This window comes from Sinorhizobium sp. P24N7, from assembly GCF_042436655.1.
In the GTDB taxonomy this organism is placed as follows: Bacteria; Pseudomonadota; Alphaproteobacteria; order Rhizobiales; family Rhizobiaceae; genus Sinorhizobium; species Sinorhizobium meliloti_A.
Map to the genome: position 1 here is coordinate 1 of NZ_JBHMIW010000009.1, position 55,742 is coordinate 55,742.

Annotated in this window: 52 protein-coding genes and 3 pseudogenes; 34 read left to right on the forward strand and 21 right to left on the reverse strand. The window is 61.5% G+C overall.

Annotated features, from left to right (window positions below; genetic code table 11):
- The coding region (locus ACFHWW_RS16820) for a transposase domain-containing protein (RefSeq protein ID WP_379939831.1) at window positions 1-179 on the forward strand (179 nt) is incomplete at its 5' end.
- 611 nt (window positions 180-790) lie between these two features.
- Here ACFHWW_RS16820 and ACFHWW_RS16825 read toward each other — a convergent pair.
- A complete protein-coding gene (locus tag ACFHWW_RS16825) occupies window positions 791-1,165 on the reverse strand; it encodes a VOC family protein (RefSeq protein WP_379939402.1) in 375 nt (124 codons plus the stop codon).
- Between the two features lie 347 nt (window positions 1,166-1,512).
- On the opposite strand from ACFHWW_RS16825, the gene ACFHWW_RS16830 reads away from it, so the two are divergent.
- Window positions 1,513-2,334 carry a DUF1206 domain-containing protein gene (locus tag ACFHWW_RS16830; protein ID WP_338279601.1) on the forward strand — a complete coding sequence of 274 codons (822 nt, stop codon included), beginning with the start codon at window positions 1,513-1,515 and terminating at the stop codon, window positions 2,332-2,334.
- Between the two features lie 577 nt (window positions 2,335-2,911).
- Window positions 2,912-3,175, forward strand: coding sequence for a hypothetical protein (locus ACFHWW_RS16835; protein WP_100673320.1), 264 nt, complete (start codon window positions 2,912-2,914; stop codon window positions 3,173-3,175).
- A gap of 189 nt (window positions 3,176-3,364) precedes the next feature.
- Here ACFHWW_RS16835 and ACFHWW_RS16840 read toward each other — a convergent pair whose 3' ends face one another.
- Window positions 3,365-4,594 carry a LysR substrate-binding domain-containing protein gene (locus ACFHWW_RS16840; protein WP_379939404.1) on the reverse strand — a complete coding sequence of 410 codons (1,230 nt, stop codon included), beginning with the start codon at window positions 4,592-4,594 and terminating at the stop codon, window positions 3,365-3,367.
- Between ACFHWW_RS16840 and bla the strand changes: the two genes are divergently transcribed.
- Complete coding sequence (bla, locus tag ACFHWW_RS16845; protein WP_379939406.1) at window positions 4,481-5,467, forward strand: class A beta-lactamase; 987 nt, start codon at window positions 4,481-4,483, stop codon at window positions 5,465-5,467. The genes ACFHWW_RS16840 and bla overlap by 114 nt on opposite strands.
- A 128-nt stretch (window positions 5,468-5,595) precedes the next feature.
- Window positions 5,596-8,571: an NAD(P)-dependent oxidoreductase gene (locus ACFHWW_RS16850; RefSeq protein ID WP_379939833.1), complete on the forward strand. Its 2,976-nt coding sequence runs from the start codon at window positions 5,596-5,598 to the stop codon at window positions 8,569-8,571.
- Window positions 8,572-8,639: 68 nt separating this feature from the next.
- On the opposite strand, the gene ACFHWW_RS16855 is transcribed toward ACFHWW_RS16850, so the two are convergent.
- From ACFHWW_RS16855 to ACFHWW_RS16865, 3 genes are all read right to left on the reverse strand, one after another.
- The gene (locus tag ACFHWW_RS16855; RefSeq protein WP_324765374.1) at window positions 8,640-9,866 is read right to left on the reverse strand and encodes an MFS transporter; all 1,227 of its coding nucleotides are present in this window, start codon (window positions 9,864-9,866) and stop codon (window positions 8,640-8,642) included.
- A 38-nt stretch (window positions 9,867-9,904) separates the two neighbouring features.
- Window positions 9,905-10,516 carry a TetR/AcrR family transcriptional regulator gene (locus tag ACFHWW_RS16860; protein ID WP_379939408.1) on the reverse strand — a complete coding sequence of 204 codons (612 nt, stop codon included), beginning with the start codon at window positions 10,514-10,516 and terminating at the stop codon, window positions 9,905-9,907.
- A gap of 178 nt (window positions 10,517-10,694) precedes the next feature.
- Window positions 10,695-11,582, reverse strand: a complete 888-nt coding sequence (locus ACFHWW_RS16865) for a LysR family transcriptional regulator (RefSeq protein ID WP_379939410.1) — start codon at window positions 11,580-11,582, stop codon at window positions 10,695-10,697.
- A 189-nt stretch (window positions 11,583-11,771) separates the two neighbouring features.
- Here ACFHWW_RS16865 and ACFHWW_RS16870 point away from each other — a divergent pair, with 189 nt between their 5' ends.
- From ACFHWW_RS16870 to ACFHWW_RS16915, 10 genes are all read left to right on the forward strand, one after another.
- Entirely contained in the window at window positions 11,772-12,944 is a 1,173-nt protein-coding gene (locus tag ACFHWW_RS16870; protein WP_379939412.1) for an NAD(P)/FAD-dependent oxidoreductase, read from the forward strand.
- The gene (locus tag ACFHWW_RS16875; protein ID WP_018096288.1) at window positions 12,941-13,204 is read left to right on the forward strand and encodes a 2Fe-2S iron-sulfur cluster-binding protein; all 264 of its coding nucleotides are present in this window, start codon (window positions 12,941-12,943) and stop codon (window positions 13,202-13,204) included. Before ACFHWW_RS16870 ends, ACFHWW_RS16875 begins: the two co-directional genes overlap by 4 nt.
- Window positions 13,191-14,552, forward strand: a complete 1,362-nt coding sequence (locus tag ACFHWW_RS16880) for an FAD-dependent oxidoreductase (RefSeq protein WP_379939414.1) — start codon at window positions 13,191-13,193, stop codon at window positions 14,550-14,552. The genes ACFHWW_RS16875 and ACFHWW_RS16880 overlap by 14 nt, the downstream gene beginning before the upstream one ends.
- A 21-nt stretch (window positions 14,553-14,573) precedes the next feature.
- A complete protein-coding gene (locus tag ACFHWW_RS16885; protein WP_379939416.1) occupies window positions 14,574-16,058 on the forward strand; it encodes an ABC transporter substrate-binding protein in 1,485 nt (494 codons plus the stop codon).
- Between the two features lie 78 nt (window positions 16,059-16,136).
- Entirely contained in the window at window positions 16,137-17,057 is a 921-nt protein-coding gene (locus ACFHWW_RS16890; RefSeq protein ID WP_102763321.1) for an ABC transporter permease, read from the forward strand.
- Window positions 17,057-18,016: an ABC transporter permease gene (locus ACFHWW_RS16895; RefSeq protein ID WP_102763322.1), complete on the forward strand. Its 960-nt coding sequence runs from the start codon at window positions 17,057-17,059 to the stop codon at window positions 18,014-18,016. The genes ACFHWW_RS16890 and ACFHWW_RS16895 overlap by 1 nt, the downstream gene beginning before the upstream one ends.
- Window positions 18,013-18,999 carry an ABC transporter ATP-binding protein gene (locus ACFHWW_RS16900; protein WP_379939419.1) on the forward strand — a complete coding sequence of 329 codons (987 nt, stop codon included), beginning with the start codon at window positions 18,013-18,015 and terminating at the stop codon, window positions 18,997-18,999. The genes ACFHWW_RS16895 and ACFHWW_RS16900 overlap by 4 nt, the downstream gene beginning before the upstream one ends.
- Window positions 18,996-19,976, forward strand: a complete 981-nt coding sequence (locus tag ACFHWW_RS16905) for an ABC transporter ATP-binding protein (protein ID WP_379939421.1) — start codon at window positions 18,996-18,998, stop codon at window positions 19,974-19,976. Before ACFHWW_RS16900 ends, ACFHWW_RS16905 begins: the two co-directional genes overlap by 4 nt.
- Complete coding sequence (locus tag ACFHWW_RS16910; RefSeq protein ID WP_018096281.1) at window positions 19,976-20,704, forward strand: sulfite exporter TauE/SafE family protein; 729 nt, start codon at window positions 19,976-19,978, stop codon at window positions 20,702-20,704. Before ACFHWW_RS16905 ends, ACFHWW_RS16910 begins: the two co-directional genes overlap by 1 nt.
- Before the next feature lie 7 nt (window positions 20,705-20,711).
- Window positions 20,712-21,470 (forward strand): SDR family NAD(P)-dependent oxidoreductase, encoded by a 759-nt coding sequence (locus tag ACFHWW_RS16915; RefSeq protein ID WP_379939423.1) that lies wholly within the window; start codon window positions 20,712-20,714, stop codon window positions 21,468-21,470.
- Between the two features lie 111 nt (window positions 21,471-21,581).
- Here ACFHWW_RS16915 and ACFHWW_RS16920 read toward each other — a convergent pair whose 3' ends face one another.
- Window positions 21,582-22,514 (reverse strand): arginase family protein, encoded by a 933-nt coding sequence (locus tag ACFHWW_RS16920; RefSeq protein ID WP_379939425.1) that lies wholly within the window; start codon window positions 22,512-22,514, stop codon window positions 21,582-21,584.
- Window positions 22,515-22,840: 326 nt separating this feature from the next.
- Between ACFHWW_RS16920 and ACFHWW_RS16925 the strand changes: the two genes are divergently transcribed.
- Window positions 22,841-23,401, forward strand: a complete 561-nt coding sequence (locus ACFHWW_RS16925; RefSeq protein ID WP_100673333.1) for an N-acetyltransferase — start codon at window positions 22,841-22,843, stop codon at window positions 23,399-23,401.
- 246 nt (window positions 23,402-23,647) lie between these two features.
- Here the strand turns inward: ACFHWW_RS16925 and ACFHWW_RS16930 are convergent, their stop codons facing one another.
- Window positions 23,648-24,433: an alpha/beta fold hydrolase gene (locus ACFHWW_RS16930; RefSeq protein WP_379939427.1), complete on the reverse strand. Its 786-nt coding sequence runs from the start codon at window positions 24,431-24,433 to the stop codon at window positions 23,648-23,650.
- 321 nt (window positions 24,434-24,754) lie between these two features.
- On the reverse strand, window positions 24,755-26,017 hold the full coding sequence (locus ACFHWW_RS16935; RefSeq protein ID WP_379939835.1) for an epoxide hydrolase family protein: 1,263 nt from the start codon (window positions 26,015-26,017) through the stop codon (window positions 24,755-24,757).
- A 674-nt stretch (window positions 26,018-26,691) separates the two neighbouring features.
- On the opposite strand from ACFHWW_RS16935, the pseudogene ACFHWW_RS16940 reads away from it, so the two are divergent.
- The 6 genes and pseudogenes from ACFHWW_RS16940 to ACFHWW_RS16965 all read left to right on the forward strand — a co-directional run.
- Window positions 26,692-26,842: pseudogene (locus ACFHWW_RS16940) on the forward strand (conjugal transfer protein TrbB); the annotation flags it as partial.
- Between the two features lie 70 nt (window positions 26,843-26,912).
- Window positions 26,913-27,785, forward strand: a complete 873-nt coding sequence (locus ACFHWW_RS16945) for a formate dehydrogenase accessory sulfurtransferase FdhD (RefSeq protein WP_026169086.1) — start codon at window positions 26,913-26,915, stop codon at window positions 27,783-27,785.
- Window positions 27,786-27,789: 4 nt separating this feature from the next.
- Entirely contained in the window at window positions 27,790-28,401 is a 612-nt protein-coding gene (gene mobA / locus ACFHWW_RS16950; RefSeq protein WP_379939837.1) for a molybdenum cofactor guanylyltransferase MobA, read from the forward strand.
- A gap of 76 nt (window positions 28,402-28,477) precedes the next feature.
- Window positions 28,478-29,761 (forward strand): molybdopterin-binding protein, encoded by a 1,284-nt coding sequence (locus ACFHWW_RS16955; protein WP_379939429.1) that lies wholly within the window; start codon window positions 28,478-28,480, stop codon window positions 29,759-29,761.
- Between the two features lie 170 nt (window positions 29,762-29,931).
- A complete protein-coding gene (locus tag ACFHWW_RS16960) occupies window positions 29,932-30,621 on the forward strand; it encodes a hypothetical protein (RefSeq protein WP_379939431.1) in 690 nt (229 codons plus the stop codon).
- A gap of 96 nt (window positions 30,622-30,717) precedes the next feature.
- Window positions 30,718-30,930, forward strand: coding sequence for a hypothetical protein (locus ACFHWW_RS16965; RefSeq protein WP_100673338.1), 213 nt, complete (start codon window positions 30,718-30,720; stop codon window positions 30,928-30,930).
- A 231-nt stretch (window positions 30,931-31,161) separates the two neighbouring features.
- On the opposite strand, the gene ACFHWW_RS16970 is transcribed toward ACFHWW_RS16965, so the two are convergent.
- The 10 genes and pseudogenes from ACFHWW_RS16970 to ACFHWW_RS17015 form a co-directional block, all read right to left on the reverse strand.
- Window positions 31,162-32,187: a formate dehydrogenase subunit gamma gene (locus ACFHWW_RS16970; RefSeq protein WP_338279565.1), complete on the reverse strand. Its 1,026-nt coding sequence runs from the start codon at window positions 32,185-32,187 to the stop codon at window positions 31,162-31,164.
- A gap of 222 nt (window positions 32,188-32,409) precedes the next feature.
- Window positions 32,410-33,006 (reverse strand): formate dehydrogenase FDH3 subunit beta, encoded by a 597-nt coding sequence (gene fdh3B, locus ACFHWW_RS16975; protein ID WP_018099290.1) that lies wholly within the window; start codon window positions 33,004-33,006, stop codon window positions 32,410-32,412.
- 13 nt (window positions 33,007-33,019) lie between these two features.
- A complete protein-coding gene (locus tag ACFHWW_RS16980) occupies window positions 33,020-35,941 on the reverse strand; it encodes a formate dehydrogenase subunit alpha (protein WP_102763334.1) in 2,922 nt (973 codons plus the stop codon).
- Window positions 35,942-35,948: 7 nt separating this feature from the next.
- Entirely contained in the window at window positions 35,949-36,158 is a 210-nt protein-coding gene (locus ACFHWW_RS16985; RefSeq protein WP_100673341.1) for a formate dehydrogenase, read from the reverse strand.
- Window positions 36,159-36,202: 44 nt separating this feature from the next.
- Window positions 36,203-36,874 carry a molecular chaperone gene (locus ACFHWW_RS16990; RefSeq protein WP_379939434.1) on the reverse strand — a complete coding sequence of 224 codons (672 nt, stop codon included), beginning with the start codon at window positions 36,872-36,874 and terminating at the stop codon, window positions 36,203-36,205.
- A gap of 110 nt (window positions 36,875-36,984) precedes the next feature.
- Window positions 36,985-37,713, reverse strand: coding sequence for a DUF3306 domain-containing protein (locus ACFHWW_RS16995; protein ID WP_324765357.1), 729 nt, complete (start codon window positions 37,711-37,713; stop codon window positions 36,985-36,987).
- Complete coding sequence (locus ACFHWW_RS17000; RefSeq protein ID WP_324765356.1) at window positions 37,706-38,224, reverse strand: DUF3305 domain-containing protein; 519 nt, start codon at window positions 38,222-38,224, stop codon at window positions 37,706-37,708. Before ACFHWW_RS17000 ends, ACFHWW_RS16995 begins: the two co-directional genes overlap by 8 nt.
- Before the next feature lie 10 nt (window positions 38,225-38,234).
- Entirely contained in the window at window positions 38,235-39,251 is a 1,017-nt protein-coding gene (locus tag ACFHWW_RS17005) for a DUF6352 family protein (protein ID WP_324765355.1), read from the reverse strand.
- Window positions 39,248-39,789 (reverse strand): annotated as a pseudogene (locus ACFHWW_RS17010) (DUF6505 family protein). Before ACFHWW_RS17010 ends, ACFHWW_RS17005 begins: the two are co-directional and overlap by 4 nt.
- A complete protein-coding gene (locus ACFHWW_RS17015; protein ID WP_379939437.1) occupies window positions 39,780-40,526 on the reverse strand; it encodes a biotin/lipoate--protein ligase family protein in 747 nt (248 codons plus the stop codon). The pseudogene ACFHWW_RS17010 and the gene ACFHWW_RS17015 overlap by 10 nt, the downstream one beginning before the upstream one ends.
- A gap of 107 nt (window positions 40,527-40,633) precedes the next feature.
- On the opposite strand from ACFHWW_RS17015, the gene ACFHWW_RS17020 reads away from it, so the two are divergent.
- Complete coding sequence (locus ACFHWW_RS17020; RefSeq protein WP_379939439.1) at window positions 40,634-42,739, forward strand: 4Fe-4S binding protein; 2,106 nt, start codon at window positions 40,634-40,636, stop codon at window positions 42,737-42,739.
- Here the strand turns inward: ACFHWW_RS17020 and ACFHWW_RS17025 are convergent.
- Window positions 42,675-43,970, reverse strand: coding sequence for a hypothetical protein (locus tag ACFHWW_RS17025; protein WP_379939442.1), 1,296 nt, complete (start codon window positions 43,968-43,970; stop codon window positions 42,675-42,677). The genes ACFHWW_RS17020 and ACFHWW_RS17025 overlap by 65 nt on opposite strands.
- A gap of 100 nt (window positions 43,971-44,070) precedes the next feature.
- Between ACFHWW_RS17025 and ACFHWW_RS17030 the strand changes: the two genes are divergently transcribed.
- Window positions 44,071-44,277 carry a DUF6494 family protein gene (locus ACFHWW_RS17030; RefSeq protein WP_018099301.1) on the forward strand — a complete coding sequence of 69 codons (207 nt, stop codon included), beginning with the start codon at window positions 44,071-44,073 and terminating at the stop codon, window positions 44,275-44,277.
- Between the two features lie 117 nt (window positions 44,278-44,394).
- Here ACFHWW_RS17030 and ACFHWW_RS17035 read toward each other — a convergent pair whose 3' ends face one another.
- Window positions 44,395-45,270 carry a substrate-binding domain-containing protein gene (locus ACFHWW_RS17035; protein WP_379939445.1) on the reverse strand — a complete coding sequence of 292 codons (876 nt, stop codon included), beginning with the start codon at window positions 45,268-45,270 and terminating at the stop codon, window positions 44,395-44,397.
- 89 nt (window positions 45,271-45,359) lie between these two features.
- Here ACFHWW_RS17035 and ACFHWW_RS17040 point away from each other — a divergent pair, with 89 nt between their 5' ends.
- The 8 genes and pseudogenes from ACFHWW_RS17040 to ACFHWW_RS17075 all read left to right on the forward strand — a co-directional run.
- Window positions 45,360-46,052 carry an ABC transporter permease gene (locus ACFHWW_RS17040; protein ID WP_379939447.1) on the forward strand — a complete coding sequence of 231 codons (693 nt, stop codon included), beginning with the start codon at window positions 45,360-45,362 and terminating at the stop codon, window positions 46,050-46,052.
- A gap of 2 nt (window positions 46,053-46,054) precedes the next feature.
- Window positions 46,055-46,777 carry an ATP-binding cassette domain-containing protein gene (locus ACFHWW_RS17045; RefSeq protein WP_379939449.1) on the forward strand — a complete coding sequence of 241 codons (723 nt, stop codon included), beginning with the start codon at window positions 46,055-46,057 and terminating at the stop codon, window positions 46,775-46,777.
- Between the two features lie 21 nt (window positions 46,778-46,798).
- The gene (locus ACFHWW_RS17050) at window positions 46,799-47,629 is read left to right on the forward strand and encodes an extracellular solute-binding protein (protein WP_324765349.1); all 831 of its coding nucleotides are present in this window, start codon (window positions 46,799-46,801) and stop codon (window positions 47,627-47,629) included.
- 45 nt (window positions 47,630-47,674) lie between these two features.
- Window positions 47,675-48,802 carry a molybdopterin-binding protein gene (locus ACFHWW_RS17055; protein ID WP_379939452.1) on the forward strand — a complete coding sequence of 376 codons (1,128 nt, stop codon included), beginning with the start codon at window positions 47,675-47,677 and terminating at the stop codon, window positions 48,800-48,802.
- Window positions 48,803-48,811: 9 nt separating this feature from the next.
- Window positions 48,812-50,761: a molybdopterin biosynthesis protein gene (locus tag ACFHWW_RS17060; RefSeq protein ID WP_379939455.1), complete on the forward strand. Its 1,950-nt coding sequence runs from the start codon at window positions 48,812-48,814 to the stop codon at window positions 50,759-50,761.
- 118 nt (window positions 50,762-50,879) lie between these two features.
- Window positions 50,880-51,032, forward strand: a complete 153-nt coding sequence (locus tag ACFHWW_RS17065; RefSeq protein WP_379939457.1) for a helix-turn-helix domain-containing protein — start codon at window positions 50,880-50,882, stop codon at window positions 51,030-51,032.
- Window positions 51,033-51,130: 98 nt separating this feature from the next.
- Complete coding sequence (locus ACFHWW_RS17070) at window positions 51,131-51,310, forward strand: hypothetical protein (protein WP_324765346.1); 180 nt, start codon at window positions 51,131-51,133, stop codon at window positions 51,308-51,310.
- A gap of 1,708 nt (window positions 51,311-53,018) precedes the next feature.
- Window positions 53,019-53,530: pseudogene (locus ACFHWW_RS17075) on the forward strand (amidohydrolase family protein); the annotation flags it as partial.
- 82 nt (window positions 53,531-53,612) lie between these two features.
- Here ACFHWW_RS17075 and ACFHWW_RS17080 read toward each other — a convergent pair.
- Entirely contained in the window at window positions 53,613-54,329 is a 717-nt protein-coding gene (locus ACFHWW_RS17080; protein ID WP_102763346.1) for a Crp/Fnr family transcriptional regulator, read from the reverse strand.
- Window positions 54,330-54,604: 275 nt separating this feature from the next.
- On the opposite strand from ACFHWW_RS17080, the gene ACFHWW_RS17085 reads away from it, so the two are divergent.
- Together ACFHWW_RS17085 and ACFHWW_RS17090 are read left to right on the forward strand one after the other, a co-directional pair.
- Window positions 54,605-54,811 (forward strand): hypothetical protein, encoded by a 207-nt coding sequence (locus ACFHWW_RS17085; RefSeq protein WP_324765345.1) that lies wholly within the window; start codon window positions 54,605-54,607, stop codon window positions 54,809-54,811.
- Window positions 54,812-55,372: 561 nt separating this feature from the next.
- Window positions 55,373-55,531: a hypothetical protein gene (locus ACFHWW_RS17090; RefSeq protein ID WP_379939460.1), complete on the forward strand. Its 159-nt coding sequence runs from the start codon at window positions 55,373-55,375 to the stop codon at window positions 55,529-55,531.
- Window positions 55,532-55,742 lie beyond the last annotated feature (211 nt).

Consider the following 55,742-nt stretch of genomic DNA (forward strand, 5'->3'; position numbering starts at 1 on the left):
CCGTGGACGGAGCCAGGGCCAGTGCTGTCGTCTACAGCATCATGCTGACCTGTCGCGCCTGCGGCGTCGAGCCCTTGGCCTACTTGCGCCACGTGCTTAGTGAATTGCCACAGCGCGCAACAGATACGGACATCACCGATCTCTTGCCCTTCAACTTCACCAAAGCAGCCGCTGTCTGATCCAATGCAGCCGTCGCACAGCGACCCCGGTCAAACGGGCCGCGTCAACGCGCATGGAAATGAGCGCTTACGATCAAGCGCATTTCAGCAATGATTTCCGCCGGACTTTTGGTGCGCCGCCTTCAGTCAGTCTTTTGGCTTTGAGGGAGCCTCCTTCCCGGTGAATGTAACAGTGGGTTACGGGGTTGGATCGAAGTTCGCCTCGAAGTCCGTCCAAAGGAGCGCGCTTGGGCCTTGAACGCCCGCCGTTGACGTCTCGCTGTGGTTCTTGGCCATCACTACACGGCGCCTGTCGAGCGGCGGCCACAACGCGGCACGAACATTGGTGGAGGCGGTATCGCTCAAGCCGGCAAAGCTTGTTCTAGACGCCGTCGCTGAGGTGCATTGATGCCTGCCAAAGCAAAGAGTTGCACAATGAGCGGGCCTGCGGTTCGGATCTGTTCAAGAGCTTTTACTTTGGGCCTCACTCGAGAGTTTGACCGAGGGTCTAACCGAGTCAGGGCATTCATCCAGCGTATCGGCATTGCGGGCCGGAAACCGATGCTCAATGTTTGGTATGCGGGCGGCCGCAGGTAGGCGATGCCTTTTGCCGATGCCTCTCGGTGGCAGGATTAGGCCTCAGGTTCGTGGCAAACGACTTCGATATTGTGCCCGTCCGGACCAATGACGAAAGCTGCATAGTAGTTCGCGTGGTAGTTCGGGCGCAGACCAGGGGCACCATTGTCTTTGCCACCCGCCTCGAGAGCCGCGCGATAGAAAGCTTCGACTTGCTGGCGATTCTCGGCTGTGAACGCCAAGTGGAGATGCGCTGGCTTCTCCTCGGTTTGGTACAGGCACAATGAAGCCTTGCCCTTTGGGCTAAGCTCGACACCGTACGTCTGCAGTCCCTCCGAGACTACGGCCACGCCGAGTGGTTCGAGTGCCTTGAGGAAGAACGCTTTGCTCGCTGCGTAGTCGCTGACGCCGAATTTGACATGGTCAAACATGAGTTCTCCTGAAGTGTGTGGGCCTGCCTGACGAAAGTGCGCCCGAGCGTACCTCTGCTGTGCGCCTTGCAATGTCTGTTGAGCTGCAAAGGTCTTCGCGGCCGCTTGCGTCTCACACTTGATGGCATGTCTCAGCCATTGATGGCAAGGAACAGAGAGTGGGGAGGGCCGCACGGCAACACCCTTAGAATTCACAAGACAAGCGGCTGTTCGGGCAAGGCCCGGGCATCGAAAGCATCTTGTAACGGGTGCTTGTCTGTGCCGGCCGAGAGCTTGGGTCGAACCGCGACAACCTTCCGGCAGGTCGTGCGTTAGTAGACGAAATAAATTGGAGCCCGGAGAGCACGATGCCCTCAAGATTTCGTTTCGGCCTACTTGCGAAAGCAGGCTACACGGCCCGTGGTGTAGTGTTCCTTCTCGTTGCCGGACTCGCTCTTTTCTCCGGAGTGACAGGCGGTCGGCCCGAAATGAAGTCAGCGCTCTTGACGCTGCTCGGACAGCCCTTCGGCCGGATCTGGGTCGGATTGATCGGGCTCGGCCTGCTCGGGTTCGTCGCCTGGAGACTGGCCCAGTCCCTTGCGGATAGTGACGGCCACGGATCCGATCGCAAGGGTCTCACTGTGCGCAGTGCATTGTTCGGCAGCGCCGTAGTATACCTTGGGCTGGCCGGCTACTCCCTCGGACATGCACTATTTCTTGCGGGTGGAAACCAGGAATCTGGCGAGAAAGGGCTGGCGGAATGGATTCTGTCGAAGCCGTTCGGCTCGTACCTGGCGATCGCGGTCGGGATCGGCTTCGTCGTCGGTGGGGTCGTCACCGCGTACAAAGGCCTCACACGAAAGTTCGAGCGATATGTCCGCATTCCCGACCGGAACCGCGTCCTTACCTCAATCTGCATTTACGGCCTCGTCGCGCGTGGCGCTGTCTTCGTGATTATCGGCATCCTGTTCGCGTATGCCGGATTCCGGGTTGACCCGGAACAGGCTGGCAGCATGAGCGATGCCCTGGAGTGGCTTCGACAACTGCCGTTCGGCTCGATCCTGTACATCGCCGTGGCTGCCGGTATTGCTGCTTTCGGCATCTATAACCTTATTGAAGCGCGGTATCGGGTCGTCCGCGGCCCTGATCTGGCAACGGTGAAGCAGCCGATCTCGCTGCAGAAAACCTGACCCAACGCAGCCGGGTTGATTGAGCTGGTGAAAGCGTGGGGGGTGGAAGGCAGAGTGGCAATTACGGTGTGCGATGCCGAGCCGCTGAGCTGAGTTTACGAAGCTTTTCTCGGCAGTCTGCCGGCCATTGTCGCCTCCTTAGGGGACCATGAGGCCCCGGAACTGCCTTCAAGGACGACATGACTAGTTCCGGAGCCTCAAACGCAATAGCAGGTGACGAGATCCGCCATGGCGTTCATCGGGATATGTGTCGGGTAAAATCTTCGGCAACTGCCGTAAGACTTTTGTCAGGGTCCATGGGACTAAGGTCCGATATATACTACTGCCATTTCCCGTCGATATATGAGGATCACACTGGTTTCTCGGAGACATTGCTGACTCAATGCACCTGCGAAGGTGTCTTTAAGTAGATATCTCGCGACAAACCTGCGCCATCCGACTGTTGGCTCCGAGGCGAACGCGATCACCGATTCCTTGTCGGAACTGTTGTCGCCGTCTTCTTCTTTTACCTAGCTTCAGGGAACTTAAATCTTTTGTGATGGTTTCGATGAAGGAAAGTACGACAAGGAGAAACAACATGGCTGATAGAGGACCAACAGTTGTGAATACCGGAGGCAACGGTGCTGGTTGGGCCGTCGCAGTGATCGTGGTTCTGCTGATCGTCGGAGCCTTGTTCCTGTTCGGCGGCGACCTGTTCAACGGCGGCGGAGGCGGCGGGAATACCGATGTCGACGTGAACGTGCCGAACGTCGAAGCGCCTCAGGCACCGTCTGGTGGAGAAACATCGGCGCCTTCAGGCGGCACGGCGACGCCAGCTCCCTCGGGCGGCGGACAGCAATAGCTCCTGCAGAATGCAGACGGAGTTCCTGCACAGAAGTGGCGGCGTCGACGGAGGGTGCGGCGCTGCCACTCTTTTCGAGATCTCGCCTTTGAGTGCAAGCGCGGAAGACGCTTCGGCCCTCGTTGGGTCTTCAACGAATGCGCAGACTCGGATGCAAACCCGATGAAACGACAGGCCTATCGAATAGGCCTAAGCGACGGTCGGCCGGCTGGGGCGCCGGTCACCGGCAACGCGTTTGTCCGGGAAGCTCTCTAGCTCGCCCGCGGCACGTTGAATGATGTCCCGTACCCACGCGATCGCCGGTTCTTGAGCAGCCGCGATCCCCCAGAGGAGCGAGAGCTCCGATCGTCGCGCTGGTTCAAGGCGAAGCAGTTTTAGGTCAGCATGGCTGCGCATCAGCGCGCGGGCGGAACGGTCCGGCAGCGACGAAACCAGGTCGGTGGTTTCCAGCAGATGGCCAAGTGCGGCATAGCTCGGTAGCGAGACGGCAATGTTGCGGTGCTGCCCGCGCCGCGCCAACTCCACATCAAGGTAGTTCTGGGAAATTGGCCACGGAAGCGGATAAACGTGCCGATGGGCTAGAAAAAGCTCGGTCGAAATTCGATCGGCACAATCGTAGAGATCCGAACGCGGACCGGCGAGGACAACGAGTTCGTCCTCCCACAAGGTGATTCCGTCCACCAATGCTCCGACAGGCGTGGTTCCACCGATGGAAAACACGAAGTCGACGCGACCGGTCGCGAGATCTGATTCATAGCTGCGCCGTTCAAACGGCTCCACTGTCAGTGTCCAGTTGGGAGCTTGCTCGTGCAATATGGCTATAACGGCCGGCACCAGCGTAAGCTCCAATGCCCCGGGTGAAACGATCTTAACATCTCTCACCGACTCGGCCGGATGGAACGCCGTGGTGCATTGGCTCCCTCGCGTCTTTTCGAGCTCGGCGTTCAAAACCGTACTCAGGAGCGAAAGCGAGCGTTCCAGGCTCTGCGCGCGAATTGTAGGCAACATCGCCCCGCCGCTGCGTACAAAGAGAGGATCCGAGAACATTGTTCTCAGCCGGGCGAGTGCATGGCTGACTGCAGAGGGAGAGACAAAAAGACGATCGGCGCAGCGGGCAACGCTCCGCTCTTCCAACATGACCGCCAGCACCTTCAAGAGGTTAAGGTCGACCTTGCACCAGTTCATAAAGTGAATCTCATTCAGGTTACGCTGAGATTCTATCATTTGGCTCAGTTTGCGTCCTATGGCAACAACTTGCTCGAAGCACATCCTTTGATTGGTGAGAGCATGCCAAGAAACATCTATATGACCGCTGCGGTCGCAATTCTCATAAACCTCTTTTCTTCTCGAATATTCGCAGGCGAGATCACCCAAACGGACCGCCTCCGTCTGGAGCTCGAGAAACTCGCCGACGCGCATCCCGGCCGCGTCGGCATTTGCGTGCAGGACCAGCCTAAGTCGCCTGTTTGTGTGAACGGCGCTCAACGCTTCTCTCTGCAGAGTGTCATGAAATTGGTCGTCGCTGCAGCCGTCATGCAGGCGGTCGACGAGCAGCGTATCCGGTTGGACGACCAAATCACCATCAGGCGCGAAGACCTGAGCGTGAACATCCAGCCCATCGCCGATATCGTCGCCAGGCATGGCTCCTTTGAGACGAGTGTTCGGGATCTTGTGCGCCGGGCGGTCGTCGCAAGTGACAGTGCGGCTACGGACGTGTTGATCGCACGCCTGGGTGGGACGAAGGCGATACAGGCCTTCCTCGAAAAGGCGGGACTGACGGGCGTCCGAATCGACCGAACCGAGCGCGAGCTTCAAACTGAGACCGATGGGTTGACGTGGCAGCCAGAGTTCGTCTTTCCGCAGAGGCTGGAGCAGGCGCGCAGGGAAGTCCCCGCGGAAGCCCGCCAAACCGCCTTCGAGGCCTACATCAAGGACCCGCGCGACACCGCGACGCCCCGCGGCATGGCTGCTTTCCTGTACAGCCTTGCGTCAGGCAGCCTCCTGACTGCGGGCTCGACGGAATTCCTTTTGACGGTCATGAGCCAAACGACCACCTTTCCCGATCGCCTGCGCGCCGGCATCCCTCCAGAATGGGATATCGGGCACAAGACAGGCACGAGCCAAACCCGTGGCGGCATCAATGGTGTGACCAATGATGTCGGTATTCTGACGGCGCCAGACGGGAGGCGCATTGCCGTGGCCGCGTTCGTTGCAGAGTCTCGCGCCGGTCAGGCCGAACGTGCTGCCGTCATCGCGGCCGCGGCTCGAGCCATCACCGCAGCCTACGAATAACAGTACGGAGTCCTCCCGAGCACGGGCATGACGCATTCCGCGTGCTGATCGGCGCAGATGAGGTCTTGTTTATGCTCCATTCGATCCACTATCGCGCATCCTCAGGCCTCGACAACGGATGGCAGATCATGACGAACAGCGCGCAGATGCAGGAACAGCGATTGAAGGCACTCGAACTGACGAGGAATGGCGCGCCGAAGCTGCCGTCCAATCCTTTCTTCGGCGTCGGCCCGATCACTGACGCGACCACCGATGAGGTGGACAGCCGCTTGCGGCGGATCGCCTTCGACGCCTGGATCGAGAAGACCTATCGCAAGTTCGACGACAGCGGCAATGATATCGGCGGCTTTACCACGGCGGAAATCTCCCGCAGCATGCATCGCGGCTATCCGGCCGACAAGATTTTGACCGACATGATGCGGGCGATCCATCGCTATTTCGGTTTTCCGAAGGCGAACCGTATGGCAGTGGGTCTCGGCGGCGGCCACAGCGGTTTCACTGTCTGCGTCCAGCACCTGATGAACGCCAACGACGCCTCCCAACGCGTCTATGTCGATACGCCGCGGCCAGAGAGCGATCCTTCGAGAGCCGCGGGCTTCTTCCGCCAGTCCTGGGCGACCCAGCTCGTCGAAATGCAGCGGTTCGCCGAGAAGGGCTGCGAGAGCCGAATTCATTTCGCAGCCTCCGAAGGCGTGATTCCGACGGCAGAAGAGCTTTCCGCCCACGGCGTGTCGATCTTCGTCGGCGTCGGCCACGAGACGACCGGCGCCAATGCCTATACCAGCGGGGAAATCTGCGAACTGTTGAAGTGGATCGACGGTGATCCGGCCAACCGGCATGCGGTTTTCGATGCCACCTCGATGCTCGGCGCCATGCCGTGGGAGCCGGAACTGGTCAGCGCCGTGATGGCGAAGTGCTGCCTGTTCATGCCCTTCCAGAAGGCGATCGGCGGGGTCTCCGGTTATTTCGTCGCCTCCTTCACGCCGCATGCCCTGACGTTGATCGAGAAGAACCAGCAAGACCCTGCCTGGGCTATCCCGCGCCAGCTGAAGATCGCGCCGCCGGTCGACCCGAGGCAGCCATTTTCGGCCAAGCGCTCTGTCGACGCCGGCCCGTTCTATGATGCCGCCGAAGACCGCATGCTCGGCGGCGTCATAAATACTTACAGCGCGCTCGCGTTCGCCGAGACCACCTTCGGTCTCTTGCAGTCCGAGGCGCGCGTCGGCTCCGTTGTCGAGCTCAACCGGCGCTCCGCCGCCAATCGCAAGGTGATCGACGAGTGGGTGGAGACGCATCCGCTCCTGAAGCTGACCGTTGCCGATCCGGAGCGCCGCGGTGCGGCAGTGACGCTCCTGAAGGTGGTCGACGAAGACATCACAGATACAGACATCCACGCCCGCATCATTGCACGTTCGAAGCAGCTGCTCGGCTATGAGGGCATCACCCATCCGAATGGCGAATACGAGCCCGGCCTCGACGCGGCCCGCTATGTCAATGCCTTCCCCGGCACACCCGGGGACTATCGCGCCTGGGTCGGCGGCATCCGCGAGCCAGACGACGTCGTCGCACTGCTGGAGAACCTGCAATACGCCTATCTGCGCGCCAAGATCGTCGTCCTCGAAGAGGAACTGGCGAAGAAGGGCGTCACGTTCGAAGCCCCTGCCAAAGCCGGCCAGGCCGTCCGCAAGGACGATCCCGACCGTGCCTACACCGTGCTCATCGCCGACCTGGTCGGACTGCGCTTCGGTGCCGATGGCCGGCCGGATCACGGCGAGGTGAAGGCATATATCGAGGAAAAGGGCGGCGTGTTCCACTTGGGACCGATCGGCGACCGGTCTGCCCTGGAGAAGGGCCGCGTCCACTTCTTCTACCAGCCGGACCTGAGCACCGAGGCGGAAATTCTGCCGCAGACCGACAAGGGCCAGTACGACGCGCTGATTGCGGCGGCGACCTTCATTCCGAAAGCTTCCGTATTCCCGCTCGGCGGCGTGCGCATTGGCGCCGGCACCGGCAACATGGGCTCGGCCTCCTGGGGCGGCGGCAATGGCGAGGGCGGCCAGGCGCCGCTGATGAACACGCCGGGCATAAACAGCCGCGCGACCGCCCAGATGGCGATGAAGGCGATACTGAAGGTCGTTCCAGACCTGCCGGTAGACACGCTGCACCGGATGGTCGCAGAGGGCGACTTCGATACCGGCCGTCAGCTCAAGGATTTCCCGACCGCCAAGCTCGAGGGCCGCAGGATCGCCATTCTCGGCTACGGCAATATCGGCCGTGAAGTCGCCAAGCTCGCCAAGGCCTTCGGTATGCATGTCGCGATCTACGCCCGCCACCACCACAAGCACTGGATCGAGACAGAGGGCTTCGAATATGCCGAAAGTGCCGTAGCCGCGGCAACCGGCGCCGACGTGCTCTCCATCCATATCGGTCTCGGACGCCTGGATCCGGTGACCGGTCTCTATTCCAACGCCGGGACCGTCGATCAGAAGGTGCTCGGCGCTATGAAGGATGGCGCCGTGCTGGTCAACTACGACCGGGGCGAGGTGGTCGATACCGCCGCGCTTGACGAGGCGCTGTCGACAGGCAAGATCGCGCACGCGGCGATCGATGCCGACCTCTTCAAGGACGTCGCAACCGGCAAGCTCAGCGGGCCGATGCTTCCTTACCTGGCACTCGAGGAACGCCATAAGGGCCGGCTGGAACTCCTGCCTCACGCGGCAGCCGACACGGATCATCCTTCGCGCGTGACCGGCGCGAAACAGGCGGTGGACCAGATCTTCGATGTCATCCGCTTCAAGTCGGTCACCAATCTCAAGGGGGATCTGCCCGAGGGCTACGTATCGGCCGGCAGCCGCACGCCCACCGGCATCGGCCGCGTAACGAAGCGGCTGGTCGCCGAGGTCGGTGGCAAGGCGGAACTCCTGGTGGAGCTGCGGCAGACGTCGGAAAGGGTTGCGGCAATCCTGGGCGCGCTCGCCGCCGTTGCCGACCCGGATCACCGCGGCCGGATCGTCGATCGCTATACCGGCCTGCTCGTCGAAAGTGTCGATCGTCAGCGGGCGCTGCTCGACCGGCTCGGTCTCTACGGACCGGTGGAGGAGTAGACCGGTCGTCATCCGGCCACGCCGTTCGCGCTTGACGCGCAGGGCGTGGCCGTAAAATCTGAATTCGATCAGTGCTTCAGGGCTCTTTCCTGATCGATTTTCTCGGTCAGGAAGATGGCGAACGCCGTAGCGGGCAGCGCAAGCCCGATCATGGAGGCGAGCCACCACCCGCCAGAGGCAAATGCCCAGGCGCCCAGGGCAGAGCCGATAGCGCCGCCCGTGAAGAATATGGCCATGAACAGGCCGTTGAGCCGGCTGCGCAACTCCGCGCCGAGTTCGTAGATCGAGCGCTGCCCAGTCACCAAGGTCATGGTCACGCCGAAGTCGAGCAGGATCGCCGCCAGCGTCAGAAGCGTGAGCGCGGCAGTGGACCCTTCGGTAGCGACCTGCGTCATCAGGAAAGCGGCTCCTACACCGACAAGGCCGAATGCCGTCGCCGGCCGGATCAAGCCCTTATCCGCGAGGCGCCCGGCGATGGGGGAAGCAATTGCGCCCGCGACACCGGCCAGGGCAAAAAGCGCAATGCCATTATGACCAAGCCCGAAGCGCGGGCCGGCAAGATAGAGCGGCGTGACGGTCCAGAAGAGGCTGAACGCAGCGAACTGACAGGCCTGATAGGCGGCGCGGCGCTGCAGGACCGGCTGCGTCGCGAGGAGCTTGCCCATCGACTTGATGAGCTGGCCGTAAGTCATCCGGGCCGCCGGTCGGCGGGTCGGCAGCTGCACCCACAGCAGGCTGCCCAGCCCGACCATGACGACGGCCGAAACATAGAAAACGGCATGCCAGGAGCTGAGGCCGGCGATCAGCCCGGAAATCGGCCGCGCCATCATGATCCCGACCATCAGCCCGCTCATGACATTGCCGACGACGCGGCCCCGAGCCGCATCCGGAGCAAGGTTGGCAGCGAAGGGTACGATCATCTGGACTGCGACGGAGCCTAGACCGATGGCAAGCGAAGCTGTGAGGAAAGGCCCGGGTGTGGTCGAGAGACCGGCCGCGATCAGGGCAAGAGTGACCAGTCCGATCATCGTCACGATCAGCCGACGATTTTCCAGGAGATCGCCCAGCGGCACGAGCAGCAGCAATCCGATGCCATAGCCGATCTGGGTCAGGGTAACGATCAGGCCGGTCGCCTCTGCCGGCAGGCCGATGTCGAGTGCGATCGGGCCGGCGAGCGGCTGGGTATAGTAAAGGTTGGCGGCAATCAGGCCGCAGGCGGCGGCCATCAGAAATGTCATGCCGGCAGAAAGCCCGGCCGGATGCTGCGTCTGGGCGATGGATACGGGAGCTGTCATTGAAGAGTTCCTTGGGAGGCAGGAGGCGGACGGTTCAATCAGTCGAGAATGCGCAGGACGGCTTCGGCGGAAGCGAGCATCTGGTTTTCCAGCTCTCCGGTTTTGCCGGCGATGCGGACGCCCTGAAGATAGGAAAACAGCGCAAGCGCGGTCCCCGCAGGATCGACGTTCTGGCGGATTGAACCGTCTTCGTGGCCTTCGCGGATGAAACCTTCGAGCCGGGAGACGAAATGGCGATTGTGTCCGGCCACCTTTTCGGCGATCTCGGCGTCCGACAGAACCAGTTCCACGGCAGCGCCAATGGCCAGGCATCCACGCCTGCCGGTTTCGCCGCAGGCGGAGATGGCATAGAAACCGACGACGCGGGCGATCTTTTCGCGACCGGTGGAGGCTGAGGACAGCGCCTCATCCAGAAGATCGGCCCGGATTTGCTTATAGCGGTCGTAGGCGGCGACGAAGACGTCACGCTTGTCACGAAACGCCTTGTATATGCTGCCGGCGGTCAGTCCCATTTCCGCCTTGAGCTCGGCGATCGAGGTCCCGTGATAGCCCTTCTCGGAAAATATGCGGATCGCCGCATCCAGAGCCTGGTGCATGTCGAATTCGCGCGGCCGCCCGACGGGGCGAGGAGAGATGCTTTCGAAACTCATCTGATCGACCTATTAGGAAACGTTCATTTCCTAATAGGTCGCGGAATCGATTTGGTCAAGCGCCTCCTTGAGTTCTCATGACGAGCAGTTGCAGTGCAGGGTACAACTTTTAGAAACGTCGCCGATCTCTTCGACGTCCTGCCGGAATTCGAAAGGCGCTTCGAGGCGAGCACGGCAATCAGGATCTGCCGGAGAGCTCGAACTGGCAGTGGCTGAAGAAGGCCCGGACCGTCTCGTTGTCCTTCAGGAAGTGCGCCGTCCCGAAATAGATGGGAACAGGCGTGAGGCTCAGCAGCTCCACCCGGGTTATCGTGTCATCGTCCGGTCCGACGGACCAGGTCGGCAAGATGGAAAAGCCGAGGCCTTCGCTGACGTAGCGCCTGATGCTGACGCTTGACGACACCGAGATCAGCGGCTCGACAACCGCACCCTTGCTGCTGAGGAAACCGGTGGCGATGTCCCTTATTATCTGTCCCGGTTCATGCGAAACGAAAGGACGGCCGCAGGCCCATTCGGGGATACTGCCCTCGGCGGGAGCGGGTCCCCAGGTTCGGGGATAGACGAGCGAAAGGCTGTAACGGCCGATCAACTGCTGGATCACGACGGAGTCGCCAAAGTGCCGCTCCGCAATGAATATGTCGAGGCTGCCCTTGCGGACGAGATCCGATAGGGCGGTGTCGCGCTCGTATACGACAAGCTCCACGTCAGGGCGGCTTTCATGGAATTTCCGGACGACCCGGGGAAAGAGATCATGGAAGATTCCCTGCGGCATGCCGATCCGCAGCACCGGACGCTGGCTCTCCATCAGTCGCGTCAGACGTGTCAGCATGATGTCGAATTCCGGACGGATCAGCTCGTAAAGCGCAAGTCCCCGAGGTGTCAGTCCCACACGCCGTGCCCCGCGCTCGGCGACGACCAGCCGCTCGCCGAGGAGGTGTTCCAGCCGCCGGATATGGTTCGCCACGGATGGATGGCTGAGATTGAGTTCCCTGGCCGCGGCGGAATAGGAGCCGGTCCGTCCGAGCTGGTAGAACGTCTGGACGAGTGAGAGGCTGATGCTGGGCAAGTGGCGGTTCCTGCGGCTCGTGGGCATTCGCGCCGAGGACGTTACGGTGAGCAGGGGCAGGGCCGCAAGGCGCAGAGCCGGCGAGTTGTAAGTTTTTTCATAACTCGTCCCCTTGTTCTTTTATCGACGCGGTTTTGCCGGGCGCGCTACGATCTGTCCCGAAACCTCCTTGCAAGGCGTTCGGATCAGGTGCGCGAGCAGCATTTTTCACTACCAGTCATCGTTATCGGAGCGGGCATTGTCGGCGCCTCTACCGCGTCGTTTCTCGCACTCGCGGGTACGCCCGTTCGTCTGCTCGACGCTTCGACGCCGGCCAGCGGGGCGACCGGCGCTGCGGATGGTGCCGTGTCGGTGGCGAGCAAGCGCCCGGGCCCGATGATGACCATGGCCCGGGCCGGAGCGGCGCTGTATCGCGAACTCGCGCAGGAGGGATTGTTCCAGGGCCTGTTCCACCGGCGGCCCACCTTCCTCGTTGCGACGAGCGACGCGGAGGCCGAGGTCCTTTCCGACCACTCGAAAGCTCTCGCCGAGGTCGGTGCGCCGGTGCGTTGGCTCACCCGGGATATGGTTGCAGACAGATTGGCCCTGCTCTCCCGAAAAACGGTGGCAGTGCTGGAAGTCGAAGACGAGGGGCACGCGATCGGCTACAGCATAGTCTCGCGTCTGATTTCCGCCGCAGGGTTGAAGGTGGAGCGCAATTCCCCCGTTGCGGCGCTGGAATACGACGGACGATCCGGCCGGGTCAGCGGCGTTCGTGTCGGGGAAGCGGTGATCGAAGCCTCGGCGGTGGTCGTCGCCGCAGGTGGCGGCGCGGGCAAGCTCATAGGACTTCCCGATGTGTCGCGTCCACGCAGGGGGCAGCAACTGGTGACCGAGCGGGCACCCGCTCTCAATGCCGGCCTGCCGGGTTCGCTTCTCTCCTGCAGCTATCTCCTCAGCAAGAAGCACCAGGGCACGCAGGTGGATGCCCGGGGATACGGCGTCGTCATCGATCCGCTCGATACCGGCCAGTTCCTGATCGGCTCGACACGGGAGGAGGGCCGCACCATCCCTGAAAATGATATCGAAGCGGTTGCTCACCTGGCGGCCTCCGCCGGGGATATGGTGCCCGCGCTAGGGCGCTTGCGCATCCTTCGGTGCTTTGCCGGCATCCGCACTGCCATATGCGACGGCCTGCCGATGGTCGGCAGGATGCCTGGCGTCGACAATCTCTTCGTCGCAGCCGGGTTTGAAGGGGACGGTATCTGTCTTGGGCCGCTGACCGGCCGGATCGTTGCGGATCTTGTCCGGGGGGAGGAGCCGGAGGTCGATGTTTCGCCGTTCGATCCGGGGCGGTTCGCCGGTAGGAGCATCGCGGCATGACCACCGTCGGGATTTTCTTCTGGCGGGGCGCCGAGGTGCCGTTCCGAGCAGGCGAAAGCATTGCAGCCGCCCTTGCCGGTTCGAACATTCATGGATTCGGAAAGGATCCCGCCGGGTCACAAACCCGGTATTTCTGCGGCATCGGTGCCTGTCAGTGTTGCCTCGTCCGCGTGGATGGGCGCGCAACTGAGGCCTGCCTCGAACCGGTCTATGACGGTATGGTCGTGATGGCGCTGGAGGATGACGATGCGAGAGGCTGACGTCATGGTCGTCGGCGGGGGACCGGCCGGCGTTTCGGCGGCGATCGAAGCTGCGAAATCGGGGCTCTCGGTGATGCTTTGCGAGCAGAGACATGCGCTCGGCGGCGCCATCCATCGCCAGCCGGCCGAAGGCGTGGCCCCCATTGCCGTCTTACCGTCGCTTAGGGGCCGCTGGCAGGCCCTGTCTGCGGAGCTTTCCGCCTCGAGCGTGGATGTTCGGACCCGCCGGGCATTCGTCGGCATCGACAGCACAGGCGCCGTGCTGATCGAAGACCGGGCAGCCGGCAAGGTCGAAGTATGCCGGCCGCGCGCCTTGATTTTAAGCTGCGGGGCCGTGGAGCGGGTAAGACCGCGTCCGGGCTGGCATTTGCCTGGCGTCGCTGCAGCAGGCGGTCTCCAGGTGATGCTGAAGGAGGGCCGCGTGCCGGGGGGACGCATCCTGCTTGCGGGAAGCGGCCCGCTGCTGCTCGCTTTGGCCGCACAAATGACGGCAGCCGGCAATCCGCCGGTGGCCGTCATCGAGGAGGGAGATCCTGCTTCGCGGCCCCTGGCTGCTGTCCGTCTGCTGGCTCATCCGTCCATCCTTGCGGACATGGCTGCCTTGATGGTGCCTGTCCTGCTCCGCCGCGTCGTGTGGCGCCGCGGCACGCGTCTGACTGAGATCACCCGATCCGGCGATATGCTCACCGCATGCCTCCTCGCGTCAAATGGGCGGGAGGAGCGGATCGAGGTAGACCGCATCGGTCTCCATGACGGGCTGCGTCCGAACGATTTCGGCCTGCCGACCAATGATGCGGCGGCAGGCCTCGTCATCCTTAGGGCCGGAGACGTTCGTGAAGTGCTCGGCGCGCACGCCGCCGAGGCGGATGGAGCCGAAGCGGGCCGCGAGGCTGCGGCCCGGCTGGCAGGGCGCGCTCCGCGCAGTGGCCGGAGCGGGATTCGACGCCTGCGCTCTCTGCAGACCAGCCTCTCCCGCCTTTTCGCGCCCGTCCACGATGCGCCAATCCTTGGCGATTGTCCGGACGAAACGGTGATCTGTCGTTGCGAGAACCGGACAATCGGCCATCTGAAGGCGCAAATGTCAGGGCCGGACGCTGTTTCGGCACGAGAATTGCGCCTCAACGGACGGTTCGGCATGGGTGCCTGCCAGGGACGCTTCTGCACAGAATGGACGCTTTCACTGATGTCCGAACTGCGCCCCGCAGCCGCTCCGGCGAGCTTTGCCGAAATGGGCGCTTGCCGTTGGCCGTTGCGGCCCGTACCCCTGTCGTCGCTCGCAAAAGCCCGCATGAGCGGCGACACCGGGATACGGGAAAGGAAACTGCCGGCTGAAGCCATTGAGACCTGAAACAAAAAAAGGGGAACGTGAATGAGGAAGATACAGAGACTGTCTGCGGGTGCCCTGATGTTACTCGCGTCCACACTTGCCTGTTCGCCAGCATGGGCACAATCCATCACCATCGCCATCGGGTCGGAGCCTTCGACGCTCGATCCGCAGCTTAGGGATGACGGCGGCGAGCGCCAGGTCAACGACAACATCTATGAGACGCTGATGGCAAGGACGCCGACCGGCGAACTCGTGCCGGGTCTGGCCGCGCAGCCTCCGAAGCAGATCGACGCCACGACCTGGCAGTTCAAATTGCGGGACGGCGTCAAGTTCCACAATGGCGAACCTTTCAATGCCGATGCCGTGGTTGCATCCGTCTCGCGGGTCATCGATCCTGCCAACAATTCCGAGCAGATGGCGTATTTCGGTACGATCAAGGCGGCCGAAAAGGTCGATGACCTGACAGTCAACCTCATGACCACAGGTCCGGATCCGATCCTCCCTTCGCGCATGTACTGGATGAAGATGATCGCGCCTGGCTATGCCAAGGACGGCGATCTTGCCGGTGCGCCGGTCGGAACCGGTCCGTACAAGTTCGACAGCTGGAACCGCGGGACGGACCTGAAGCTCGTCGCAAACGCGGACTACTGGGGCGGGGAACCTGGGATCGACGACGTCACCTACCGCTTCGTGACGGAGCCGGGCACACGCCTTTCCGGCCTGCTTTCCGGCGAATTCGACGTGATCACAAACCTCCTGCCGGAGTTCACGACGAATGTGCCGAAGTTCGCTGCCGTTCCCGGTCTCGAGACGTCTGTCTTCGTCCTGGGTACGGACAATGAAGTTACAAAGGACCCGAAGGTGCGCGAGGCGCTCAACCTCGCAATCGACCGCAAGGCCATGGTCGAGGGCCTTTTCATGGGCTATGCGACGATCGCCAAGGGGTCGCACATCAATCCGGCCGCCTTCGGCTTCAACGAGAAGCTGGAGCACTATCCTTATGACATCGAGAAGGCGCGGGCTCTGATCAAGGAGGCAGGGGCCGAGGGCAAACCCCTCGTGATCGTCGGCGAATCCGGCCGCTGGCTGAAGGACCGTGAGCAGATCGAGGCGGTCGCGGGTTACTGGGCCGAGACCGGGCTGAACGTCACGACCGACATCCAGGAATTCTCGCAGTATCTCGACAGCCTGATGGGCGACGGGCCGCGTCCCGACGCGATCTTCATCGCCAATTCCAACGAACTGCTCGATGCCGACCGGGAAATGTCCTTCATCTACCACAAGGACGGTGCAGCGGCATCGAACTCGGATGCCGAGATGGCCACCATGATCGAAGCGGCACGCGTCGAAACGGATACCGCAAAACGCAAGGCGCTGTATGACGATATCCAGAAAAAGGGGCACGACCTGAACTACACGGTGCCGCTGTTCAATCTCCAGGACATCTACGGAATGTCGGAACGCATGGAATGGCAGCCGCGTGTCGACGCGAAGTTGATGGTGAGCGAGATGAAGGTCACCGAATAGCGTCGCCCGCAGGTGGCTTGACCCTTGCCGCGGACCAGTTCTGCGGCAAGAGTCGCCCCGACAACAGGAATGTCTCATATGCTGGAATTCATCCTCCGCCGCCTGTTCCAGGGGGTGCTCGTCGTCTTCGGGGTGACAGCGACCGTCTTCGTCGTGACCCGGCTGGTGGGCGATCCGGTTGCGCTGATGCTTCCGCTGAGCTCGACGGAGGCGCAAAGGGCTGCCTTTGCCCAGCAGATCGGCCTGGACCAGCCGATCGCTACGCAGTTCCTGCGTTTCGTCGCAGACATCGCCACTCTGGACTTCGGAAACAGCCTCTGGCAGCGGCGTCCTGCGATTGAAGTCGTGTTCGAGCGCTTGCCTAACACGCTGCTGTTGATCGCGGCGGGTCTTGGAGCCGCCGTCATGCTTTCGATACCGATGGGCGCCGTTTCGGCTCTGCGTCCGGGCGGACTGGTCGATCGGCTGACCATGTCGGTCGGTCTTCTCGGCCTCGCGATGCCGCAATTCTGGCTTGGTCTCGTCGCCATCATGATCTTTGCGGTGACGCTGAGATGGCTGCCGACCTCCGGCATGGGCACGGCCGCGCACCTTGTTCTTCCGGCCCTTACGCTCGCACTGACGCCGCTTGCGCGCTTCACGATGATGGTGCGCGCGTCAATGATCGACGAACTCAACAAGCCCTATGTCAAGACGGCGAGGGCAAAGGGCCTCGGACTAACGCGCATTCTGCGCGTCCATACCTTACGCAACATCCTGGTTCCCTTTCTCTCTATCTCCGGATGGGAACTGATCGCCACTCTTTCCGGCTATACGGTTGTAGTCGAAACGGTGTTCGCGTGGCCGGGGCTTGGCCTGACGGCCGTGCAGGCGATCCAGCGGGGCGACCTGTTTCTGATGCAGGCCATCGTCTTCGTCATCGCTTTCCTGATCGTCTTGATCGGGATCGTGCTCGACATCCTGTCGAAGGCGGTGGATCCGAGAATGGAATTGAACTGATGGCCGCTCCTGCTTCCGCCGCTTCATCCACTCCTGTCAGCACGAGCGTGCCGCGCGCGGGCATATCGGAACTCTGGCACGACAAGGCCGCTGCCATCGGGCTTGCCTTCATCCTGCTCATCGTTTTCCTGGCTCTGTTCGCTCCGCTTATCGCACCTTACGATCCGGCCGCACAGTCGATCATGGCACGGCTGAAGCCGCCGGTCTGGATGGAGCGCGGCACCTGGGAACACTTGCTCGGAACCGACAATCTCGGCCGCGACGTCCTGTCCCGCATCATCTGGGGTGCGAGGGCGACGCTGACGATCGGCGCCGTCACCTGCCTTCTGGCGGCGACACTGGGGACGGTCATCGGCCTTTGGGCAGGCTTCATGGGAGGGCGCACGGACTCGATCTTGATGCGTCTGGTCGACATTCAGGTCAGCTTCCCCGGCATCCTTCTCATCCTCCTCGTCGTCGCGGTTCTGGGGCCCGGCGTCTGGACGCTTGTTGCGGTCCTGTCGGTGACGAACTGGATGGTCTATGCCCGGCTCGTGCGTGGCATCGTCTCGTCAACCCGTCAGACCCCTTACGTCGAAGCAGCCGAAGTGATCGGCTGTCGTCCTGCACGGGTCATCTTCAGGCATATCCTGCCGAACATCGTCTCGCCGCTGCTGACGCTGGCGATCCTGGAGTTCACCAATATCGTGCTGGCGGAAGCAGCGGTGTCGTTTCTCGGCTTCGGCGTTCAGCCTCCGGCGACGTCATGGGGGCTCGACGTCGCCTCGGGACGGGACTACCTGTTCATCGCGTGGTGGCTCGTGACCTTTCCGGGCCTTGCGATCGTCGTCACGGTGCTGTCCATCAATCTCTTCGCCAACTGGTTGCGGGTAACGACCGACCCCGAGGAACGGGAGAAACGCTTTGCGCGCGCCGAGGCGGTCAGGCGGCGGCGCGGGCGACGGACGGTGGATGCATGACCATGCCTCTGCTCGAGATCGACAACCTGCATGTCTGTTTCGATACGCGCGCCGGCACCGTCCAGGCCCTGCGCGGGGTATCCCTGACCGTCGCACCGGGCGAAACGCTCGGCATCGTCGGCGAATCCGGGTCCGGCAAGAGCGTGACGGCACAGGCGGTAATGGGCCTGATCGATGTGCCGGGGCGCATCTCGGACGGTGAGATCCTCTGGGAGGGAAAGCCGCTCGCCGGGTTCGATGTCGCCAAGGCTGCACGCGATATCTGGGGCAGGGAGATCACGATGATCTTTCAGAACCCGATGACGTCGCTCAATCCGCTGATGACGGTGGGAGCGCAAATCGCCGAGGTGATAGAGGTTCACATGGGATTCAGCAGGCGGGCGGCGCGGCAACGGGCGGCGGAACTGCTTTCGGCGGTCGGTATCTCCGGGGCGGAGCGGAGGCTCGATCAGTATCCGCACGAGTTTTCCGGCGGCATGCGACAGCGCGTCATGATTGCCATGGGCATTGCCTGCGAGCCCAAGCTTCTAATCGCCGACGAGCCGACAACGGCCCTGGACGTGACGATCCAGGCCCAGATTCTGGAGCTTCTGGCGGAGTTGCAGGAGAAGATGCGGCTGGCGATCGTTCTGATCACCCACGATCTCGGCATCGTCGCAGGCCTCTGTCACCGCGTCGCCGTCATGTATGCGGGGCAGATCGTCGAAACCGGTCCGGTGGATGCCATTTTCGAGAATCCATCGCATCCCTATACGCAGGGTCTGATGCGCTCGACCCCAGGGCTCGATGACGACGAGGAACGGCTGACGGCGATAGACGGAGCTCCGCCGGGGCTGTTGCAGCCGCCTTCCGGCTGCGCTTTCCTGCCTCGCTGTCCGATCGGCGACGAGGGTTGCCGGGTGCCTCAAGTTCTCGGTGCGATGGGTGCGGGCACAGTGGCCTGCCGCAAGGCCGGCGAACAGGCATGGAGGGAGGCAGTATGACGGTCGCCCCCGTGCTGTCGGTTTCCGGCCTCGCCATCGATTACGAACTCTCGTCCGGCGGACTTTTCCGCAAACGCCGGAGCGTCAATGCCGTCAGTGATGTGAGCTTCGACCTGGCGCCGGGTGAAACGCTCGGTCTTGTCGGCGAGTCCGGCTCCGGCAAGACGACCGTCGGCCGCGCGGTGCTCCGCCGCATTCCCGCTGCGCAAGGCAGGATCGTCTTCGGCGGCGAGGACATTACCCATCTCGGCGGCGAGCCGCTGCGACGCCTGCGGGCGCGCATGCAGATCGTCCTGCAGGACCCCTATACGTCGCTCAATCCGCGCATGAAGGTCTCGAGCATCGTCGCCGAACCGCTTATCGTCCACGGCCTCGCGGGTTCCGCAGAGGAAGCGCGTGCCGCTGTTGCCGAATTGCTGGAGCGCGTGGGACTGCCCAGCGATGCCGCGGACCGCTATCCGCACAGCTTTTCCGGCGGACAGCGCCAGCGGATCGGCATCGCCAGAGCCCTGGCGCTGAAGCCCGCGCTCATCGTGGCGGACGAGCCTGTCTCCGCCCTCGACGTCTCGGTGCGGGCTCAGGTCGTCAACCTCATGCAGGACCTGCAGCGCGATCTGGGAATATCCTATCTCTTTATTGCCCACGACCTCGCCATCGTGCGGCACATCTCTCACCGGGTGGCGATCATGTATGCGGGGAGGATCGTCGAGGTCGCGCCGCGCGACGCCATCTACGAGCGGCCGATCCATCCCTATACAGAGGCATTGCTGTCTGCGGTTCCGGTTGCCAATCCGAAGCTCCAGCGCGCGCGGCGACGCATCGTGCCTCCGGGCGAGTCCGTCGATATCGCCAATCCGCCGACCGGCTGCCGCTTCCATCCGCGCTGTTCGCTTGCGACGGACCGGTGCCGCGAAGAGGCTCCGCAGCTCCTGCGCAAGACCGACGATCATTTAGCCGCCTGCTGGAATCGGCACTGATGATGGAATTGTTGCTCAGCCCCCAGGGGATAGCCGCGGCCGTCGCGCTCATCCTTGCCGGTGCGGTTCAGGGTTCCACCGGTTTCGGATTCAACATGCTCGCAGCGCCGATGCTCGCCATCATCGATCCCGCCTTCGTGCCTGGACCGATGCTGGCTATGGCCATAGCCGTGAGTGCCGGTGGTACGGTTCGGGAATGGAGCGACGTCAACCGGCAGGATCTGGCCTTCTCCCTGACCGGGCGCCTGCTGGCGGCAGGGGCGGCCGCGTTCTGCCTGCAATTGCTAAGCCCGGATGCCTTTGCGGCCGTCTTCGGCTTCGGCGTGCTCTTTGCGGTGGCGCTCAGCCTTGCGGGGCTGAGGATCGAAACGACGCGCAGTTCGCTCTTCCTCGCCGGGGTTCTTTCCGGTTTCATGGGCACCCTGACCTCGATCGGGGCTCCGCCCATGGCCATGGTTTATCAAAATGCCGGCGGCGCACGCATGCGTGCGACCCTGAACGCCTTCTTCGTCGTCGGCGGCATCATCTCGATCGGAGCCCTTTTCGTCGTCGGCAGTTTCGGCCTCTCCGATCTCCTTCTTGCCGCGACCATGCTCCCCTTCGCCTTTCTCGGCTTTCTGCTGTCGGGCTGGGGACGACGGCTCGTCGACCGAGGGCATGTGAAGGCCATCGTCCTCATCGTGTCGGCGGCTTCAGCTCTTGTTCTGCTTTTGCGCGCATTTTCATGAGGATGCCATGACAGACGCACCAAGAATTCTCATTACCGGTGCTGGCAGCGGAATCGGCGCCGCAATCGCGCGGCGCATCGCGACGCCCGGCATGCGGCTTTTCCTGCACACGGGCGCCAATGCGGAGGGACTGAGGACGGTCGCGGAGGAGGTGAGCGCAAAAGGTGCCGAGGTTGTCACGGACCTCGGAGACCTGTCCGATCCGACCGTTCCCGGACATCTCGTACGGGCGGCGCGTGCAGCCTTCGGCGGGCTCGACCAGATCGTTTCGAATGCCGGCCGCGCGCAGCGATCGTCGTTCGGTCAACTGACGGACGAAGACCTGCAGACAGCGTTCGACATGATGCCGATGGCCTTTTTCCGGCTGGTCGACGCCGCTCTGCCGGACCTGAGAACATCCACGCAGGGGCGAGTGGTCGCCGTCAGTTCGTTCGTCGCCCACGGCTTCGGGACGAATGGCATGCATTTTCCCGCATCCGGTGCCGCCAAGGCTGCGCTGGAGGCTCTGGCCAAATCGCTTGCCGCCCAACTCGCGCCTGAAGGTGTGACGGTAAACTGCGTGGCACCCGGCTTCACGCGCAAGGACAGCGGCGGCCATGCCGCCACGACATCAGCAGCGATGGAAAGCGCACGTGCGGTTACACCGAACGGCCGGCTCGGGGAGCCGATCGACGTGGCCGAATTGGTCGCCTTCCTTCTGTCACCCGGAGCACGCCATATTACAGGGCAGGTCATGCATGTGGACGGCGGACTGTTGCTGGCATAAGTTGTGTGGACAGCCGAAGTTCGACCCTCGGGGGCGGTCGCTTCGGGCCAAACCGAGCCACTCATCGTCGGATGGCGCTGGTCTGCAACAGGGCCGGTTGCGGAAAGTCTCCTACAGGGCAAATTTATCGAACGGCCGCCCCTGGGCAACGGAGGGTGCTGCTGTTCCGAGCGCTGCGGCTAGTACGTCGGCCAGGCCGCGTCCGGCGCTGCCGTCTTCATCAAGGCGCGGATTGTAGGTGGTAATCTCGATGCCGACTGCCTTGCCGCTTGCCAAGGCAACCCGAAGCGCGGTCCCCAGCTCGTCCCACGACAACCCGCCGGGCATGCGGAAATCTACAGCCGGCATGACGACCTCGTCGAGGCAATCGGCGTCGAGATGGATGAAGAAGCCATCCAGCTCCTCTCGCGTCAGGTGGTGAACCGCTTCGCGCGCGGCGGCCTCGACGCCCATCGCGCGCACGGCGGGAAGGTCAATCGCCTTGAGCTCTTTGGGGAGCGGTTGGCTTCCGTACTCCTCCTGGTCCTTATGATCGCGAAACGCGAACGCGACAGCGTTTTTGGGAGGGACCAGAGGACCGCGACCTTCAATGTCAGCCAGTTTCGACGGGCCGTGGCCGGTGACCAGGGCAAGGTCCATTGAGGCGCCCTCACCATTGGGCTCCGCCTCGGGCTGGAAAAAATCGGCGTTGCCGTCGATAAAGAACAGGCCGTAGCTGCCGCGCCGTCGAAACGCGAGCATCGAGCCCAGCACGATCGTGCAATCGCCGCCGAGTACTACCGGAAATTCGCCGGCGTCAAGCACCGCTTCCACCGCGTCGGCGAGCTTGGGCGACCACTCCGCAATTGCACTGGCATTCAGGGTGCCGGTCTCGGGATCAGGCGTAGGGTCCTTCGGAAGCACCGTCAGCCGCTCGGCGCGGCGCGCATGGATGCGCTCCGCGAGACCGAGGCTCAAGAGCTGGTCGGGCAAGTGCTCCACACCGTCGGTCGCGAGGCCCAGCGTAGAGGGGGCTTCGAGAATTGCGTAGGGAAGGGTCGGCATGGGCGCCTCCTTGGCGGCTACTTTGCGGAGTAGGCATCGTAGAAGCGCTTCGAACGCCCGACATCATTCGTCCCTACCGAGACATGGTGGATCACAACTACCTCCGCTCCAGCTTTGTCCCCCTAACAGCCGCTTCTGGTCATTGTTCCCTCAAAGCCGACTGTCGTTTGTGGCCAGAATGGACCGAAGCGAATCCGGAACCGCTGAGCCGGCAGCAACCGGTATCGCTTCCACGCCATCCGGGTTACGATGTGTAGCTGAGAACGGGCGTCTCGTCGGACCACCTGCGTCAGGAGGGCAGTGTGAAATCGCCAACGGTGAGAGTTATGGCCGCGGCCGAGGAAGATCTGGCGATCGAAACGGTCATGCTGGCGTTTGCAGCGGATCCCATGGCGCGATGGACCTGGCCGCATGCACACCAGTACCTTGCGGCCATGCCGCGAATGATCCGGGCGTTCGGGAGCAGCGCATTCGCCAACGGGACCGCCTTTTGCACCGACGGCTACGCCGGGGCGGCGCTGTGGCTATCGCCCGGGGTGCATTCTGACGAGGAGGGGCTTGGTGCGGTGCTCGAGAGCACAGTTGCGCGCTCTCTTGCCCCCGAAACCACGGCCATATTCGAGCAGATGGCCACGTACCACCCGACCGAACCCCATTGGTACCTGCCCCTGATCGGCGTCGACCCAGCGCATCAAGGCGAAGGTCACGGCGACGCCTTGATGGCGTACGCACTCGCACGGTGCGATCGCGATCACGCGCCAGCCTATTTGGAATCCTCGAACCCGCGCAACATTCCGTTCTACCGACGCTACGGCTTCGAACCGCTCGGCGCGATCCAGGCCGGTTCGTCGCCGACGCTCGTCCCGATGCTGCGGCCGCCGCGTTGAGGTTCAATCGGTCGGAGAGTCGCCCGTCCCTTGTCAGAAGTGCCGTTACCGGTGGTCTGCGGCACGATCCGCGACGACTTCGAAGCCACTGCTGCTTCGGCAAGGCGCGTCTTTCCTGCCTGCGCCGCTGGCTTCCCTGCCATCACAGCGTACCGGGCGGGCGACGGCTGACCTTTTCGATGATCCGCACTTAGACGGTGGGGTGTATTCTCCCGACGCGCAATAATGCCGTCGGAAGCTTTGCGACTACTTCTCGGCCGACGCTGCGGCCTTCTCGATAAGGTGGGAGACAGCTTCCGGATGGGAAACCATGAGGACGTGCGAAGCGCCCTTGACGACCACGGTCTCTTTGGACTTTGCGCGCTCAGCCATCCAAGACATCGCGGCAGGCGGAATGTTCTTGTCAGCGTCGCCGTAAACAAACCACGACGGGATTTTCTCCCAGGCAGGCGCGCCAGCCGGCTCCTTCAACGCGGCTTCGGCGACAGGGCGTTGTCCCGCTGCCATAAGCCTGGCTTCAACGAGCGGAACGTCTGCGGCGAACTGATCGGGAAACTTGTTCTGGTCGATGTACAGATCATGACCTCCATTCGGCAGGGTGACCGGCGGGGCGAGGGTAGGGCCCAGGGTACTGCCGGGGAACTTTCCGGTGAGATCGATGGCCGTTTCTCCCGCTTCCGGCGCAAACGCCGCGACGAAGACCAGAGCCTTGACGTTCTCATGACCGTTCGCGGCGCTGGAGATGACGCTGCCGCCGTAGGAATGGCCGACAAGAACAATCGGTCCCTTGATCCCGGAGAGAATGGCCGAAACATAATCAGCATCGCCCTTGACGCTTCTGAGCGGATTGGCGGCCCCTACGACAGGATAGCCGTCTTTTTCCAGCTCCCGCACGACACCGTTCCAGCTGTTCGATTCTGCGAACGCACCATGCACGAGTACGACAGTGGGCTTCTGACCGGCAAAAGCCGGCCCAGCAAGGGCCAGAGCACTCGCTGCCAGGGCCGCGAGGATATGCGTGTAGCGGGACATGTGATCTCCTTTCGCTTGAAGTGACCCGCGAATAAGAGCTTTCGGGTGTATCCGCGATATGTTCGAAACGCGCGGCGGTGTAACGAAGTTTGTCGCGAGAACGCAGCCGTACATCTGCTTACAAATTTCATATGGAGAGCGTCGCCGCAGGAGGGGCGCGGACGCTCGCAACTCGATCCCCGCGGCGATGCCGGAGCCGGCGAGAAGCGCGGGGATGAGCCATAGCATACGCTATGGGCATCATCGCTGAAGGGCAGGACGAAGCCCGCAAAGCGAAGGTGCGGCTTCCGGAAGGAAGCCGCACCGATGTGGAATTGGAGTCTAACGCATCGACTTAAATGCGGCCCGCAATTCCTCGGCAAACAGCTGCGGCTGTTCCCAGGCAGCGAAATGGCCACCCTTTTCGACCTGGTTGTAGTAGACCAGAGATGGGTATGCCTGCTTGCTCCAGCTTTCCGGTGCCTTGTAGATTTCCTTCGGGAACACCGTGATTGCCACGGGCACCTTGATGTCTTTGGTCTTCTGGGCGTCGGAGCTGAAGTTGTTGTTGTTGTTCTCCCAGTAGAAGCGCGACGACGACGCACCGACGTTCGTCAGCCAATAGAGGGTGATGTCGTTGAGCATCTCGTCCCGGGAGAGGACATTTTCAGGCACGCCGTTGCTATCGCTCCATTGAACGAATTTCTCATAAATCCACGCCGCTAGACCGGATGGCGAGTCCGCTAGCGAGTAGCCGATGGTCTGCGGGCGGGTCACCATCATTGCGCCATAGGCGGCGTTCCTGCCGAAGAACGTGCTAAGGGACCTATAGGCTTCCCTTTCGGGCTGCGATAAGCTTACCGGTGCCGGATCGCCTGCATTGATGCCCCTCATCAGCTCCCCTGGAACAGTCGCGGGCATGTTGAGGTGAATGCCGAGCAAGCCCTTCGGAGCTTGCCGCGCCAGCGCATCAGAGATCACCGAACCGTGGTCGCCACCTTGGGAAACATAGGTCGAATATCCCAGACGTTTCATGAGCACGTCCCAAGCTTTCGCGACCCGCTCCGGTCCCCATCCGAGTTCGGTAGGCTTGCCGGAGAATCCATGACCGGGAATCGACGGGATCACGACGTCGAACGCATCTTCCGCGCGACCACCGTAGGCGGTTGGATCGGTAAGTGGACCAATTGTCTTGATGAACTCGAACTGCGATCCCGGCCAGCCGTGCGTTAAAATGACGGGGAGGGCGTTTGGGTGACGCGACCGGACGTGGATGAACTGGATATCGACCCCATCAATCGTGGTAATGAATTCCGGCAGGGCATTCAGCTCCTGCTCGGCCTTACGCCAATCATACTCGCTTCCCCAGTAGCGAATCAGTTCCTGGACACGTTGGAGCTGGATGCCCTGGGAGATATCGCCGACAGTCTCCTTATCCGGCCAACGCGTGTTCGCGATCCGCTTGCGAAGATCGTCGAGCTGAGACTGCGGGACATGAATTTCAAACGGGCGAATGCTTTCATCCGCCTGCTGGTTCTTGGAACTGACTAAGGTGGTTTCAGCGGCACTTGCCTCTCGCAGGGCTGTGACCGGCAGCAGCATCATGGACCCAATAGCAAGCGCGATGGCGCGGTCAGCAATATGATTCCGGCGGGAAAATGTGTCGATAGCAGTCATGTGGCCTCTCCTTGTCTGTGTCGATTGACGACAATCAGTGCGGAGCGGGATCTACGAACCTGACGTGTCTGCCCTGTTTCAGGATTTTATGCAGTTGTATTAAAGCGTTTACTGAGCGGCTTTGACACGATTCCATACGAAGAATTCCGGAGTTAAAGCGGCGCGTCGCCCGAATGGGGGCTGTCGATAACCCCGAGCAAAGGTGTTCACCATCAACTAAGACCTTGCAGTTGAAGACGCCGCATCCGGATCGGGCGTGTCCTGCTAGATGGCTTTTCGCATAATGCCGAACAGCGTTACCATCGAGATTTCTTTCAGCACCGTCCGGGCCGGAATCGGTTGATTGGGCCATTCTTTGTTGCGTTTTCGCCGCATTATTACTACGCAAAATCAATTACTTTCTACAATTGTTAATGTACGAGTCTCACCGGCTGACAAGGAATATAGAGTCGCCCGCCTACTTCCTGCTCTTGGGTCCTCGCCGACACCAGCACATTCAAGAAGCTCCGGCCCGCCAACTATCGCGCTCAAATCGCTGGCCACCGTAGTGAAGCAGCTTAAAGGAGACATCCGCGACAAAGCTTCGATCCCATCCTCGACTCGTGCGCAAGCTTCAAGAAGCGCTTGGCGATCAGCTCTGCGTTGCATTGGATGATCCGAGCGTCACCGAGATCGTGCTGAAACCGGACGGAAACTGTTCATTGAACGCTTGGCCCCGGCGTCGCACCGGCAGGCGAGATGTGGTCGGCTGCTTGACGGACATCACCTGCTACTGCACTTTATTTACAGACCCATAACGGCAACCCTCTTTTGATGGTGACCAATGGCGGCTGACTACATCATAGGACCGAACACAGAGAATCCACGGCTGACGCGATCTGTCATGGGCGTGGATCATCTTGGCGAAAAGCTCGAACTTTCGGTTATCGAGGAGCGGCCCCTCACCATCTTCCTCAACTCGCAGGAGATCGTCACGGCTATGACGATCGGCGACTACCCGGAATACCTCGCGCTCGGGTTCCTGCGTAATCAGGGGATGCTAGATCCTGCAGAAACGGTTACCGATGTTGAATATGATGAGGAACTTGACGTGGTTGTCGTCCGGACCGAGAGCCGCACGACGTACGAAGAAAAGGTCAAGAAGAAGACCCGCACGAGTGGCTGTGCTGTAGGTACGGTGTTTGGCGATATGATGGAGGGCCTGGTGGGGCTGACCTTGCCGGCCGCGCCAATGCGGACGTCGTGGCTCTACACGCTGGCCCGCACGATCAACACTACGCCGAGCCTGTATCTTGAAGCTGGCGCGATCCATGGAACGGTGCTGTGCAAGGAGGACCGACCGCTGGTCTATATGGAAGATGTCGGTCGTCACAACGCGGTCGACAAGATCGCCGGCTGGATGCTCTTCGAGAAAGTGGGAGCTGAAGACAAGATTCTCTACACCACCGGGCGGCTTACGTCCGAAATGGTCATTAAGACCGCCATGATGGGGATTCCGGTGCTCGCGTCGCGCTCAGGCTTCACGGCCTGGGGCGTGGAGATTGCGCGCCAGGTAGGGCTGACACTGATTGGACGCATGCGTGGTAAACGCTTCGTCTGTCTAACGGGAGAGGAGAGGCTGATCTGGGATGCTGATCCCGAAACCGTACCTGAGGATGAGAAACATCACCGCCGCAAAGGCGCACTAATTGACTAAAATTATGGGTGTCATACTGGCCGGAGGCCGTTCCACTCGTATGGGTGGCGGCGACAAGGGCTTGCTGCGGCTCGGCGATGTAACGCTGCTCGGTCATGTACATGCACGGCTTGCGCCGCAATGCGCGGAGCTTGCGATCAACGCCAATGGGGATCCAGCGCGCTTTTCAGATTTCGGGCTTCCTGTGCTTGCCGATACGCTGCCGGATTATCTTGGGCCCCTGGCGGGTGTTCTCGCGGGCCTCGAGTGGGCGGCCGAAGAGGGCGCGGATGCGATCGTGACTGCGGCGGCCGATACGCCTTTCCTCCCCCGTGACCTAGTGGCCAGGCTCAGCGACGCGGCGGCACAGAAGAAGGTTCCAATAGCGCTGGCCGCCTCTCCGGATGAGGCGGGATCGCTGCGCCACCATCCCACCTTCGGTTTGTGGCCTGTCGGTTTGCGCGAGGACCTCCACGCCGAACTTTCAGGCGGGCTTCGCAAGATCATGCTTTGGGCCGAACGGCATGGCACCGCGACTGCGCTGTTTGCGTCGGCGCCGTTCGATCCGTTTTTCAATGTCAACACGCCGCAGGACATGGTGCGCGCCAATGCGATTCTGCACGGAGATTTGGCATGACCTTCTACGACGCGGTCGACTGTACCAGCACACGAAAGATCGGCGCCGTCGGTTTCGTTTTTCATTGGGCTTGCTGATGTCGATGACGCCTCCTCCGCTTACGCCGCCACGCTTGAAGAACGATTGTTTCGCCCTGCCGCCGGGCGTCGATTGGACCCCTGTGGATACTGCGCTCGGCCTGCTACGGGCAAACCTGTCTCCTGTTGTGGATATCCAGGAACTCGACGTTTCCAATGCGCTCGGCCGCGTTTTGGCGCACCATGCAGTTGCACGTCGCTCCAATCCGCCCGCCGCCAACTCAGCCGTCGATGGATACGGTTTTGCTCATGCGGCTACCGGCGAGGGACTCCAGACGCTGCCGCTGATCGAAGGCCGTGCGGCGGCGGGTGTGCCATTTTTAGGCCCTGTGCCGGAGGGAATGGCGGTCCGCATCCTGACCGGAGCAATTCTTCCCGTAGGGGTCGACACGGTGGTTCTGGAGGAGGATACCGCCACCGATGGCCACCGCATAGCCTTCCACGGTCCGATCAAGATGCGAGCAAATACCCGTAAGGCCGGCGAGGACGTGATCGCCGGCGATGTCGCATTGCCGGCCGGGCATCGCCTGCGCCCGCCAGATCTGGCGCTGCTGTCTGCCGTTGGCGCGACAAGGGTTTCGGTTTTCCGTCCGCTGCGCTTGGGTGTGCTGTCCACTGGTGACGAGATCGCCGCGGATGCTGGCGGAGCCCTTCTGGAAGTCGGCCGCATCTATGACGCCAATCGGCCGATGCTTCTCGCAATGGCTCGGCGCTGGGACCATGTGCCTGTAGACCTTGGTCATGTCGGCGATGACCGAGCAGCACTGGCCGCCCGGCTTGACCGAGGGGCAACAGAGGCAGATGTAATCTTCACCTCCGGCGGGGCCTCGGCGGGAGACGAGGATCATGTCTCGGCGCTGTTACAGGAGGCCGGTGTGATGCAAAGCTGGCGTATCGCCGTCAAGCCGGGCCGCCCGTTGGCGCTTGGCTTGTGGAGGGGTGTTCCGGTGTTCGGCCTGCCGGGAAATCCGGTCGCGGCCTTCGTCTGCGCTCTAATATTCGGCCGCCCGGCCGTCTCCGTGTTGGCCGGCGAGGGATGGGAGGAGCCAATGAGTTTCACGGTTCCGGCCGCTTTCGAAAAGAACAAACACGCAGGCCGGCGCGAGTATCTGCGGGCGCGATTGACGCCGGAAGGTCACGCTGAGGTTTTCCGGTCGGAAGGTTCGGGGCGGGTCAGCGGGCTTTCCTGGGCCACCGGACTTGTCGAACTTGCCGATGGCGCCCGCCGGGTCGCACCGGGCGATCCCGTTCGTTTCCTTCCCTACTGCTCGTTTGGATTGTAGTCCATCAAAACGGACGAGGACAACGCTACGGCAAGGGCTCGGAGTGCCAACGATGGAGCCTAAAATCGGTGCCAGCGGTTACCGTTGAACTTGCAAGTTAAGCGATGATCCCGCATGTTAAACAGGAATTTCCATAGTCGCTGCCTGATCAACAAGACAAGGAGCTGGCGATGAGAGAAATCATTCTCGCGGGAGCGTTCGCACTCTCAACTTCGACTTGCCTGGCGCAGACTGCGACGCCACCGGCGCCCCTATCTCCCCAATCTGCCTCGCCAATAGAGGCGGCTGCCTCGCCACCAGGCGGTCCGGCCAACCTGTGCCAGGAGATTCTTGGCTTCATGAAGGCTCCCCCTCCAGACGCACCTCAAGCTGCCGATGCGAAGAAAACTGCCGTGACGGCCGCTCAGCAGGCAAAGCCTCCGCAGCCCGCCTCGAGCCAGCAAGGCTCGGCCGGTTTGGCTGGGACGGCCACCACCGGCAAAGACCCCTCGGGGGGCGGCGGGAGTAATTCGGCCCAGGCCGTTACCGGACAGGACGGCGTCGCAACCGATGCGCCTGAGCCGGGCAAGGATCAGGCGAATGCCGGATCGGTTGCAAACGCACCGCAGAAAGAGTCACGGGCAGCGCCGCTCCCGCCCGCCGATGTGATGAGCACGCCCAAGGAATCCGTGCTGAGCATGGAAGCGGCCCAGCAACTCGCCGACGCGAACGATATCGCGGAATGCCAAAAGACGGCCCGGAAGATGAGAGTTGCCGGCGTTGCCATGCCACCGCCGCTGATTGCATTGGCAGCATTGGATATCCGGTATCAGCAGAATTCAGGCGCAGCTCAAAATCCCTCTGGGACTAGCGGCCCGTAGGAGAACGATAAGATGCCGGAATTGTGCCCAGACGAATAGCCCGTTGGCACCTGGTCGCGGCTGCATCGAGTGGCAACGGAAGCGAAGGAGTCCGCAATGGGGATAATCGTGACGGGAGTAGTCGTTGTAGGAGCGATCGCGTTTGGTACCGGCTATTATTTTACGAACGTACAGCCGGCAGAGCCTGCTTGGGAGGTCTACAGGACCGAGGGCGCCCGGGTTGGGGATCCAGGTCACAATCTCGTCGGAAAGAGCTGGTCGGGCGAACCCGGCAGCGTTTCTGCGGACAACGAGGAGAAACCTTCGTAGGAGGCTCCGAGCGTCTTTTGCACAGGTGACATTCAAACCCTCTGATCACCCTCTGATCGAACATCCGAGCCGGTCTCAAAATTTGGCCCTTTCGTCCTCGGATGCCTCGCCTTTCAGCAATGCAGAACTGCTTTGCATTAGGTTCTGCCAGAGTATTTCGCGGCACAGGTGGCGCAACTCTGCCACGACGCGCGATACGCAGATCGCCGTTCGAGTGCGAATATGGCTGGTCTATTCCGCAGGCTCAGCGGCAGTATGCGGCGGTGTCCGGGCACCGGTCTTGCCTTGCTGCTCTTCCACCCAGGCGCTGTGATGTTCCTTGGCCCAGTTCAGGTCCACCGAACCAGAGCCCATTGCCTGCCAGGCACCTTCCATACCGAGCGTGCCGATATAGATATGCCCAATGATCACAGCGATCATGATGAGGCCCACGATGGCATGGACATATTGGGCCATCTGCATGCCGTTGACGTCAGTGAAGGAGAACGGAAACAGCATGAACACGCCTGAGACCGACAACGCAGTCCCCCCCACCACGACAGACCAGAAGATGAGTTTCTGCCCGGTGTTGAAACGTCCCGCCGGTATATGCGTTTGGTTCGACCGGTCGAAGAATCCGCCGGCGGACTTAAGCCATTTTGCGTCGTAGCGGTCCGGGAGATTGTGTCGGATCCACGTCAACAACATCAATACGACGCCGAGCATGAACGCCCAGGATACGAAATGATGCGCGTACTTGGCCCAGATCGACCAGGTCGAGAACGCCTCCGGCCCGATCAGCGGCATCAACAGGCGCTTTCCGAAGATCAAGTTCAAACCGGTGATCGCGAGGACGATGAAGGCCGTTGCGGTTGTCCAATGGAGCAGGCGTTCCAGCGCGTTGAACCGGAGAATTTTTTGACCTGATTCGCCTGCCTGTGTCCGAATACGGCCCCGGATGAGATAAAACAGCGCGATGGAGAGCAGCGTGCCGATAATGATGAACGCACCAACCCAGGGTAGAGCAGTCCGCTCGAAGGTTTGATAGTCCCGACCTTGAGGTTGTTGCAGCGTTGTGGCCTTGCGGTCGGGTATCGTGACCCGACCCTGGATCTTGCCGAGCTCATCAAGAAGCTGCTGCTCGCTCACCCCTTGCGCACCGGGGTTGTTGACCGGTGCGCGCTCCTGCGCCCCGGCGGGCGCCATCCATAGGACGAAAGCCAGTATGAATGCCGCAACCGCCGCCGAGACCAGTCGATAAAGGCTCCAGATCCGCATTTGCTCCGTCCTCCCAACTTCGCTGCGACGCCAAGCAGCACCCGCTATCTCGATTTTCCCGGACCATCGTACCGAAACGGAACCCATTTCCGGCTATCCCGATGTTCGACCGAAGCGCCGAAGCGTCCTTCCTGAGCGTGAAAGGATGATGCATGGCGCTTTATCCTTAGGTTCCAGATCATCCTATCTGCATTCAGATCACTTTATCGGCTGCAGGATGCCCTAGACGTCTACTGTCTCCCGATAGGCGGTATGCCAGCCCCATGCGCCCGAGCCATAGCCTCTCTGCGTCACACGCTCCTTGTAGATTGCGGCAATGATCACTCCGTCGCCAGCCAGCAGCGATTTCGTCGAGCACATCTCCGCACAGAGTGGCAGCTTGCCTTCGGCCAGCCGGTTGGCTCCATATTTCGCATACTCGACCTCCGTCGAGTCGGCCTCCGGTCCTGCCGCACAAAACGTGCATTTGTCCATCTTGCCGCGTGAGCCGAAATTGCCGACGCGTGGATATTGCGGCGCGCCGAACGGACAGGCGTAGAAACAGTAGCCGCAGCCGATGCACAGGTCCTTGGAATGCAGCACCACGGCATCCGCAGTGGTGTAAAAACAGTCAACGGGACAAACTGCCGCGCAGGGTGCGTCCGTACAGTGCATGCAGGCCATCGAGACGGAGCGTTCGCCCGGCTTGCCGTCATTGATGGTGACGACACGCCGCCGATTGATACCCCACGGAACGTCGTGCTCGTTCTTGCAGGCGGTAACGCAGGCATTGCACTCGATACAACGTTCGGCGTCACAAAGGAATTTCATCCGTGCCATCTTCGTTCCTCCGCTACACCGCAACGATCTGGCAAAGCGTAACCTTCGGTTCCTGCATCCCCGTTACGGGATCGTAGCCGTAGGTGGTGATACTGTTGGCGCTTTCGCCGAGAACGTAAGGGTCGGTCCCTTCGGGATAATTGGCTCGCAAGTCCTCGCCCCGGAACCAGCCGCCGAAGTGGAAGGGCATGAATGCGACACCCTTGCCGACACGCTCGGTGACCAGAGCCTTTACCTTTGCCTTCACGTCGTTCTCCGCTCCGTTGACCCAGACCCAACCTCCGTCACTGATGCCGCGCTCGGCTGCATCGTCGACGTTGATCTCGACAAACATGTCCTGCTGCAACTCGGCAAGCCACCGGTTCGAGCGGGTTTCCTCACCGCCACCCTCGTATTCGACGAGGCGTCCGGTCGTCAGAATGATCGGGAACGATTTCGCGGTGCCATTGTCCACAGCCGCCTTCTGCACACTGAAGCCGATATTGGGCAGGCGGAACTGCTTGGCGTCTGGATAGGTCGGATACTTGGCTACAAGATCCACCCTGGGCGTATAGATCGGCTCGCGGTGGATCGGCACCGGATCCGGCAAATTCCAGGCAAGGGCCCTGGCCTTGCCATTCCCGTAGGGGTGGCAGCCATGGCTGAGCGCCACGCGCTGGATGCCGCCAGACAGGTCGGTCGACCACGACACCTTGCCGATGTCGCCCATATCATCGCCGATCGTCTGGATGATGCCTAGTTCTTCCGGGGTGAGATCCCGATCCCAGCCGAGTTTCTGGAGCACGGCCATGGTGAACTCCGGATAGCCGTCGGTGAGTTCGGAACCTTCCGTGTAAGAACCCTCGGCAAGAAGCGTTTCGCCGTTGCGTTCCACGCCAAAGCGGGCGCGGAATGGGCTGCCCCCGTCCATGACATGCAGGCCGGTGCTGTAGAGGTTTGCAGTTCCCGGGTGACGGAGCTCCGGTTTTCCCCAGCATGGCCAGGGCAGACCGTAATAATCGCCGCCGACCTCCGGGTCGTCCTTCGGCGCGCGCAGGGTAAGCAGATCGAATTTGTGCTGGTTGCGCATATGCGCCTTGAGCCGCTCGGGCGACTGGCCACAATAGCCGGTCGACCAGCCGCCGCGGTTCATTTCACGCAGCACGTCCTCGGGTACCGGCCGGTCACCTTCGACGGCGATGTTCTTGAACATCCATTCGGCGAGGCCAAGCTTCTGTGAGAGCAGGTACAGGACCTGATAATCGTCCTTCTGCTCGAAGCTTGGGGGGACGATCTGCTCGCCCCACTGGAGCGCGCGGTTGGAGGCGACCCGCGATCCCGAGGTTTCGAACTGCGTGCAAACCGGCAGGAGATAGGTGTTGTCCTTGCGCCCCGCCTGCACCGCGAGCGAAGCCCAGGTCGTAGGGTGAGGATCGGCCACGACAAGCAGCTCAAGTCCGGCAAGCCCCTTCATCGACTCGGGTATGCGCGTGATGCTGTTGCTGGCGTGGCCCTGTACGAACATCGACCGCATGATGTCGGGTTGCTCGACGTCTTCCTTTGGCAGTGAAACCGAATCGAACCATCGGGTCAGCGGAATGCCGGGTGTTTCCATCAGTTCCTTGGAAGAGAACTGGCCCAACAGGTCGTCATAGGGGATCTCCCACACCCGCCCCCAATGCTTCCAGGCCCCTTCCGTCAGACCGTAGTAGAAGGGCAGGGTGACCACGTCGAGCCCGATGTCCGTCGCGCCTTGAACGTTGTCGTGGCCGCGGAAGATATTGGCGCCGGTGCCCGGCTTGCCGATGTTGCCGGTAGCGAGACACAGGATGCAGCTCGCCCGCGTATTGGCGGTTCCAACAGTGTGGTGCGTCTGGCCCATGCACCAGATGATGGTCGATGGCTTCTGGGTCGCGAACGTCTCGGCGATGCGCTTCAACTGCTCGCCGGGCACGCCGGTGATCGTTTCCACCTCGTCCGGGGTGTACTTGGCGACCTCCTTTCGAACCTCATCCATCCCGTAGACGCGTTGCGCGATAAATTCCTTGTCCTCCCAGCCATTCTCGAAAATATGCCAAAGCATGCCCCAGATCAGCGCAATGTCGGTGCCGGACCTGAAGCGGACGTATTCGGTGGCGTGGGCAGCCGTGCGCGTGAAGCGCGGGTCCATGACGATGAAATTGGCGTTGTTAAGTTCCTTTCCCTCAAGCAGATGTTGCATCGCGACCGGATGCGCCTCGGCCGGATTGCCGCCAAGAACGAGCATCGTCTTGGAATTTCTGATGTCGTTGTACGAGTTGGTCATCGCGCCGTAGCCCCAGGTGTTGGCTACGCCGGCAACCGTCGTCGAATGACAGATACGGGCCTGGTGATCCTGATTGTTGGTTCCCCACAGAGCGGCGAGCTTGCGGAAGAGATAGGTGCCTTCGTTGGAGAATTTCGCCGACCCCATCCAGTAGGTGGATTCCGGCCCCGACTTCTCGCGGATCTCGAGAAGCTTGTCGCCGATGCCGTTGATCGCATCCTCCCAGGTGGTACGCTCCCATTGGCCATCGACGAGCTTCATCGGGTACTTCAGACGACGGTCGCTGTGCACGAGTTCACGTACGCTGGCGCCTTTGGCGCAATGCGAGCCGCGATTGAAGGGGCTGTCCCAGGAGGGTTCCTGCCCCGTCCACACGCCGTTCTGGACCTCCGCAGTTACGGTGCACCCGACAGAACAGTGGGTACAGATGCTCTTTTTGAGTTCAATCGGCACGCCCGGTTGGGGGGGGCTGATCGCGGCGGCCTTTTTGACTGTGCCGAGTTGGAACGAACCGAGTGCCGCCAGGCCGCCGGCGACAAGGCCGGAGCGCCGGAGGAATGTCCGCCGGTCCAAGGGGGCGGCTGCCATGCCGCCGGTCAGGGTTTGCAGATGCGTGCGGCTTGCCTGCCGATCCTTGCGCTTCGTAAGCATGGCACCCTCACTTCTGCTCAGGATAGCGATTGACGCGATAGTAGGCCTTGACGTGGTCCGTTTCGCGATACCGGCCCCGCATCTCCTCTTCGCCCGGGTCGTAGGCCTGAGCATCGGTGGGACTGAGCGCCGCGGCCGCGACGACGGTCGTCGTTGCGCCGCCGAATGCCTTAAGGAAGTAGCGCCGGCCCAATGCCGTTTGTCGCTCGTCTTGCATCTTGGCATCCTCCTCCTTAGTGGGCTTGGCGCCCGGGCATGCGCCTATGCGTTTTGCCGTGCCGCCATGGCGAAGGCTTCGCTGTCGATCTCGATGAAAAGCCGACCGACCGTGCCGACCGACCGGTAGAATTTGGCGGCCTTAGCGTGTTCCAGGTCGCTGAAGAAACGCCCGGCCCACGGCTCGACGTGGCGTTTGAAGAAATCCTGCTCCTCGTCGTGGGAGACGGGAAAGTGATTGCAGGCAAAGCCGCTCATCATCTCGCATATGCTGGCTAGATGATCCTCGGGTTCGCAATTGCCCTCGGCGCGCTCGATACCGAAACGGGCCATGTCTGCCCGCAGGCGCGCAAGCGGGCGTTCGTTGAGGAAGCCGGTGAGATAATAGGATGCGTAGGGAAGGAGTTCGCCGCGTCCCACGCCAATGAACAGCTCGGAATATTCGCGACAAATCGCATCGTGCGAATACGATGCTGCCGCTTGAGCAAGTGCAATGTGAGCACGGCCGAGCGGTGCATCGCTGTTGTCCTGCAAGCATGAAAGCCTGGCGAGCGATTCGCTGTCCGGCGGGGTGATCAATAGTGAGGCGAGGAGTGCGTATTCGTCCGCCCGGGCCTGGTCGATGTCATCGAGAACATCTGTTCCTGCACCGAAGATTGAAGCATCCGCTCCATCTGGCTGTTCCCAGGCCTGATCTGAAAGCAAGTCGGGGTTCATCATACCTTGACCGTGCTGCCTGAATGGGTTTCTCATAGTAACCCGATACCGAACGAATGCAACAGCCTGACCTTGACAGGCTACCACATAAGATCCCGGCAAATACCAGATCAGCGTGGCATCGCTCCGCCATGTCGGGGCCCGGAGTAAGCCTCGGGAAGCTGAGAAGGACTCATCTTGTCCGGCGAATGCGTGTGAGATTTGAATTCAACCGATGCGCTCACATTGGTTGACGTCTCGAGAGCTGGTGGCTCTATCGCCGGCGGCTCGTCGGTGGCTGGCTTTTCCGTCGCTAAATTCTCTAGATCCTCGACAGGAAGGGCCGCATCCGGCACGGCATCGCCGCGTTGTTCATGTGGCGGAACGGCCTCCGGTTTCGTAAGGGTGTCAACGGCACGCGCCGCTTTCGACAGGAAGCCCACGACGGTTTCCTTTGCGTCGAGCGGACCAAACCCCCCCATCGAGCCTGGTTTGTTGAAGTCCCAGGCATATTCCGAAGGGCCGACGAAGTCGCGGATTCCGGGGTCCAGTGACCATGCCTTGCGTAACGCCGCATGCTTCAGCGCCAACGGAACGCCTTTCTTCAAGAAAGCCGCAACGTCACTTTCGGCAGTCAGGTCTTCGAGGTGCGGGAGGGGCTCGACCACGCCAACACCCTCAAGCTCCGCTGCTTTCGCCTCTGGCAGGTTGCGCTCAGGACAGGAGGCCACCGGATCGTTATTCTCGGCGACCTCGCCCGATGCCTGGTCCAATTCAGGGGCCGCCGGCTTATGCTCTCGCCGTGAGGCCAGCTTGCGGCGCGACCAGCGGGCAAGATGATTGTCGCTGCCGTCACTCATCCCTTGTCGTCCTGCTTTGTGAGCCACCATGAATCCGACTTGCCATGGCTTCGGGATCTGTCCGATCACGCTTGCGTTTGACGAACGCACGCTCGACATGATGAGCTTCCACGAATGCGGCAAGGCGCTCCTGTATTTCAATCGGCATCGAAACGGCTTCGATGATGTCTGTGTTGGTTTCCGTCAGAGATTCGGCCTCAGCCGGATCCGCTGTAACCAGATGGACTACGATTCCCGGAGCTAAATCCGTGAGTCGGAGGGCGATCCAAAGGCTAGGCCGCTGTGAACGCAGGTTCTCCCGGTACATCGCCGTATCCGTTCCGAAAAATTCAATGTCGGATGTCCCTGCATAATAGCGCGTAAGCCTCGTCGTCTGTTCGAGCACCGTCCATGGTGTCGCGACCGGTGCGCCCGCGAGCGCGGCGACCGGCACCCAGGAATGATCCGCCCATGGGCTATCCAGGTCTCGCCTCTCCACGATCACACCGACTTTTTCCGTTTCCCGCACCATGACTGCGCTCCTAGGTCGCTTGCGCCGTAGCGCACAACGGCAGACCGGCAATAAGATTTTGCGGCTTCATGCGGATCATTCGATCGGGCGTCATCGCCATGATCAGCCAGATCGGTTGAGCACCCACTTGGGGCCTGACCTCGCCAATGTCGGAAAAGCGGAGGCGGAACAACGCAACGATACGCTCCGCCGTTTCGGGGTCGAGGTCCTCGCCTCGCCACAGTGCATTACCGATGCGTGTCGCCTCGGCGTCAAGGCCGACGAACCATGCCCAGTTGTCGTCTTCGATCCGCTCGACCGGTTCGATCGTTACCGTGACGGCGACCAGATGGCGGATCCAGGCTTCCATTGCGTCGGCAAGGCCGCGACGCGCGGGGCTGTGGGCGCCACCCAGACGGAGCACCATGTCAAAGGCATCGCTCCTGTCAAAATAGCTATCGGCGTTCGTCTCGTCCAGGATTTCGAGTTCGGTGACGGCTGGCCCGCCGAGCATGCTCAAGAGCGGTGAAGTGTGGCGGTTCTGCTCGTGAACTTCTATTGTTTCCGCGTCGGCAAGCAGCAGCGCTCCTTCATGGAAGCTTACCCGCTGTGGGCGATAGAACAGCTCGGCGGCGCGCAACACCGCGGGCTCGGTCTCGCCGTCGAGCGCATTGCGCAGCACGACCTGCGCGAGCTGGTTCATGAACAGCGGAGGCGTGTCGGCTGCCGAACCGAGCGCCAGTTGCAGATAAGCGGCCTCAAGCGAGGGCGTGGCAAGAAGCCGGTCGCGGAAGGAGATCATGAACGCCCAGTTTTCGCGGGCATCCGGGTCGCCCATGACGGCGATCTCGTCCAGAGTGACCGGACGGCGCGGATGATGCATCAGAAGCTCATGGTGCAGACGCAATTCTACCTCACACGCCCCTTCCGGCGGAAGCAGTTCGGGGCGAGCGAGATAAGCCTTGAGGAACGCGTCGGTCACTATAAGCCGGTCTGCCTCGTCCCGATCGAGGAGATGGTGACCCGAAGATACCCAGAAATCCTTCACGTGTGCCTTCCCGCCAACGTCCGGATATCGAGCTCTTCCATCCGGTCGTTTTCCTCGTCAATCTCTATAGCGTTGAAGGCCGTTGCCATATCCAGTCGACCACCTTCGGGTGAAGGGTACGGAACGCCTCCCGGATCCCAGTCTGCTCGCTGGCGCGGTGGAGGGCAAGTATGGTGTTTGGCGGGTGATCGCAAAGCGATTGCGCAAACGCGATTTCTTCTTCGGCGGCCGGCCGCGCTGTTTCAAGATCGGGGGCGCCGCAATGCGCGACCAACTGTTCGGCCAGGCGTTCAACGGCCGCAGCGCGTTCTTCCGCCTTCACCTCCGTCACGACAACGAGGGTGGACCAGCCAAAACTTTCGATGCCCAGGAAGCCGGCTCGAAAAGCCTGGCGTTTCTTGCCGGCGAGGGTTTCGGGGTCGATGCCGAAGAAAAGGAATGTACCCGGTACCGCCCATTCGCCGGGCTCGGCGGCGCGCGAATAGACGAACGTGTCGGACGGATCGAGGCGGATGGTGCGCGGCAGGTTCAAAGCCATGGCATTCCCGTTGCGGGATCGAGCCAGGAACAGGATGCAAGCGCCTGCGCCAGGCTCCGCCTCGTAAGGGAAGTCTGGCCGGGTTCGGCCTGAACCAGCAGATCCCCGTTGTCGGCGATCCGTCCATTGTGGCCTCCGGGCGACACGCGGTCCAGCCATCGCCTAGCCAACCGCGCAAAGCCGGTGTCGTGCCATTCGTCCAAGCCGACCATCAGGTGACGTGAAAAGCTGGCGATGATCTCGCCGGTATTGACGGCTTCGAAACCCACTTCGTCCAGTGCGCCGAACAGCGGCCGCAGACCCGGTTCGTGGACGCGCACGATCGTGGTGCGGATCATTGTCGAGAAGATAAGCCAGGCCGGCGTCTCGGTCTCGCCCGTTCCCGCCGGCCAGCTCAGTTGTCCGCCGCCGACCAAGACCCCGTCGACACGGATCGCGTCTGGCCAGTCGAAGGTGATGGGTCGTGACGGTGGCGCATGTGTGCCAAGCGCATCGGCCAGTGCGTTCATCCCAGCATAGATGGCCAGGCGTGCATGCACGAGCGGCATTTCCGGTTCCAGCACGACGGCGAACTCGGCCAGATCGTCACGTCGTGCCCAGACCAGCGTCCCTGCTCCCCATTCGGCGGCAATGGCGCGAGCGTGTGCAAAAGCGTCGCCGGTCTCGCGCATCATGACGAGGTTGTAGGGCGGGGGCAGTTCGATGGCGTGGTCCATCACCGAAGCGTGCTGAAACATGATGCCGGTCCCATTTCTGATGACGGCGAGCCTAATGTCTTTATAATGCATCCGAAGTGGAGGCGCCACCGTTGTCGGGCGGTGCCGTGATGCGGGGGGAGAAGAGCATGATCCCAGACAGACCACGCACCGTCTTTGTTTGTTCCTGTGAACGCAGCATGCCGGACTTTGGCCAGAGTGTCGCCCGTGGATGCTCAAGCGACCAAATCCAATCTGGAAATCAACTCTGCGGCGCCGAACTCGACCGCGTCCGCAACGCATTGAATGGAGGCGACGACATCACGATAGCCTGCACACAGCAGGAACGGCTTTTCCGTGAAGTCGCGCAGGAACGTGGCTTTGCGGGCGAACTCGCTTTCGTCAACATCCGCGAGACGTCAGGCTGGTCGGCACAAGGGGCATCCGCCGGGCCGAAAGCCGCGGCACTCGTGGCGATGGCGGCGGAAACGGTCACTTCGCCGACCAGCGTTACGCTCGCGAGCAACGGCGTGGTGCTCGTCTATGGCCGGAACGAAGCGGCGATCGAGGCTGGACGGCAGCTTGCCGACGAGATGGACGTCACGGTTCTTTTGACGCGGCCGGACGATGTCACGCCCCATCGCGTCTGGGATTTCCCCGTTGTGCAGGGCACGATCCGCAACGCGCGCGGTCATCTCGGCGCGTTTGAACTGACGATCGACGATTTCGCGATCCCATCGCCATCGTCGCGCAAGCGTCTGCGTTTTGGCGCGCCGCGGGATGGCGCACTATCGAATGCCGATATAGTTCTTGACCTTTCCGGCGGCGCTCCCCTGTTTCCTGCCCATGAATTGCGGGCAGGTTATCTGAGAGCAGATCCAGCCGACCGCGCGGGCCTTGCTGCCGCGATCGCCAAGGCAGCCGGCCTTGTGGGGGAATTCGAAAAACCTCGCTACATCAATTTTTCCGCCGATCTTTGCGCCCATTCGCGTTCGCGCATTACCGGATGCACGCGCTGCATCAACCTTTGTCCTACGGGTGCGATTGCACCCGCTGGCGACCATGTCGCGATCGACGCTGATGTCTGCGCCGGCTGCGGCAGTTGCGCGGCCGCCTGTCCGACCGGTGCCGCCGCCTATGCTTTCCCGGATGCGGCGGCCCTGCTTCGACGCCTGCGCACGCTCCTGCTCACCTATCACAGGGTAGGCGGCAGCGATCCGATCGTGCTGTTTCACGATGAAGGTCATGGAGAGCCGCTTATCGATGCGCTGGCGCGTTTCGGGCAGGGACTGCCCGCGAATGTGCTGCCGGTCGGTGTGAATGAGATAACGCAGCTGGGGGTCGAGGCGTGGACTGCACCGGCCGCCTGGGGAGCGGTGGCGATCAGGGCCCTTTCTTCGGCGAGGGGGAAACATGACCTGACCGGCCTAGCCAGAAACGTCACCATCGCCAATCTTCTTGGACAATCGCTGGGTTATGGAGCCGATCTCTGCGGCGTGATCGAAGCGGACGACCCCGATGATCTGCAAACGGTTCTCGGGCGGATGGTGCCGCAAGCGGATGCGCGAAAGCCGGTGACATTCCTGCCGGTCGGAGGCAAGCGCAGCTTGCTGAAAAGCTCGGTGATCGGCTTGTATGAGGCCGCTCCGACGCCGGTAGAGCGCACGGCATTGCCAGCGGCCGCGCCATTTGGCGGGCTCGACGTCAATGTCGATGCCTGTACGCTGTGCCTGTCATGCGTATCGGCCTGTCCGACGGGCGCGCTCTCCGACAGTGAAGAGCGGCCAGCTTTGTATTTTGCCGAGAGCGCCTGCGTGCAGTGCGGGCTCTGTGCCGCGACTTGTCCAGAAAAGGCAATCGCGTTGGTACCGCAACTGGATTTCCAGGCCTGGAATGGCCCCCGCCGGGTGATCAAACAGGAAGAACCGTTCCATTGCATTCGATGCGACACGCCATTCGGAACGAAAAGTACCGTCGAACGCATCGTTGACAAGCTGGGGGGCAAGCACTGGATGTTTTCCGGCGAGAATGCCCGACGCCTCGATGTCGTGCGGATGTGCGACAACTGTCGTGTCGAATCCGTCATGAATGAAGGGTTCGATCCTTACGAAGCGTCGGGCCGTCCCGCTCCACGGACGACGGAGGATTACTTGCGGGAGCGCGACGCAACGACAGACAAATCGGTTGAGTTTAGTCGCGGCGGGTCTCAGCCTGCAAAAAGCGGATCAGCGCTGCACGATCCTCGGGATCGTTGATCGTCTGCTCCGGCATCTTGGTCCCTGGCGTATATATGCTTGGCCCCAGTTCGAAGAGCTTCGACACCGTTTCCGGCGTCCAGACGATATCCATCCGCCGGAAAGCGGGGGAGTAGGGATAGCCGGCAAGCGACGCGATCCTGCGGCCGAAGATGCCGTGCAGCGTCGGTCCGGCGCGATTGCCGTCCTCCGGGCCGAGCGTATGGCAGGCGATGCAGGCACGGAAGACTTCGGCGTCCGGATTGCCGGCATATTCGCTCATGAGATCGGCCTGGATCGCGGCTGAGGTTCCAAGCCGCCTGCCGGTTTCAACATCCCATTCGCTTATTATGTTGTCCGCACCGCCGGCCAGCAGCGTCCGGGCACGGCGTGGAAAGGCAAGGGCCCACACCGGCGCAACGCCGGCACTGCCGAGGGTGTGAACCGGCTTCAGGGTGCGGGAGTCGAGCAACACGATGCCCTCCCTGATGGCCGAGGCGGCGATGTATTTCTCATCAGCCGTAGCCGCTAGTGCGATCAGGGGGCCGGAGGACACCCTGACCTCGGCCACAATCGCGCCGCTTCGGTCGAGCTGGCGCAATGTCCCGTCTGCGCCTGCTGCAAGCAGGCGGTCGCCCGGCATCGTCACGAGGGCGTTGAGTGGCCCCGGCATGGATATTCGCATCGGCGCAGCGTCATGTCCCGACGGCCATAGTATGATGGCTGCGTCATAGCCCGCACTTGCAAGCGTTCCGTCGGACAGAAAGGTGACCGCGTTAACATTGCCATGGTGGCCTTTGAGGATGCGCGGCGCAGCGCCGGAAAGCGGCCACAGACGCACGCTCGTATCCCAGGAGGCAGAAGCGAGCGTAGAGCCATCGGGCGCGACTGCCAGTGCGACAACCGGCCCCTCATGGCCATGCAACACGGATACCGGCGTGCTGCGTCCGGCCTCCCAGATTGCGATACGGCCGTCGGCCCCGGCGCTGGCGTAACGCCCCCGCGGCAAAGCAGCGACGGCATCGACCTGACTTTCGTGAAACAGCAGCACCTGCTGCGCCTCGCCCGTTTCAAGCGACCAGATAATCGCCTTGGTATCGAAACTGCCGGTGATCGCTGTCTGTCCGTCAGGGGCTATGGCGATTGAACGCACCGGGCCTCCATGGCCGCGCAGTTCCGCCCCATGCGCAGTCGCGCCGAAGAGGAAGGAAGCGGCTGCCACCAGGCAGCGTATAGCGAGCATCGCCTTCATTGCACCTCAAACGGATTCATGCTCGATTGGCGATGGTCTCCGTTCCAGGAACGGAAAGTGCCGGATCGACCTTACTGTTCACTCTGTTCGAGGCAATCATATGATCACGAATATGGAAACCGACCCCTTCAACGTCTCCATGCGCAAGTTCCTCAAGCAGGTCGGGGTGACCTCGCAACAGGCGATAGAGAAGGCAGTGGAGCAAAAAGGTCTGAAAGGACAAGGGAAGCTGATCGTCAAGGCCGTCATCACGTCGGAGGCCGCCGGCCTGAATCATGTCGTGGAAGGCGAGATCGATCTGGGATGAGCCAGCGGATGCTGCTTTGCCCTTTCGACCGAAAGTTGCACGCATTTTAACGGTTCCGATGCTCAGTCAAGGTGTTCGAGCATCCTTTGTCCCTTCTCTCAAGAACGCGTAAGCGCTCTACTTGAAGAACCGGATCCGGCCGGCCGGGCTTGTATCATACCCGGTAAGCTCGACGGCGCGGTCGGTAAAAACCTTTTGCGGCAAGAAACCTAACAGCGCCTGGAAGGAGGGCTGAAAATAGGTTCGCTGACGCATGAGCAGGTCGAAATTTTCCCACAGCAGCGGCAGGAATTCCAGGCCAGCGGTGCGAGCGGCGGCGCGTGTGGCAATGCCGCAATCCGCCTGGCCGCTCCGCACGGCGGATGCAAGATCGGGACCGGTCAGGCAGGGCGGCTCCAGTCGATTGAGGTCGCTGTGTTTCGCACCTAAATCCGCCAGCAACTGAGCAAGCAGCATATCCGCTCCGGCACCGCGTTGACGAACGGCCATCCTCGCACCACTCGTCAGGACGTCATTGAGACCGTTCAGCGATTTGGGATTGCCCGGCTCCAGCAATAGGCCTTGCTCGCGGCGGACGAAGCCGACCAGCACCGCATCGCTTAGCCGTGGCATGGCGGCTACCGCATCGACATTTGCATCGGCTACCGTGCCATGGAAATGGATCGCAGCGGCCGCGACCTCTCCGCGCAGCAGACGCGCGACACCGTCTTCAGTGCCTTCCGCCAATGTGGCAAGCCCCGAGCCTGACTGACGCAGGCTCCATTCCAGCAGGTCATCCTGGCTCCCCCCCACGATAGGTGGCAGTTCGAGCGATATCATTCCCGTCGGCTGCACGAGCCCCGAAAGGACCCAGCGGTCGAGTTCGTGCTGTGGAAATAGCCATTTGCCTGCCACCTTGCTGCACGGGATTCGCTCCTTCGAAATCAACTCGTAAATCTTACGCTCTCCCAAGCGAAGATAGTCAGCAGCCTCGGATGTGGTCAGCAGGATCATCCTGCATTTTTATGCATATTTGCGCGATTGTTCAATAATTTGACATCCAGGAAAAAAAAGCCGGAAATTGCGACAAGGGAAGATGCCTCATGTCGGAAACACTCACTGCATGGCAGCTTATCGCATCCGGAGATGCCACCCTATTTGCGATCGTCGGCCTGTCGCTGGCCGTCAGCCTGGCGGCTGTCGTGGCTGCGGGGATTATCGGTTTCCCGCTTGGTGCCCTTCTCGCGCTGACCCGCTTCCCGGGCCGCACGGCAATGGTCGTGGTGTTGAACGGTTTCATGGGCTTGCCGCCGGTTGTCGTCGGTTTGAGCGTCTACCTGCTGCTATCGCGGTCGGGGCCGCTGGGAGAACTCGGTCTCCTCTTTACGCCGACCGCCATGGTTATCGCGCAGGCATTTCTGGTGCTGCCCATCATTGCCGCGCTGACGCGCCAGACAGTTGAGGATCTTTGGCTCGAATATCGCGAGGAGTTGGGCGCCATGGGGGTCGGCTGGGCCAGCAGGGTTGCGACACTTTTGTGGGACAGCCGCTTCAGCCTCGTTACCGTCTTGCTTGCAGGCTTCGGCAGGGCCGCGGCCGAAGTCGGCACGGTGATGATCGTCGGCGGCAATATAGATGGCTTCACCCGGACTATGACCACCACGATTGCTCTGGAAACCTCAAAGGGAAATATTGCCCTTGCGATCGGGCTTGGCATCATCCTTATTCTCCTCATTCTGCTGGTAAATGCCACTGCCTGGGGCGTGCGGGTATGGGCCGTGGAAAGGGCCGGTTAGAAATGCGCGCTGCTGCAAGCAATCTTCCCCTTATCTTCGATGACGTGTCGCTGAGCGCCGGTGCGACGACCATACTCGACCGAATAAGCCTGACGATCGGGCTGGGAGCGCCGACGTTTGTTCTTGGCCCCAATGGGGCGGGCAAGACCTCGCTGTTGCGGCTGTGCATGGGCTTGCTTGGCCCGTCGCGGGGGGTCGTGAGCTGGGGTGGCCGGATCGATGCCGGCCCCGAACGCCGAGCGATCCTGTTTCAGAAGCCCGTGATGTTGCGGCGCTCGGTTGCCGCGAATGTTGCGTATGGACTTGCTCACGCCGGTTGCCCGCGCGGCCTGCGTGCCCAGCGCACCGAGGAATTGCTCGACAGTGTTGACCTGAGTGCGCTGGCTTGGAGGCCTGCGCGCAGTTTGTCGGGCGGTGAACAGCAAAGACTGGCGCTTGCGCGCGCTCTGGCGCGCCAGCCGGAAATTCTCCTGCTCGATGAACCGACCGCAAGCCTTGATCCGGCGGCAACTCGCTTCGTGGAGGAAATCATCCTTGCGACGGCCCATTCGGGCACCAAGATCATCATGGCTTCACACGATCTGGGCCAGGTGCGCAGACTTGCCGGAGATGTCGTGTTCCTGGCCCAGGGCCGTCTCTTCGAGCATGCCAATGCAAGGGATTTTTTCGATCGTCCAGCCACGCCGCAGGCTGCAGCCTTTATACGCGGCGATCTCGTCCTTTGATCGACAGAACGGAGATTGAAAATGCCGACCCGCCGATTGTTCTCTGTGGGAATGCTTCTGATCCTGGCCGGCGTGACGCCGGCCCAGGCCCAAACCCGGTCGATCGTCGTTGCATCGACGACTTCTACCCAGGACACGGGCCTGTTCGATTATATTCTTCCGCTGTTCGAGAGAGAGACTGGGATCGATGTCAAGGTCGTGGCGCAGGGCACCGGCCAGGCACTCGACACCGGACGCCGTGGCGATGCCGACGTGGTCTTCGTTCACGCCGAGGCACAGGAAGAGAAGTTCATTCGGGAGGGCTTCGGAGTGAAGCGTTCCGACGTGATGTACAATGATTTTGTGTTGATTGGCCCGAAAAGTGATCCCGCCAGCGTCAGTGGAATGACGGATATCGCGGCCGCCCTAGTTTCGATCGAAGCAGAAAAAGCGCCATTTGTCTCACGCGGTGACCGGTCAGGGACCCATTTTATGGAACTCAGGCTATGGAAAGACGCTGGCATCGATATCGAGGTTGCAAAGGGCCGGTGGTACAAGGACATCGGACAGGGGATGGGAGCCGCGCTCAACACCGCATCTGCCATGAATGCCTACGTCCTTTCCGATCGCGGCACCTGGCTGTCGTTCAGGAACCGCGGTGATCTTGCTATTTCCGTCGAGGGCGACAAGCGGCTGTTCAACCAGTATGGCGTCATGCTGGTGAACCCGGAAAAACACCCCGATGTCAGGGCGGAGCTGGGCCAGATATTCATCGACTGGTTGCTTGCGCCTGAGGGCCAGAAGGCGATCGGTGAGTACAAGATCGATGGCCAGCAACTCTTCTTTCCAAATGCGAGCGGGCAGCGCATCTGAGGTCTGTTGCCAAGGTGCCCGCATCTGTCCCATTATCGGGCGATGATGACAGTGCATCCTCCGACGAGCGCCCTGATAAGCCTGGAAGTGGCGCTTGCGGCGCTTCTCAGTGGTTTGATGCCTATCGCTCCCCGGTCGGAGCCGCTTGACCGGGCGCTTGGTCGTGTCGCCGCGGCGATGCCGGCTGCCTTGCCGGCACTGCCGTTGCGAGACATTGCGACAATCGATGGCTGGGCGTGTTGTTCACTCGACCTCGTGGGAGCGTCCACCTACTCACCTCTGGCGCTTTCGACGGCCCCGGTCCGGGTGGAAGTGGGCGACGTCATGCCGACTGGATCGGACTGTGTGTTGCAAGCCGATCTGATCGATTGCAGCAGCCCAATCGTTTTTGCCGCCGGCGAGGCTGCTCCCGGTCAGGGCGTGCGCCGGGTGGGGGAGGACATGACCGCACATCGACCCCCGGTTCTCGAAGGCGGGATAGTCGGCGCCGCGGACCTGCTGATCGCTCGCAAAGCAGGGTTGAGCCAGATTCCCGTACGCAGCCCGCGCGTGCGTGTGATCGATGTCGCTTCCGTAAACCATGAGACGTTCTCGACGCGCCTCGTTGCCGAATGTGTGATGACCTCGAATGCGACGATCGCCGCGATAGAGACCGCGCACCGTGATGCAGCTTCGATCGCAGCCGCTCTTGCCGGCGAGGTTTGCGATTTGCTTCTCCTGGTCGGAGGCACTGGTGCTGGCCGCCTTGATGCGACTGCCGAGGCCCTGACGCTTTCCAACGCGTTGATTGCGCATCGTATCGCCATGCGGCCTGGCGATACTACGGCGATCGGCCGGCTTGGCAGTACGCCGCTGGTCGCTTTGGCCGGGGCGCCTGATCATGTCTTTGCCGGCTTTCTTGCATTGGTCCAGCCGATCCTGGACCGTTTATCAGGCCGCTCGAAGCGGATTGGTACAACCTTGCCGCTCTCGCGAAAGATTGCGTCGAAGGTCGGGCTCAGTGAGATTGCCCTGCTCGGCAGAGAGCAGGCCATGTGGACGCCGCTTGCCGTTGGCGATTTTTCGCTGGAGGCCATGCGGCTTGCCGATGCCTGGCTGGCAGTGCCGGGTGATAGCGAGGGGTATGACGTCGGCACGTCCGTCACAGCTATGCCTCTTCGCAATTTGAACTGAGCAGCCATCATGATGAAGTCTCCTTCTTCGATCCCGCAAAACACCGACCAGAAGCAATTTCTGACGATATTGTCACGTGAGGAGGCCCTGGCCCGTTTCGAAGCAGCGCTGTTTCCCTGGTCGGTGCCGACTGAAAAAAGGAGTTTAGCCGAGGCGCTCGGGCTGGCTCTTGCAGAAGACGTCGCGGCGCAGGTCGACATTCCACCTTTCGACCGTTCCAGTGTCGATGGGTTTGCGGTACGGGCAGCAGATCTGGTTGCCGCCTCTGACCTACGGCCTGTTCGATTGATGCTGAACAGGGAAACGATTGCCTGCGGCAGCGTCCCGCAACTTGCGGTATTGCCCGGGACCGCCACAGCCATCGCCACGGGGGGGCCTTTGCCACGCGGTGCGGACGCGATCGTCATGGTGGAATATACTCAGCCAGCCGAGGGTGGGGCCATCGAAGTGCGGCGTGCTGTCTCGCCGGGGCAGTTCGTCTCCACCGCCGGGTCGGACATGGCGCGAGGAGAGGTCGTGTTGCGGGCTGGGTCGGTGATCGGCGCGCGTGAGATCGGGATACTCGCAGCCTGCGGAACCCCGCAGGTAACGGTGGCCCGCAAACTCCGCGTTGCTGTTCTGTCCACGGGTGATGAGCTCGTGCAACCGGGCGAACCGCTGCAGCCGGCCGGCATTTACGACGCCAATGGGCCGATCGTTAGTGCGGCGGTCACCGAAAACGGGGGCGAGGCCCATTTTTTGGGCGCGTTTCCAGACGACGAAGCCAGGCTCGAGACCGCGATGCGTGAGGCGCTCGCCTCCCATGACGTTCTGATTTTGTCTGGAGGTACTTCCAAGGGTGCGGGAGATGTCAGCTACCGTATTATTGGCCGCCTCGGAAAACCGGGCATCATTGCTCATGGTGTTGCGCTTAAGCCTGGAAAGCCGCTCTGTTTGGCGGTATGCGGCGGCAAGCCGGTTATCATCTTGCCAGGGTTCCCGACCTCGGCCATGTTCACCTTCCACGATATGGTGGTGCCCATCCTGCGGCGCATGGCGGGGCTGCCGCCGCGCGTTGATGCGCAGACGAGTGCGCAGCTTCCGTTCCGCGTTCCGTCCGAACTGGGGCGCACCGAGTTTGTCATGGTCTCGCTGGTGCAAGGGCGGGACGGACTGATGGCCTATGCGACCGGCAAGGGCTCGGGAGCGATTACCGCCTTCGCCCAGGCTGATGGCTTTATCCGCATTGACGCCTTCGCCGACCATCTGCCAGCGGGCGCACAAGTGCCGGTGACGCTGTTCACGCCGCAGGTCAGGGTGCCCGACCTCGTTGTGATCGGCAGTCACTGCACAGGCCTTGATCTTGTCGTGGGCAAGATCGCGCGCCAAGGGATTTCGGTGCGATCGTTGGCCGTCGGAAGCCTGGGCGGTCTTGCAGCCGCTAAACGCTGTGAGTGCGACCTTGCGCCGATCCATCTTTTCGACCCTCAGACACAAGTCTACAACACGCCGTTCCTTAGCGAGGGTATCGAGCTCGTGCCGGGCTGGCGGCGCATACAAGGCATCGTGTTCCGCCGCGGTGACGCGCGCTTCGAAGGTCGCAATGCGCCGGAGGCGGTGGAGGCTGCTCTGGCTGATCCAGAATGCATGATGGTCAATCGAAACCAGGGTGCCGGTACGCGCATCCTGATCGACCAATTGCTCGGCCAGACGCGCCCTGATGGCTACTGGAACCAGCCTCGCTCACACAATGCAGTCGCCGCCGCTGTCGTACAGAAACGCGCCGACTGGGGCGTCACGATCGGGCCGGTCGCGCGCGCGGCTGGCTTGGGTTTCATACCGCTGACGCAAGAGCACTTTGATTTCGCGCTAGTTACGGACCGGAAGGAGCGGGTGGCAGTTCAGGCATTCCTTGCCGCCCTGCTGTCGCCTGATATGCAGGACGCGCTGGAGCGGGCGGGATTCAGTCCAGCTCGCTGAATTCGTGTTCCTGATCGAGAAGAGATAACACTGTTTCGCATGGCTGCGCGAAGGCTGGCCCGGCTCGGGTGAAGGCTATAACGTGCCTCATAATCCTTGATCGTCCGAAACATCATTGATGGACATTGGTGTTTCGCTTGCCTTCCGCGTACTGAGAGCCTTCAACGAAACGCGCGCCAATCTCAGCCTGTCGCAGATCGCCGAGGAGACGGGGCTCGACATGAGCGCCTCCCGCGCTTCACCCACACCCTGCAAAAGCTCGGCTATCTAAGCAAGAACGGTGAAACCAAGCTCCGTCAAGGCGCTCGATTCGGCTATCACTACAGCTGGGCCAGCAGCAGCCTGGTCGAACGCGGCACGCCCTACCTCATGCATCTCAGTAAGACGACTGAGGAGACCGTCAATCTAACGGTTCGTGAAGACACAGATATCGTCTTCGTGTCACGCTTCATGAGCCGCCACGTCCTCGACAATGACGTGATTATCGGGACGCGCCTGCTGGCCTATTGTACGGCGCCGGGAATCGCGATCCTGTCGTGCCTGCCGTAGGCGGAGGCGCATACGATCCTCTCCAAATCCAACCTGCACCCGTTCACGCCGCACACCACTGGCATCTCGACGCGCTCAGCGCCAAGCTCACGAAGTCGAAGGCGCAAGGCTACGCCACCGCCTTCGAGGAGTATTTCCACGGCGATCTTTCAGTGGCGGCCCCATCCTCGATGCAAGGGGCGCAGCCTATGGCGCGATCAATATCGGCGTCTCGCGCAACCGGTACACGTCCGAGGAAGCGGAAGAGCGGTTTGCCCCGCTCGTAATTGCTGCCGCCCATTCCATTTCGCTGGTCAGCGGTGCTCGTCGATAAGTAGATTCGATATAATCCTCTTACCTGCACTTCCATACGTATAGGCTCCAGAAGCGGCAGGTTTTGGTTTTGCCGCGTCCGGCACATCCGTTATGACCTCGACACCTCCGTAGAAGGGCGGAGAAAGGCGTTTACCCGAGCGGGGGTTGGAAGTTCTGAGGAACTGGTGGCCCGTCACTGCGTTTGAGACCTACGGCCGCATGGCGCGACGGGGGCACCATGCTAGCGGTCGCGATTTTACTGGTAGAGGACGAGGGGCGGCTTCTGCTCGATTTCGAACAGACGCTCGTCGAGGCGGGATTTGCTGTCTTGCTGTAGAGAGTGGCAAGAAGGCATTGAAAATCTTGAGCAATGGATCAACCACCATACAAGGGATCATCACCGACATCCGGTTTCAGCAGGCTCCCGATGGCTGGGATGTCGCGCGTTTCAGCCGAGAGGTCGATCCCGAAATGCCGGTCGTCTACGTGAGTGGAGACAGCGCTCCCGATTGGGCGTCGAAAGGCGTTCCCAATAGCACCATCTCGGGAAGCCGTTCGCTATGGCACAGTTGGTGATGGCAATCTCTAAGCTGCTCAACGACAGGCATCTAGGGACGGCCGTGGCGAAACCTCCGTCTGGCAGCTAGGTGCTCTCCCGCGCTGCTCTTGTAGCTCTCCAGGTCTCGTGTCTTTGCGCCCCCGGACGCGTGCCTCGCGCATTTTCGGCTGCGCCATCAGCGGCTCGTCGATGTGTGAGACGGCCGGCCGCATACCCAGCATCAAATGCTTCGCGTGTCCGTGCCATGTCGCGGTTGCATCGGGCAACATGTCCAAGCCCTCGCCACCACTCTTCCCAAGCATCCCTCACTTGCATCTGAACCTCCCTGGCGCAGCTCAAAGGACGCCTTCTGTTGGCAGTTGAGCCGACGGGTTCGTCAGCCGAATAGCTGGCGAGATCCCCTATTCGTCGAGTTGTCCGTAAAACGAATGTAGGTCGTCTCTGGTTGCCGTACGCTACCGGACGAAGTTCAGCTTAGTGGGGCCCATCATGCGTCGGTGTTCTAGCATTGGTTGTCTTTAGGCGGCGCCGGTGAAATCTTAAATGGCAGAAGGGTTTTTGATAATGACGACGCGGAGCCTAGATGATTGGTCATGTATGGTCTCCGCCCGCTCGCTTAACCAGCTTAAGGCGCATGGATAAAGGAAATCGATCCAAACAAAGCCAGCCGTGCGCAGAAGCTCTCTGGTGATGGTGTGAGCGCCAAGTGATAAAGGCGCGGAATTGCGGAAACCGCTGCTGCCTGGGCCAAGGTTCGCCTAACGTCACCGGACCACTTGTCGCGCCCGTGGCTCCCACACTATTCATGCACGTCGCCCGCCCGGACGCATCGCGGGCGACCTTGGCAAACGCCGCCGCCGGGTCACCACCGTTCGCGACGTGGGCGGGCCGGCGTTCAGCCTGGAGCGGGCGGTAGACCGGGGCATCATCCCCGGACCGCGCATCTATCCGTCCGGTGCCATAATCACAGTGACTAGCGGGCGTGGCGATTTCCGCCAGCTCACCGACCTGCGAAGGAGCACCGGCGGCCTGCTCACCCCGATGGAGACGAGCGGGGGTGCCATGGTCGTGGACAGCCCCGACGAGGTGCGTTTGCACGTCCGCGAGCAGTCCATGCAAGGGGTCGTTCTGATCAAACTAACGGCGGGCGGCGGGTGTCTTCACCCTTCAGCCCGCTCGACGTCACCACCTTTACCGAGCCAGAATTGCGGGCCGCCGTGGAAATTGCCGAGAATTGTGGCACCTATGTCGCCGCGCACGCTCTCACTCCGGATGCGATCCGGAAGGCTATCGCTGCTGGTGTGAAGTGCATCGAACACGGCTTCCTCATGGACGGGGCCACCGCCAAGCTGATCGCCGAGAAGGACTTCGCCTTTTTCTCGACACCCTGCGGCCCGCGACGGCAGCATTGTTTGTACCAGGGCGGGCTGGATGCGTATTTTTGCGGGTTCAGAAGAGCGCAGTCATAAGTCGATGGTATTCCGCCTCCGGCTTGCCATAGGCGTCCCGGGCGAACTCTTCGAGGGCCTGCCTGTTCCGGATAATGATGTTGCCCCTGTTCGAGCGAATAAAACCGTAGCCTTCAAGGACGTGGAGCGACGTTGTGACGCTTGGACGGCGAACCGCAAGCATCAGCGAAATGAACTCGTGCGTCAGCGGAATCTCGTCGCCTGGTACACGGTCGTGACACATCAGAAGCCATCTGGCCAATCTCTCGTCCACCCCGTGCAACGCGTTCGAAACCGCAGTATAGGTAAGCTGAATCGAGAAGGCCTCAATGCATCGGATCATCACTCGGGCGAAATTCCGGTTAAGATCCATCCACTTCCGGAATGCGCTGAACTCCATCCGGTAGCCGTCTCCTTCGATCTGCATGATGATGTCGTGGACGCTGAGCTCTACACCCATCGCAGCAGAAGTCGGAATGTAACCTTCACTCCCGAAGATACCCGCCTCCGCTTTGTTACCCTCAGGCGTCGAGGCGACCAGGGAGCCAATCCCGGACGTGAGATAATAAACATGGTCTATGGGGGCGCCGGCTGTAGCGATCAGAGCGCCCCTAGCAACTTTGACATAGTCGAGGTCAGGCGCAACCTGGTTATAGTCAACCTCCGGAAGCAGGTCCAGCAACTGGTTGTTAACCGAAGCTTGGGGTGGAATCGCCATTGCCTTCCCCTCATTGGGAGCCGGAGCACCGCGGCTCTGTCGGCCGCTTTCTGCCAAGGATTGCGGATCGGTGTTACATGACTCTAGCATGCCGGCTGCCCATCGACTATGTGCAAGCCAGCATGGTTCGGAAGGACAGTCTTCTCCAATTCCGCGGTGATTGTACGGTTCCAGACCCTTTGTCCTTGAGGCGCAGTATTGACTCGCCATGTACACCAAGACGCGTAGACTTTCCCCCGGCACCGAGGCGATCGCGAGGCCCGGGAGGAGAGCTAATGAGACACCAACGAGTATGCACCCTTGATCCACTAGGGCCTGACGAGCTCAAGTTGATCGAGGGCATTTTCCGTCGCGAACTGCAATTGCGGGCATTGCCACTGAATTCCGAGGAGGCTGCAATACTCGCAGCGAGGCTGATCGGTGCCTATCAGTCCGGAATACGCGACGCTGCAGGCCTGACCGCGGCGGCGGAACGTATGTGATGGGCAGCACCTCCCGATCACCTTGGAGCGCACCTGCGCGCCTGCGTATTCACAAGCGTTGCAGGTTACCTGTCCTTCGTTCAATCTGTGCAAGTGCTTTTTACGTCCGTTTTCAACGCCAGCACGGGACATTCCGGTCACTGATGGCCGGATGCCTGCAAGGACTCAAGGGAGCTGTTCTTCACGAGCCAGCGCCTCGACTGCGACGGCAGGGACGGACGCCAGGGCGCCCCGACCTCAACGGCTTCGGCGCGGACGGCTGGATGTTCTTGTGGCTGCAAGACGGCGCCGCGTCGCCCGCGCCGTGCAGGTAGGATTCGTTGCCAATTCCGAGGCGATGGTGGCGCTATAAGGCGATAATTTGGATGAGATCACGTTTCACCCTGTTTGTCGCGCTGCGGGGCGCCGTCCATTCTGCTGCGATGGCAGCGGAGTGCATGAGCTTCACCCTCCGGGCTCTCAGCTCCACTACGATCCTCGCTACTACGCGGCCCCGGTCACCGACCCCGACGGATACACGCTTGAGTTCGTCTACAAGAGCTGGCAGCACGGAGGTGAGGCATGATCACCAACCCGCCTTATAGACATGTGGTCGAGCCGCTAATCCGCGCTACCAATTCCTTCGACGCCCAGGCGGCACTGCACCTGTTCGCTCACGACGCCGTCATCGACGATCCGTCGACCCGGGGAGCGGTTCGAGGGCCACGCGGGCGTTCGTGACTACATGGACCGGTTCTTCGTCGGGTCCCGCACCGCCACTAAGCTTCTTTCGCTTGAAGAATTGAAGGCGGCCGGGATCCGTGCCCGCGTCGATTTCACCGGAGATTTCCGCCACGAGATCGGTCGGCTCAATGTCCCACCGGCCCCGACGGCCTCATCGCATGCATCGATGCTGATCCCGAGTAATCCGTGGATCCTCAAGACACTGGAA

Excerpts from the sequence above, each read along its gene's own strand:
- ACFHWW_RS16825 (WP_379939402.1), bottom strand. The coding sequence starts at position 1,165 with ATGTTTGACCATGTCAAATTCGGCGTCAGCGACTACGCAGCGAGCAAA.
- ACFHWW_RS16830 (WP_338279601.1), top strand. The coding sequence starts at position 1,513 with ATGCCCTCAAGATTTCGTTTCGGCCTACTTGCGAAAGCAGGCTACACG.
- ACFHWW_RS16835 (WP_100673320.1), top strand. The coding sequence starts at position 2,912 with ATGGCTGATAGAGGACCAACAGTTGTGAATACCGGAGGCAACGGTGCT.
- bla (WP_379939406.1), top strand. The coding sequence starts at position 4,481 with ATGACCGCTGCGGTCGCAATTCTCATAAACCTCTTTTCTTCTCGAATA.
- ACFHWW_RS16840 (WP_379939404.1), bottom strand. The coding sequence starts at position 4,594 with ATGCGCGTCGGCGAGTTTCTCGAGCTCCAGACGGAGGCGGTCCGTTTG.
- ACFHWW_RS16850 (WP_379939833.1), top strand. The coding sequence starts at position 5,596 with ATGACGAACAGCGCGCAGATGCAGGAACAGCGATTGAAGGCACTCGAA.
- ACFHWW_RS16855 (WP_324765374.1), bottom strand. The coding sequence starts at position 9,866 with ATGACAGCTCCCGTATCCATCGCCCAGACGCAGCATCCGGCCGGGCTT.
- ACFHWW_RS16860 (WP_379939408.1), bottom strand. The coding sequence starts at position 10,516 with ATGAGTTTCGAAAGCATCTCTCCTCGCCCCGTCGGGCGGCCGCGCGAA.
- ACFHWW_RS16875 (WP_018096288.1), top strand. The coding sequence starts at position 12,941 with ATGACCACCGTCGGGATTTTCTTCTGGCGGGGCGCCGAGGTGCCGTTC.
- ACFHWW_RS16880 (WP_379939414.1), top strand. The coding sequence starts at position 13,191 with ATGCGAGAGGCTGACGTCATGGTCGTCGGCGGGGGACCGGCCGGCGTT.
- ACFHWW_RS16885 (WP_379939416.1), top strand. The coding sequence starts at position 14,574 with ATGAGGAAGATACAGAGACTGTCTGCGGGTGCCCTGATGTTACTCGCG.
- ACFHWW_RS16890 (WP_102763321.1), top strand. The coding sequence starts at position 16,137 with ATGCTGGAATTCATCCTCCGCCGCCTGTTCCAGGGGGTGCTCGTCGTC.
- ACFHWW_RS16895 (WP_102763322.1), top strand. The coding sequence starts at position 17,057 with ATGGCCGCTCCTGCTTCCGCCGCTTCATCCACTCCTGTCAGCACGAGC.
- ACFHWW_RS16900 (WP_379939419.1), top strand. The coding sequence starts at position 18,013 with ATGACCATGCCTCTGCTCGAGATCGACAACCTGCATGTCTGTTTCGAT.
- ACFHWW_RS16905 (WP_379939421.1), top strand. The coding sequence starts at position 18,996 with ATGACGGTCGCCCCCGTGCTGTCGGTTTCCGGCCTCGCCATCGATTAC.
- ACFHWW_RS16910 (WP_018096281.1), top strand. The coding sequence starts at position 19,976 with ATGATGGAATTGTTGCTCAGCCCCCAGGGGATAGCCGCGGCCGTCGCG.
- ACFHWW_RS16915 (WP_379939423.1), top strand. The coding sequence starts at position 20,712 with ATGACAGACGCACCAAGAATTCTCATTACCGGTGCTGGCAGCGGAATC.
- ACFHWW_RS16920 (WP_379939425.1), bottom strand. The coding sequence starts at position 22,514 with ATGCCGACCCTTCCCTACGCAATTCTCGAAGCCCCCTCTACGCTGGGC.
- ACFHWW_RS16925 (WP_100673333.1), top strand. The coding sequence starts at position 22,841 with ATGGCCGCGGCCGAGGAAGATCTGGCGATCGAAACGGTCATGCTGGCG.
- ACFHWW_RS16930 (WP_379939427.1), bottom strand. The coding sequence starts at position 24,433 with ATGTCCCGCTACACGCATATCCTCGCGGCCCTGGCAGCGAGTGCTCTG.
- ACFHWW_RS16935 (WP_379939835.1), bottom strand. The coding sequence starts at position 26,017 with ATGATGCTGCTGCCGGTCACAGCCCTGCGAGAGGCAAGTGCCGCTGAA.
- ACFHWW_RS16945 (WP_026169086.1), top strand. The coding sequence starts at position 26,913 with ATGGCGGCTGACTACATCATAGGACCGAACACAGAGAATCCACGGCTG.
- mobA (WP_379939837.1), top strand. The coding sequence starts at position 27,790 with ATGGGTGTCATACTGGCCGGAGGCCGTTCCACTCGTATGGGTGGCGGC.
- ACFHWW_RS16955 (WP_379939429.1), top strand. The coding sequence starts at position 28,478 with ATGTCGATGACGCCTCCTCCGCTTACGCCGCCACGCTTGAAGAACGAT.
- ACFHWW_RS16960 (WP_379939431.1), top strand. The coding sequence starts at position 29,932 with ATGAGAGAAATCATTCTCGCGGGAGCGTTCGCACTCTCAACTTCGACT.
- ACFHWW_RS16965 (WP_100673338.1), top strand. The coding sequence starts at position 30,718 with ATGGGGATAATCGTGACGGGAGTAGTCGTTGTAGGAGCGATCGCGTTT.
- ACFHWW_RS16970 (WP_338279565.1), bottom strand. The coding sequence starts at position 32,187 with ATGCGGATCTGGAGCCTTTATCGACTGGTCTCGGCGGCGGTTGCGGCA.
- fdh3B (WP_018099290.1), bottom strand. The coding sequence starts at position 33,006 with ATGGCACGGATGAAATTCCTTTGTGACGCCGAACGTTGTATCGAGTGC.
- ACFHWW_RS16980 (WP_102763334.1), bottom strand. The coding sequence starts at position 35,941 with ATGCTTACGAAGCGCAAGGATCGGCAGGCAAGCCGCACGCATCTGCAA.
- ACFHWW_RS16985 (WP_100673341.1), bottom strand. The coding sequence starts at position 36,158 with ATGCAAGACGAGCGACAAACGGCATTGGGCCGGCGCTACTTCCTTAAG.
- ACFHWW_RS16990 (WP_379939434.1), bottom strand. The coding sequence starts at position 36,874 with ATGAACCCCGACTTGCTTTCAGATCAGGCCTGGGAACAGCCAGATGGA.
- ACFHWW_RS16995 (WP_324765357.1), bottom strand. The coding sequence starts at position 37,713 with ATGAGTGACGGCAGCGACAATCATCTTGCCCGCTGGTCGCGCCGCAAG.
- ACFHWW_RS17000 (WP_324765356.1), bottom strand. The coding sequence starts at position 38,224 with ATGGTGCGGGAAACGGAAAAAGTCGGTGTGATCGTGGAGAGGCGAGAC.
- ACFHWW_RS17015 (WP_379939437.1), bottom strand. The coding sequence starts at position 40,526 with ATGTTTCAGCACGCTTCGGTGATGGACCACGCCATCGAACTGCCCCCG.
- ACFHWW_RS17020 (WP_379939439.1), top strand. The coding sequence starts at position 40,634 with ATGATCCCAGACAGACCACGCACCGTCTTTGTTTGTTCCTGTGAACGC.
- ACFHWW_RS17025 (WP_379939442.1), bottom strand. The coding sequence starts at position 43,970 with ATGAAGGCGATGCTCGCTATACGCTGCCTGGTGGCAGCCGCTTCCTTC.
- ACFHWW_RS17030 (WP_018099301.1), top strand. The coding sequence starts at position 44,071 with ATGATCACGAATATGGAAACCGACCCCTTCAACGTCTCCATGCGCAAG.
- ACFHWW_RS17035 (WP_379939445.1), bottom strand. The coding sequence starts at position 45,270 with ATGATCCTGCTGACCACATCCGAGGCTGCTGACTATCTTCGCTTGGGA.
- ACFHWW_RS17040 (WP_379939447.1), top strand. The coding sequence starts at position 45,360 with ATGTCGGAAACACTCACTGCATGGCAGCTTATCGCATCCGGAGATGCC.
- ACFHWW_RS17045 (WP_379939449.1), top strand. The coding sequence starts at position 46,055 with ATGCGCGCTGCTGCAAGCAATCTTCCCCTTATCTTCGATGACGTGTCG.
- ACFHWW_RS17050 (WP_324765349.1), top strand. The coding sequence starts at position 46,799 with ATGCCGACCCGCCGATTGTTCTCTGTGGGAATGCTTCTGATCCTGGCC.
- ACFHWW_RS17055 (WP_379939452.1), top strand. The coding sequence starts at position 47,675 with ATGACAGTGCATCCTCCGACGAGCGCCCTGATAAGCCTGGAAGTGGCG.
- ACFHWW_RS17060 (WP_379939455.1), top strand. The coding sequence starts at position 48,812 with ATGATGAAGTCTCCTTCTTCGATCCCGCAAAACACCGACCAGAAGCAA.
- ACFHWW_RS17065 (WP_379939457.1), top strand. The coding sequence starts at position 50,880 with ATGGACATTGGTGTTTCGCTTGCCTTCCGCGTACTGAGAGCCTTCAAC.
- ACFHWW_RS17070 (WP_324765346.1), top strand. The coding sequence starts at position 51,131 with ATGCATCTCAGTAAGACGACTGAGGAGACCGTCAATCTAACGGTTCGT.
- ACFHWW_RS17080 (WP_102763346.1), bottom strand. The coding sequence starts at position 54,329 with ATGGCGATTCCACCCCAAGCTTCGGTTAACAACCAGTTGCTGGACCTG.
- ACFHWW_RS17085 (WP_324765345.1), top strand. The coding sequence starts at position 54,605 with ATGAGACACCAACGAGTATGCACCCTTGATCCACTAGGGCCTGACGAG.
- ACFHWW_RS17090 (WP_379939460.1), top strand. The coding sequence starts at position 55,373 with ATGATCACCAACCCGCCTTATAGACATGTGGTCGAGCCGCTAATCCGC.